This is a genomic window from Sphingomonas rosea, assembly GCF_039538065.1.
GTDB classification, from domain to species: Bacteria; Pseudomonadota; Alphaproteobacteria; order Sphingomonadales; family Sphingomonadaceae; genus Sphingomicrobium; species Sphingomicrobium rosea.
Genome location: NZ_BAABBR010000001.1, coordinates 1,278,180 through 1,333,036, shown reverse-complemented (window position 1 = coordinate 1,333,036; position 54,857 = coordinate 1,278,180). Strand labels below are relative to the sequence as shown.

The 54,857-nt window shown below is 68.8% G+C and carries 55 protein-coding genes and 1 tRNA gene (2 of these 56 cut by a window edge); 34 read left to right on the top strand and 22 right to left on the bottom strand.

What is annotated here, in order from left to right; all coding sequences use genetic code 11:
- On the top strand, nt 1-1,508 hold the 3' portion of the coding sequence (gene ligD / locus ABD693_RS06670) for a DNA ligase D (protein WP_344696242.1). The gene continues 1,012 nt to the left of window position 1, outside the view; 1,508 of the gene's 2,520 nt are visible here — the last part of the coding sequence; its start codon lies beyond the left edge, outside the window; its stop codon occupies nt 1,506-1,508.
- Here the strand turns inward: ligD and pip are convergent.
- From pip to ABD693_RS06655, 3 genes are read right to left on the bottom strand one after another with little or no spacing between them, the layout of a single operon-like run.
- Nucleotides 1,505-2,464: a prolyl aminopeptidase gene (gene pip / locus ABD693_RS06665; RefSeq protein ID WP_344696241.1), complete on the bottom strand. Its 960-nt coding sequence runs from the start codon at nt 2,462-2,464 to the stop codon at nt 1,505-1,507. The two genes, ligD and pip, sit on opposite strands and share 4 nt — an antisense overlap.
- A gap of 2 nt (nt 2,465-2,466) precedes the next feature.
- Nucleotides 2,467-3,837: a glutamate--cysteine ligase gene (locus tag ABD693_RS06660; RefSeq protein WP_344696240.1), complete on the bottom strand. Its 1,371-nt coding sequence runs from the start codon at nt 3,835-3,837 to the stop codon at nt 2,467-2,469.
- A gap of 10 nt (nt 3,838-3,847) precedes the next feature.
- The gene (locus ABD693_RS06655) at nt 3,848-4,582 is read right to left on the bottom strand and encodes a 16S rRNA (uracil(1498)-N(3))-methyltransferase (protein WP_344696239.1); all 735 of its coding nucleotides are present in this window, start codon (nt 4,580-4,582) and stop codon (nt 3,848-3,850) included.
- A 118-nt stretch (nt 4,583-4,700) separates the two neighbouring features.
- Here ABD693_RS06655 and ABD693_RS06650 point away from each other — a divergent pair, with 118 nt between their 5' ends.
- A complete protein-coding gene (locus tag ABD693_RS06650) occupies nt 4,701-5,102 on the top strand; it encodes a hypothetical protein (RefSeq protein ID WP_344696238.1) in 402 nt (133 codons plus the stop codon).
- 16 nt (nt 5,103-5,118) lie between these two features.
- On the opposite strand, the gene ABD693_RS06645 is transcribed toward ABD693_RS06650, so the two are convergent.
- The 5 genes from ABD693_RS06645 to ABD693_RS06625 form a co-directional block, all read right to left on the bottom strand.
- Entirely contained in the window at nt 5,119-6,003 is an 885-nt protein-coding gene (locus ABD693_RS06645) for a hypothetical protein (RefSeq protein WP_344696237.1), read from the bottom strand.
- Nucleotides 6,000-8,504, bottom strand: coding sequence for a fimbria/pilus outer membrane usher protein (locus ABD693_RS06640; RefSeq protein WP_344696236.1), 2,505 nt, complete (start codon nt 8,502-8,504; stop codon nt 6,000-6,002). The genes ABD693_RS06645 and ABD693_RS06640 overlap by 4 nt, the downstream gene beginning before the upstream one ends.
- A gap of 7 nt (nt 8,505-8,511) precedes the next feature.
- Complete coding sequence (locus ABD693_RS06635; RefSeq protein ID WP_344696235.1) at nt 8,512-9,270, bottom strand: fimbrial biogenesis chaperone; 759 nt, start codon at nt 9,268-9,270, stop codon at nt 8,512-8,514.
- Nucleotides 9,271-9,397: 127 nt separating this feature from the next.
- Nucleotides 9,398-10,000 (bottom strand): hypothetical protein, encoded by a 603-nt coding sequence (locus ABD693_RS06630; RefSeq protein WP_344696234.1) that lies wholly within the window; start codon nt 9,998-10,000, stop codon nt 9,398-9,400.
- Between the two features lie 127 nt (nt 10,001-10,127).
- On the bottom strand, nt 10,128-10,601 hold the full coding sequence (locus ABD693_RS06625) for a hypothetical protein (protein ID WP_344696233.1): 474 nt from the start codon (nt 10,599-10,601) through the stop codon (nt 10,128-10,130).
- Between the two features lie 469 nt (nt 10,602-11,070).
- Between ABD693_RS06625 and ABD693_RS06620 the strand changes: the two genes are divergently transcribed.
- A tRNA-Gly gene (locus tag ABD693_RS06620) sits at nt 11,071-11,144 on the top strand.
- A 98-nt stretch (nt 11,145-11,242) separates the two neighbouring features.
- Entirely contained in the window at nt 11,243-11,785 is a 543-nt protein-coding gene (locus ABD693_RS06615; protein WP_344696232.1) for a hypothetical protein, read from the top strand.
- A gap of 77 nt (nt 11,786-11,862) precedes the next feature.
- On the opposite strand, the gene ABD693_RS06610 is transcribed toward ABD693_RS06615, so the two are convergent.
- From ABD693_RS06610 to rlmB, 5 genes are all read right to left on the bottom strand, one after another.
- On the bottom strand, nt 11,863-12,609 hold the full coding sequence (locus tag ABD693_RS06610) for a hypothetical protein (protein WP_344696231.1): 747 nt from the start codon (nt 12,607-12,609) through the stop codon (nt 11,863-11,865).
- Nucleotides 12,610-12,852: 243 nt separating this feature from the next.
- Nucleotides 12,853-14,310: an FGGY family carbohydrate kinase gene (locus ABD693_RS06605; RefSeq protein ID WP_344696230.1), complete on the bottom strand. Its 1,458-nt coding sequence runs from the start codon at nt 14,308-14,310 to the stop codon at nt 12,853-12,855.
- Nucleotides 14,307-14,864, bottom strand: coding sequence for an NADPH-dependent FMN reductase (locus tag ABD693_RS06600; RefSeq protein ID WP_344696229.1), 558 nt, complete (start codon nt 14,862-14,864; stop codon nt 14,307-14,309). The genes ABD693_RS06605 and ABD693_RS06600 overlap by 4 nt, the downstream gene beginning before the upstream one ends.
- A 1-nt stretch (nt 14,865) precedes the next feature.
- Nucleotides 14,866-15,483: a DNA-3-methyladenine glycosylase family protein gene (locus ABD693_RS06595; RefSeq protein ID WP_344696228.1), complete on the bottom strand. Its 618-nt coding sequence runs from the start codon at nt 15,481-15,483 to the stop codon at nt 14,866-14,868.
- Nucleotides 15,483-16,235, bottom strand: a complete 753-nt coding sequence (rlmB, locus tag ABD693_RS06590; protein WP_344696227.1) for a 23S rRNA (guanosine(2251)-2'-O)-methyltransferase RlmB — start codon at nt 16,233-16,235, stop codon at nt 15,483-15,485. Before rlmB ends, ABD693_RS06595 begins: the two co-directional genes overlap by 1 nt.
- A 57-nt stretch (nt 16,236-16,292) precedes the next feature.
- On the opposite strand from rlmB, the gene ABD693_RS06585 reads away from it, so the two are divergent.
- On the top strand, nt 16,293-16,964 hold the full coding sequence (locus ABD693_RS06585) for a glutathione S-transferase family protein (RefSeq protein ID WP_344696226.1): 672 nt from the start codon (nt 16,293-16,295) through the stop codon (nt 16,962-16,964).
- A gap of 3 nt (nt 16,965-16,967) precedes the next feature.
- On the opposite strand, the gene ABD693_RS06580 is transcribed toward ABD693_RS06585, so the two are convergent.
- A complete protein-coding gene (locus tag ABD693_RS06580; RefSeq protein WP_344696225.1) occupies nt 16,968-17,534 on the bottom strand; it encodes a PilZ domain-containing protein in 567 nt (188 codons plus the stop codon).
- A 186-nt stretch (nt 17,535-17,720) separates the two neighbouring features.
- Here ABD693_RS06580 and ABD693_RS06575 point away from each other — a divergent pair, with 186 nt between their 5' ends.
- A complete protein-coding gene (locus tag ABD693_RS06575; protein ID WP_344696224.1) occupies nt 17,721-17,993 on the top strand; it encodes a PilZ domain-containing protein in 273 nt (90 codons plus the stop codon).
- 4 nt (nt 17,994-17,997) lie between these two features.
- On the opposite strand, the gene ubiG is transcribed toward ABD693_RS06575, so the two are convergent.
- Nucleotides 17,998-18,720, bottom strand: a complete 723-nt coding sequence (gene ubiG / locus ABD693_RS06570; RefSeq protein ID WP_344696223.1) for a bifunctional 2-polyprenyl-6-hydroxyphenol methylase/3-demethylubiquinol 3-O-methyltransferase UbiG — start codon at nt 18,718-18,720, stop codon at nt 17,998-18,000.
- A 54-nt stretch (nt 18,721-18,774) separates the two neighbouring features.
- On the opposite strand from ubiG, the gene ABD693_RS06565 reads away from it, so the two are divergent.
- The 7 genes from ABD693_RS06565 (at nt 18,775) to tilS (ending at nt 26,990) form a co-directional block, all read left to right on the top strand.
- Nucleotides 18,775-20,013 carry an aspartate kinase gene (locus ABD693_RS06565; protein ID WP_344696222.1) on the top strand — a complete coding sequence of 413 codons (1,239 nt, stop codon included), beginning with the start codon at nt 18,775-18,777 and terminating at the stop codon, nt 20,011-20,013.
- Nucleotides 20,014-20,030: 17 nt separating this feature from the next.
- Complete coding sequence (locus ABD693_RS06560) at nt 20,031-21,047, top strand: NAD(P)H-dependent flavin oxidoreductase (protein WP_344697585.1); 1,017 nt, start codon at nt 20,031-20,033, stop codon at nt 21,045-21,047.
- Between the two features lie 35 nt (nt 21,048-21,082).
- On the top strand, nt 21,083-21,946 hold the full coding sequence (locus tag ABD693_RS06555; RefSeq protein WP_344696221.1) for a DnaJ domain-containing protein: 864 nt from the start codon (nt 21,083-21,085) through the stop codon (nt 21,944-21,946).
- A gap of 59 nt (nt 21,947-22,005) precedes the next feature.
- Nucleotides 22,006-24,270, top strand: coding sequence for a phosphoenolpyruvate--protein phosphotransferase (gene ptsP / locus ABD693_RS06550; RefSeq protein ID WP_344696220.1), 2,265 nt, complete (start codon nt 22,006-22,008; stop codon nt 24,268-24,270).
- Between the two features lie 84 nt (nt 24,271-24,354).
- Nucleotides 24,355-25,149: a helix-turn-helix domain-containing protein gene (locus tag ABD693_RS06545; protein WP_344696219.1), complete on the top strand. Its 795-nt coding sequence runs from the start codon at nt 24,355-24,357 to the stop codon at nt 25,147-25,149.
- Between the two features lie 39 nt (nt 25,150-25,188).
- A complete protein-coding gene (locus ABD693_RS06540) occupies nt 25,189-26,061 on the top strand; it encodes a tetratricopeptide repeat protein (protein WP_344696218.1) in 873 nt (290 codons plus the stop codon).
- Nucleotides 26,052-26,990 carry a tRNA lysidine(34) synthetase TilS gene (tilS, locus tag ABD693_RS06535; RefSeq protein ID WP_344696217.1) on the top strand — a complete coding sequence of 313 codons (939 nt, stop codon included), beginning with the start codon at nt 26,052-26,054 and terminating at the stop codon, nt 26,988-26,990. Before ABD693_RS06540 ends, tilS begins: the two co-directional genes overlap by 10 nt.
- On the opposite strand, the gene ABD693_RS06530 is transcribed toward tilS, so the two are convergent.
- Nucleotides 26,987-27,835, bottom strand: a complete 849-nt coding sequence (locus tag ABD693_RS06530; RefSeq protein ID WP_344696216.1) for a serine hydrolase — start codon at nt 27,833-27,835, stop codon at nt 26,987-26,989. The genes tilS and ABD693_RS06530 overlap by 4 nt on opposite strands.
- Before the next feature lie 214 nt (nt 27,836-28,049).
- Here ABD693_RS06530 and ftsH point away from each other — a divergent pair, with 214 nt between their 5' ends.
- From ftsH to ABD693_RS06515, 3 genes are read left to right on the top strand one after another with little or no spacing between them, the layout of a single operon-like run.
- Nucleotides 28,050-29,996, top strand: coding sequence for an ATP-dependent zinc metalloprotease FtsH (gene ftsH / locus ABD693_RS06525; RefSeq protein WP_344696215.1), 1,947 nt, complete (start codon nt 28,050-28,052; stop codon nt 29,994-29,996).
- 47 nt (nt 29,997-30,043) lie between these two features.
- Nucleotides 30,044-30,424: a hypothetical protein gene (locus ABD693_RS06520; protein ID WP_344696214.1), complete on the top strand. Its 381-nt coding sequence runs from the start codon at nt 30,044-30,046 to the stop codon at nt 30,422-30,424.
- A 34-nt stretch (nt 30,425-30,458) separates the two neighbouring features.
- Complete coding sequence (locus tag ABD693_RS06515; RefSeq protein WP_344696212.1) at nt 30,459-30,839, top strand: hypothetical protein; 381 nt, start codon at nt 30,459-30,461, stop codon at nt 30,837-30,839.
- 1 nt (nt 30,840) lies between these two features.
- On the opposite strand, the gene ABD693_RS06510 is transcribed toward ABD693_RS06515, so the two are convergent.
- Nucleotides 30,841-31,824: a DUF3667 domain-containing protein gene (locus tag ABD693_RS06510; RefSeq protein WP_344696211.1), complete on the bottom strand. Its 984-nt coding sequence runs from the start codon at nt 31,822-31,824 to the stop codon at nt 30,841-30,843.
- Nucleotides 31,825-31,948: 124 nt separating this feature from the next.
- Here ABD693_RS06510 and ABD693_RS06505 point away from each other — a divergent pair, with 124 nt between their 5' ends.
- The 11 genes from ABD693_RS06505 to ABD693_RS06455 all read left to right on the top strand — a co-directional run bounded on the left by ABD693_RS06505 (nt 31,949) and on the right by ABD693_RS06455 (nt 41,046).
- Nucleotides 31,949-32,545: a nicotinate-nucleotide adenylyltransferase gene (locus tag ABD693_RS06505; protein WP_425567263.1), complete on the top strand. Its 597-nt coding sequence runs from the start codon at nt 31,949-31,951 to the stop codon at nt 32,543-32,545.
- A gap of 1 nt (nt 32,546) precedes the next feature.
- Nucleotides 32,547-32,915: a ribosome silencing factor gene (gene rsfS / locus ABD693_RS06500; RefSeq protein WP_344697584.1), complete on the top strand. Its 369-nt coding sequence runs from the start codon at nt 32,547-32,549 to the stop codon at nt 32,913-32,915.
- A gap of 1 nt (nt 32,916) precedes the next feature.
- On the top strand, nt 32,917-33,339 hold the full coding sequence (locus ABD693_RS06495) for a 23S rRNA (pseudouridine(1915)-N(3))-methyltransferase RlmH (protein ID WP_344696209.1): 423 nt from the start codon (nt 32,917-32,919) through the stop codon (nt 33,337-33,339).
- A gap of 3 nt (nt 33,340-33,342) precedes the next feature.
- Nucleotides 33,343-34,464: a murein hydrolase activator EnvC family protein gene (locus ABD693_RS06490; protein ID WP_344696208.1), complete on the top strand. Its 1,122-nt coding sequence runs from the start codon at nt 33,343-33,345 to the stop codon at nt 34,462-34,464.
- Nucleotides 34,465-34,501: 37 nt separating this feature from the next.
- The gene (locus ABD693_RS06485) at nt 34,502-35,824 is read left to right on the top strand and encodes a S41 family peptidase (protein WP_344696207.1); all 1,323 of its coding nucleotides are present in this window, start codon (nt 34,502-34,504) and stop codon (nt 35,822-35,824) included.
- Nucleotides 35,824-36,330, top strand: coding sequence for a disulfide bond formation protein B (locus ABD693_RS06480; RefSeq protein ID WP_344696206.1), 507 nt, complete (start codon nt 35,824-35,826; stop codon nt 36,328-36,330). Before ABD693_RS06485 ends, ABD693_RS06480 begins: the two co-directional genes overlap by 1 nt.
- Before the next feature lie 44 nt (nt 36,331-36,374).
- Nucleotides 36,375-36,866: a demethoxyubiquinone hydroxylase family protein gene (locus tag ABD693_RS06475; protein WP_344697583.1), complete on the top strand. Its 492-nt coding sequence runs from the start codon at nt 36,375-36,377 to the stop codon at nt 36,864-36,866.
- A gap of 53 nt (nt 36,867-36,919) precedes the next feature.
- Nucleotides 36,920-37,324: a hypothetical protein gene (locus ABD693_RS06470; protein ID WP_344696205.1), complete on the top strand. Its 405-nt coding sequence runs from the start codon at nt 36,920-36,922 to the stop codon at nt 37,322-37,324.
- An 82-nt stretch (nt 37,325-37,406) separates the two neighbouring features.
- Nucleotides 37,407-38,219 (top strand): DUF1206 domain-containing protein, encoded by an 813-nt coding sequence (locus ABD693_RS06465; RefSeq protein ID WP_344696204.1) that lies wholly within the window; start codon nt 37,407-37,409, stop codon nt 38,217-38,219.
- Between the two features lie 62 nt (nt 38,220-38,281).
- A complete protein-coding gene (locus ABD693_RS06460; RefSeq protein WP_344696203.1) occupies nt 38,282-39,526 on the top strand; it encodes a putative DNA modification/repair radical SAM protein in 1,245 nt (414 codons plus the stop codon).
- Nucleotides 39,523-41,046: a UdgX family uracil-DNA binding protein gene (locus tag ABD693_RS06455; protein WP_344696202.1), complete on the top strand. Its 1,524-nt coding sequence runs from the start codon at nt 39,523-39,525 to the stop codon at nt 41,044-41,046. The genes ABD693_RS06460 and ABD693_RS06455 overlap by 4 nt, the downstream gene beginning before the upstream one ends.
- On the opposite strand, the gene ABD693_RS06450 is transcribed toward ABD693_RS06455, so the two are convergent.
- The 4 genes from ABD693_RS06450 to ABD693_RS06435 all read right to left on the bottom strand — a co-directional run bounded on the left by ABD693_RS06450 (nt 41,043) and on the right by ABD693_RS06435 (nt 48,048).
- Complete coding sequence (locus tag ABD693_RS06450) at nt 41,043-43,139, bottom strand: TonB-dependent receptor (protein WP_344696201.1); 2,097 nt, start codon at nt 43,137-43,139, stop codon at nt 41,043-41,045. The two genes, ABD693_RS06455 and ABD693_RS06450, sit on opposite strands and share 4 nt — an antisense overlap.
- Before the next feature lie 136 nt (nt 43,140-43,275).
- The gene (gene smc / locus ABD693_RS06445) at nt 43,276-46,677 is read right to left on the bottom strand and encodes a chromosome segregation protein SMC (RefSeq protein ID WP_344696200.1); all 3,402 of its coding nucleotides are present in this window, start codon (nt 46,675-46,677) and stop codon (nt 43,276-43,278) included.
- 43 nt (nt 46,678-46,720) lie between these two features.
- A complete protein-coding gene (locus tag ABD693_RS06440) occupies nt 46,721-47,464 on the bottom strand; it encodes a DsbA family protein (protein ID WP_344696199.1) in 744 nt (247 codons plus the stop codon).
- Nucleotides 47,461-48,048 carry a DUF721 domain-containing protein gene (locus tag ABD693_RS06435; RefSeq protein WP_344696198.1) on the bottom strand — a complete coding sequence of 196 codons (588 nt, stop codon included), beginning with the start codon at nt 48,046-48,048 and terminating at the stop codon, nt 47,461-47,463. Before ABD693_RS06435 ends, ABD693_RS06440 begins: the two co-directional genes overlap by 4 nt.
- Nucleotides 48,049-48,075: 27 nt before the next feature.
- On the opposite strand from ABD693_RS06435, the gene ABD693_RS06430 reads away from it, so the two are divergent.
- The 4 genes from ABD693_RS06430 to ABD693_RS06415 all read left to right on the top strand — a co-directional run bounded on the left by ABD693_RS06430 (nt 48,076) and on the right by ABD693_RS06415 (nt 51,162).
- Nucleotides 48,076-49,062, top strand: a complete 987-nt coding sequence (locus ABD693_RS06430; protein WP_344696197.1) for an A/G-specific adenine glycosylase — start codon at nt 48,076-48,078, stop codon at nt 49,060-49,062.
- Nucleotides 49,052-49,897, top strand: a complete 846-nt coding sequence (nudC, locus tag ABD693_RS06425) for an NAD(+) diphosphatase (RefSeq protein ID WP_344696196.1) — start codon at nt 49,052-49,054, stop codon at nt 49,895-49,897. The genes ABD693_RS06430 and nudC overlap by 11 nt, the downstream gene beginning before the upstream one ends.
- 64 nt (nt 49,898-49,961) lie before the next feature.
- Nucleotides 49,962-50,690, top strand: a complete 729-nt coding sequence (locus ABD693_RS06420) for a c-type cytochrome (RefSeq protein WP_344696195.1) — start codon at nt 49,962-49,964, stop codon at nt 50,688-50,690.
- A gap of 1 nt (nt 50,691) precedes the next feature.
- Nucleotides 50,692-51,162: a DUF1801 domain-containing protein gene (locus ABD693_RS06415; protein ID WP_344696194.1), complete on the top strand. Its 471-nt coding sequence runs from the start codon at nt 50,692-50,694 to the stop codon at nt 51,160-51,162.
- Here ABD693_RS06415 and ABD693_RS06410 read toward each other — a convergent pair.
- Nucleotides 51,120-52,007 (bottom strand): LOG family protein, encoded by an 888-nt coding sequence (locus ABD693_RS06410; RefSeq protein ID WP_344696193.1) that lies wholly within the window; start codon nt 52,005-52,007, stop codon nt 51,120-51,122. The two genes, ABD693_RS06415 and ABD693_RS06410, sit on opposite strands and share 43 nt — an antisense overlap.
- A gap of 291 nt (nt 52,008-52,298) precedes the next feature.
- Between ABD693_RS06410 and ABD693_RS06405 the strand changes: the two genes are divergently transcribed.
- The 3 genes in view from ABD693_RS06405 to ABD693_RS06395 are tightly spaced (at most 58 nt apart) and all read left to right on the top strand, a layout consistent with a single transcriptional unit that may run on beyond the window.
- On the top strand, nt 52,299-54,041 hold the full coding sequence (locus tag ABD693_RS06405) for a sensor domain-containing diguanylate cyclase (protein WP_344696192.1): 1,743 nt from the start codon (nt 52,299-52,301) through the stop codon (nt 54,039-54,041).
- 58 nt (nt 54,042-54,099) lie between these two features.
- On the top strand, nt 54,100-54,459 hold the full coding sequence (locus tag ABD693_RS06400) for an ArsR/SmtB family transcription factor (RefSeq protein WP_344696191.1): 360 nt from the start codon (nt 54,100-54,102) through the stop codon (nt 54,457-54,459).
- On the top strand, nt 54,440-54,857 hold the 5' portion of the coding sequence (locus tag ABD693_RS06395) for an SRPBCC domain-containing protein (protein ID WP_344696190.1). Its footprint extends 83 nt past the window's final position; only the first 418 of its 501 coding nucleotides appear in the window; the start codon lies at nt 54,440-54,442; its stop codon lies off the right edge, out of view. Before ABD693_RS06400 ends, ABD693_RS06395 begins: the two co-directional genes overlap by 20 nt.

Sequence of the window (54,857 nt, the reverse complement as noted above, 5' to 3'; positions counted from 1 at the left end):
GCGAGGATATCCGCAAGCTGCCGCTGCTCGAGCGCAAGGAGCGGCTCGCCGCTTTGCTCAAGACCGCCGGCCCGCCGCTGATGTTCGGCGACCATGTCGTCGGCAAGGGCGAGCAACTGTTCGAGGCGATCTGCAAGGAGGGCGGCGAGGGGATCATCTCCAAGCGCGCCGACGCCGCTTATGCGGGCAAGCGCACGCGCGACTGGCTCAAGATCAAGTGCATCGCGCGGCAGGAGTTCGTGATCGTCGGCTGGCAGGCGAGCGACAAGCGCCGCGGCTTCCGCTCCCTCCACCTTGCCGTCAATGACGCCGGCACGCTGCGCTACGTCGGCAAGGTCGGCACCGGCTTCGACACCGCGACCATCGAAGACCTGTCGGGGCGGATGGTAAGCATTGCGCGCGACGAACCCGCGCTCGACGTGCCCCGCGCCGCCCGCCGCAGCTCGACCTGGATCGAGCCGAGCCTTGTGGCCGAGATCGCCTACACCGAATTCACCGCCGACGGCGTGCTCCGCCACCCGAGCTTTCTCGGGCTGCGCGAGGACAAGAAGGCCAAGGACGTCGTCCTCGAAACGCCGGTCGCCGACGAACCCAGGCCCAAGGCCAAAGCCGCGAAGAAGGCGAAAACCCTCCGCACCGCCGCCGACTTCGACCTTCGCCTGACCTCCGCCGACCGCGTCATCTTCCCCGAGGACGGGCTCACCAAGGGCGACCTCGCCAATTATTATGCCGCGATCGCCGAGCTCCTCATGGTCGACCTTCGCGACCGCCCGATGACCCTCATCCGCTGCCCCTCGGGCCGCGCGAAGAAGTGTTTCTTCCAGAAACATGACAGCGGCGCGATGGGCGCGCACGTGCTGCATGTCCCCGTCAAGGAAGGCGACGGTAAGACCGAGGACTATCTCTACGTCGACGAAGCCATCGGCGCGCTCGAATGCGTGCAGATGAACACCATCGAGTTCCACGGCTGGGGCAGCCGGATCGATCCGCTCGAGATGCCCGACCGGCTGGTGTTCGACCTCGATCCCGACGAGGGGCTCGGCTTCGACAAGGTGAAGGCCGCCGCGCTGCGCCTGCGCGACCTCCTGGCCGACCTCGGGCTCGAGACCTTCCCGCTGCTGTCGGGCGGCAAGGGCATCCACGTCATCGCGCCCTTGGACCAGAGCCGCGACTGGCCGACGGTGAAGAGCTTCGCCGAACGCTTCAGCCGCGCCATCGCCGAGGCCGAGCCCGAGACCTTCACCGCCAACATCCGCAAGAACCAGCGCACCGGCCGGATCTTCCTCGACTGGCTCCGCAACCAGCGGGGGAGCACGGCCGTCCTGCCCTACAGCGCCCGCGCCCGCGAAGGCGCGCCCGTTGCGGTGCCGGTCGCCTGGGACGAACTGCCGGACCTCAAGGCCGCGAACGCCTGGTCGATCCGCGACGCTGGCGAATTGCTCGACCGGGCCGGTTCGAAAGCCTTGCGGGGCTGGGGCCAGGCCAAGCAGGCCCTTCCCGACTTCTAGCGGTCGGCGAACCCGTCGGTCGCGCGGATCAGCTGGTCGAGCACGCCCGGCTCGCTGTAGAGGTGCCCGCCGTCGGCGATGATGTGCAGCCTCGCCTCGGGCCACGCCTTGTGCAGCTCCCATGCCGCTTTGGGCGGGGTGCAGCTGTCATGCCGCCCCTGGACGATGACGCCCGGGATGTGCCGGATCTTCTCGACCCCGCGCAGCAGCTGCCCTTCCTCGAGCCAGCCGCCCGCACGCATATAATGGTTCTCGATCCTCGCCACCGCGATCGCCTTGGCGGGCTCGGTGAACTCCTCGATCACCGACGGATCGGGGAGCAGGGTGACGGTCACGCCCTCCCACTTGCTCCACGCCTTGGCCGCTTCGAGCTGGACCGTCTCGTCCTCGCTGGTCAGCCGGCGATGATAGGCCGCCATCATGTCCCCGCGCTCGTCCTCGGGGATCGGCGCGGCGAAGTCGTCCCACCCGTCGGGATAGACCTGCGACGCGCCGCCTTCCTCGTAGAGCCAGTCGACCTCACATTGGTCGAACAGGAAGATGCCGCGAAGGACCAGCTCGGTCACCCGCTCCGGATAGGCCTGGGCGTAGGCGAGGGAGAGCGTCGAGCCCCAGCTGCCACCAAACACCTGCCAGCGCTCGCAGCCCATCACCTGCGTCCGCAGCTTCTCGATATCCTCGACGAGATGCCACGTCGTGTTCGCCTCGAGGCTCGCAAAGGGCGTCGAGCGCCCGCAGCCGCGCTGGTCGAAGACGAGGACGTGGTAGCGCGCCGGATCGAACTGCCGCCGGTGCGACGGGCTCGCCCCGCCCCCCGGACCGCCGTGAAGGAAGACGACCGGCTTGCCTTGCGGATTGCCGCACAATTCCCAGTAGAGCCGGTGCCCGTCGCCGACGTCGAGCATGCCGGTGCGATAGGGTTCGATCGGCGGATAAAGGGTGCGGCGCTCATCCATCGTCAGAAACTCAGCTCGTCGTAGACCTTCGAAACGTCGCCCGCCCAATCGCCATTGTACCAGGCGAGCAGGCGGTCGGCCGGGGTGATCCCGCTCGCCACGACGTCACGCAACGGATCGAGGAAACCCACCTCGTTGGTGCCACCGGCGTCGAGCTGCGCTCGGGCGGAGAGGCCGGCCGAGGCGATGTCGACGACCTTGGCCGCGAGCTCGCGCATCGTGCCGCCGCCGGGCACCGGCGCCTCGAGCGCCATCGCCGGCACGTCCGAGCGAAGCTGCTCGCGCTCCGCGATGTTCCAGTGCTTGACGAGGTCCCAGGCCGCGTCGAGCGCGCCGGCGTCGTAGAGGAGGCCCACCCACAGCGCCGGCAGCGCGCAGATGCGGCCCCAGCGTCCGCCGTCGGCACCGCGCATTTCGAGAAAGCTCTTCAGCCGCACCTCGGGGAAGGCGGTCGACAGATGGTCGGTCCAGTCGGCGACGGTCGGCTTCTCGCCCGGCAGCTGCGGGAGCCTGCCCTCGAGGAAGGCGCGGAAGCTCTCGCCTGCGCAATCGATATACTTGCCGTCGCGCATCACGAAATACATCGGCACGTCGAGCGCGTAGTCGCAGTAGCGCTCGTAGCCGAACCCCTCGTCGAACACGAACGGGATCATGCCGGTGCGGTGCGGATCGGTGTCGGTCCAGATGTGGCTGCGGAAACTCTTGAAGCCGTTGGGCTTGCCCTCGGTCAGCGGCGAATTGGCGAAGAGCGCGGTCGCGACCGGTTGCAGCGCCAGCCCGACCCGGAACTTCTTCACCATGTCGGCTTCGGAACTATAGTCGAGATTGACCTGAATGGTACAGGTCCGGAGCATCATGTCGAGCCCGAGGCTGCCCACCCGCGGCATGTGCCGGAGCATGATCGCGTAGCGGCCCTTGGGCATGATCGGCAGCTCGGCGCGGCTCTTGTCGGGCCACATGCCGAGCCCGAGGAAGCCGAGCCCCAGCTTGTCGCCGACCGCCTTCACCTGCTCGAGATGCCGCCCGGCCTCGGCGCAGGTCTCGTGCAGGTTGACGAGCGGCGCGCCCGACAATTCGAGCTGGCCCGCGGGCTCGAGGCTGATCGTCCCGTCGCGTCCGGTCAGCGCGATGACCTTGCCGCCTTCCTCGACCGGGACCCAGCCATAGTCGGTCAGCCCCATCAGGAGGTCGCGGATCCCGCCGGGCTCGTCCCAGGAGGGCGCGCGGTGGTCGGCGGTGCGATAGACGAACTTCTCGTGCTCGGTCCCGATGCGCCAGCGTTCGGGCGGCTTCTCACCGCCGGAAAAGACCGACAGGAGATCGTCGCGCCCTTCGATGAGGGGACTGTCGGACAGGTCGGTGCGCGTGGTCATGGTCGCCGCGTTAGCGCCAATCGCCGGCGCTCGCCATATACAGGCTTACGGCTGCCAAAGCGGCAGTTTCGGCGCGCAGGATCCGAGGTCCCAGCCCGATCCCGCTCGCGCCGGCCGCGAGGATCGCGTCGCGCTCGTCGGGCGTGAACCCGCCCTCGGGCCCGATCAGGATGCAGGCCGCCGCGCCGGGTGTCACCGCTTCGCCCAAGGGCCTCCCGCCGGTCTCGTCGGCGAACAGGATCGGCGCGGGCGGGTCGCTGAGCAGTTTCGCGAGCGGCATCGACTCCGCGATCTCGGGCAACCGGGTCCGCCCGCATTGCTCGGCCGCCTCGACCGCGATCAGCGCGAGCCGCGCCGGGTTCATCCGCTCGACCACGGTGCGCTGCGTCACCACCGGCTGCAGCCGCGCGACGCCGAGCTCGGTCGCTTTCTCGACCAGCCATTCGAGCGGCGCGCGCTTGACCGGCGCGAAGGCGAGCGTGAGCGGCGGCAGCACCTCGGCCTCGCGCGTGCGCTCGACCACCTCGAGAACCAGCCGCTTCTTCGTCGCCCCGCGGATCGCCGCGCGCCACTCGCCGCTCGCCCCATCGAACAGCAGCACCTCCGCGCCCTCGCCCAGGCGGAGGACATTGGCGAGGTAATGCGCGGGCTTGCCCTCGAGCAGCACCGCCGCGCCGTCGGCCAGCGGCTGCTCGACGAACAGCCGGGGAAGTGCGCGGGGCGGCCAGGCGGGAGTGGCGGGCATCGCCGACGCGCTACCGCCCGGCGCGCCGCGCAACAAGGTCCACTCCTCGCCCCTGCTTAACCAAATCGAGAGGTTGCGCCCTTATGCCCGGACGCCTTGGGATCGTCAGGAGGTCGCGTTGCGTTCAATCGGATACATGATGGCGCTGGCCGGCGCGGCCTTCTTCGCCACCGCGGCATCGGCCGAGCCGACCGAGGCCGACCTCTCGCTCGGCGCAGAGGTCAGGTCCTTCTGCAAGATCGACGCGCCCGCCGGGGACGTCGGTGAGGATGGCGCGATCGGCCTCGTCGCCGAGACCTGCAACATGCCCGGCGTCTACCGCGTCAGCGCGAGCTTCACCAACCTTGCCGCGGGCACCGTTCGCGCCGGGACCGAGCGCGCCGCGATCGGCGATGATGGCGTCGCGATCTTCACCGCCAGCGGCCCGCGCCGGCTCCAGCGTTTCTGGGCGCTCGAGGCCGCGCGCCAGGTCGACCGGTCGCAGCCCGTTCGGGTCCACCTGTCGGTCATGCCGCTCTAGGCACGGCCGGAGCGCATCACTCGCCGAGGCGGGCGCCGATCTCCACCGTCAGATAATCGCGATAGACCCCGGCCTGCTGCCCGGCGATGCTCGGCACCTGCACGTCGAGGCTATGGCGCCGGCGGTACATGCCCGAGGGCGGGATCGGATAGTCGCGCTGCGGCGTGCCGGTCGCCAGCACGTCGCTGTCGAGCTGCGGCAGATAGGCCGGTCCGTTGCTGGTCGCGACCCCGCCGCGGCGCAGCACATAGCCGAAGTCCGAGCGCACGGTCAGCCGGTAGGGGACGTTGGCATAAGCGTCGAAGGTGACGGGCGCATCGGCGCGGTCGCCGTCGCGCAGTTCGCCAAGGTCGAGCCCGCGTCCGATCGCCGGGACGAGCCCGATCGCCGCGCCGACCCGGATCACGATTTCGAACGGGGTCTGGGCTTCGGGTTCGCCCTTGCCGTTGTTGAGCCGCACCGCGGCGCGGACCTGCGCGCGATAGTCGCCCGGCGGCACCACCTGCCCGCGCGGGACCACCAGATAATAGGTCGCGGTCCCGGCGATGACGTTGAAGAAGTCGTCGCGGCCATGGCCTTGCCCGCCGCGCTGGTCGCTGATCGCCGCGAGCAGGCTGTTTCCGCCGGTGCCCGCGAAGCGGATCGAGGTGCCGTCGCTCTGCGTCGCGTCCACCGGATCGATCTCGAGAAAGAGGTTGCGGTTGAGCGGGCAGCCGCTCGTCTCGAGCCGGATCTGGAAGTCCGAGTTGGCGGTCGCCGCGTCGAACGGGTCGTAGGTCACGACCACGGTCTGCGGCTGGATCGATGGCGCCGCGACCGCGCAGCCATTGTCGGCCGCAGCGGGCGTCACCGGCAGCGCGGCAATGAGCGCGGCGCCCGCGAGGATGGTCCATTGGGTCATGGTCGCTTCTCCCGGCGCCCGGTCGGGCGGAGCGTTGCAAGGTCGACGAAGGAATCCGCCTTCTCGGGAATGACGAGGTCGTAGAGGTTGGCCCCGGCGGCAATCTGCCACCGGCCCGGCGACAGGCCCGACGCGCCGAGCTTGCCCTCGCGATTGGTGAAGATCGGGACCGTGGGCCCGTCGGCGATGTCGGTCCGGCGCGCGCTCCCTGCGGCCAGCGCGACCGGGTCGCCGCGCGCATCGACGAGGGTCCCGATCACCGTCACGTTATAGTCCGAGCCGACGACGACCCGGTGGCCGCTGTGCAGCCAGGCGTAGATCGACTCGTTGCCCTCGCCGATCGAATAGCCGTCGGGCGCGTCGGGCACGTTGAAATAGACCGCGCGCGGCGAATAGCTCGAGATGGCGACCAGCGCCGGACCGAGCGTTCCGCTGCGCGCCTCGACCTGCTCGCTGACCCGGCTCCCGACCACCACTTGCGCACCCTTGAGGCTGCGGTGGGGCGCGATGATCGCGAAGCTGTCGGTCAGATAACGGCCGAGCGCGAACTGCCCGTCGGCGAACGCGATGGTGCCGCGGGCCCGGGCGGAGGTCTGTACCGTCCGATTCTGGCTGACGCCGCCGAACAGGGCGGTGCGCTGCGACAGCTCGAGGTCGCCGCGATTGGTCCGCCACACCGCGGTCCCGTTCAGTCCCGAGATGCCATTGGTGCGGCTCGCCTCGATGTTCCAGGCGATGGCGTCGATCGCCCGCTGCGGCGAATAGAAATAGCCCACCCGCGCGTCGTCGAGGCGGCTGTCATATTGCGCGGTGACCAGCGTGTTGCGGGTCCGCCGCCAGAAGAAGGTTGCGCCGAACACCGCGCCGGCGCGCTGCTCGAACCCGGCCGAGGCGTTGATCTGCATGCCGTTCGCGAAGGAATAGCCCGCGCTGCCGCGCACGGCATAGCGGTTGGGCGCGCCCCGCCGGCCGATCTGATAGTCGGCGCCGAGCCCGAAGGAGAGCCGCCGGCTGACCGGCTGGCTGTAGCGTCCCGAGAAGAACCAGGCGGTGCTATTGCCCGGCCGCTCGGTCTCGACCCCGCCGAAATTGACGCTGCGATGCTCGGCGAAGAGGTCGATCCGGCGCGCGCCCAGCTCCTGCGCGAGCGGCGAGGAATAGCGATACTGGAGCCGCGCCGCATAGCCGCTGCCGAAGTCGCGCAAATGGCTGACCGAGGCGTTGGCGGTGAACAGCCCGACCGGCGTGCCCAGGATCGCCTCCGCACCGACCTGCTGGCGCCGCTGCGTCGCCTGGATGTTCGCGCCCGCGGTCAGCTGTTCGGACAGGCCGCGGCGGTAGAAACCGGTGACCAGCGGCTGGTTCCCGAAATAGCGGCGGCGGCCGTTGTCGTAATCGCTGCGGATGCCGAGCTTCGCATCATATTCGTCGATGCCCTTGGCGAGGAGCTCACTGTCGAGGAAGAAGTCGAACGTCACCAGCCGCCGCCCGCCCGCGGGGTCCTCGATCAGCAGCTGGACGTTGTTCGCTCCGCCGGTCAGCGGCAGGTCCTCGAGATTGTAATTGCCCGGATCGAGCCGCAGCGTCTGGCTCGGCGCGCCGTTGACGATCACCGTCACCGTGGCGGGATCGTTGAGCGTGATCCGCCGCCCCGCGCTCGCGGTATAGACCCGGTCGGGCCGGAACTCGCGCAGCAGCTTGGTGACGCCGATGCCCGCGAGCTCGGGCTGGTCCTGAAACACCTGCGGGATCGAGAACAGGTCGCCGCCCTGGAAGCGCAGCGAGCTGTCGGGCCGGTCGTAGATCAGCCGCGAGGCGAACCGGCTGAAACTGGGCGCGCGATTGCCGTCGTAGGTGAACTGGTTCTCGAAGCTGACGAGATTGAACAGCCGGCCATTGAGGTCGAAATTGGCGATCGGCCGGCGAAGCCCGCGATCGCTGCCGCGGGTGATCCAGTCGAGGCTGCCCTGGTAGGAGAGATAGGCCGCGAAACTGGGCGAGGTGTCGGGAAGGACCCCGACGCCGTCGCGGGCGAAGCCGAGGCCGAGCGTCCGGTCGGGCCGGCCCGACGCGTCGAAGCTCGCCGCAAGGTCGAGCGCCGCCGGATCGAACGCCAGCTTGAGCCCAGCCGCTTCGACGGCACCGAGCGTCGCATAGCCGTCGCTCGCGGGAACGGCGCGGATCTTGTCGAGGAAGGCCGGGGTCGCGGCGCGGCCGAGCGCGGCGGCGAGGTCGGCGACCGAGACGGTGACGCTGTCGTCCGGCGCGATCCGGATCGCGACCTGGCCGAGCGGCACGCGCTCGCGCAAGGGGACGACGAGGTCGATCGGCCGACCCGTCGTGTTGAGCTTGCCGGTGGTGGAGGCGATGGCGGCGGGGTTCGGCCCGATCGGCGCGGCGGCGTCCTGCGCAAGTGCTCCCCCCGGCACGCCGAGTAACGCGCTTCCGGCGAGCAGCAGGCCGGCGGCGCGGCGCGCGCGGGAAGGGGCGGGGCCGGGCATGGTGGGGTCAGACTTCGCCGGCGGCCTTGATCGTCACGTCGATGGCGCCGCTCGCGGGGACGTTCGCCACCGGAATGAACAGCGATCGCCGGGCGCCGGCCGGGACCAGCCCGAGCCCGAAGGCCTTGCCGGTGTCGTCGGCGCTGACCGACTTGCGCCACGCGCCCGAATGGAGGTCGAGCACGGTGCTTCCGACATAGCCGTGCGCCGCGCCCTTGTTCTGGAACAGGATCCGGATACCCGGCTGCTTGTCGGGGCCGACCGAGCGCTCGACCGAGGCGATCGAGATGGCGGCTTTCGATTTGGGCGGGCGCACCGCGACCACCGAGCTGATCGAATAGAGGACGTCGATCCGCGCCTTGCCGTTGTCGGGCGCGTCGCTGACCGGCAGCTCGGACGAGGAGAACATGTAGAGCTTGCTCTGCGCGATCGCGGGATCGCCGACGTAGCGGATCCGGAACACCTGCCGGCCGCCGGGCGGAAGCTGCGCGATCGCTGGGAAGATCAGGAAGTCTTTGCCGGCATCGGCGCCGAGCACCAGCTCGCCGCGCTCGGGCAACGTGAAGCTGTTGGTCTTGATCTCGATCGCCATCGGCTTGTTGCGGTCGTTGACCACTTCGATCTGGCCGTTGACGCCGGTGCCGCTGGCATTGAGGTCGATGATGATCGGGCGCACCAGCAGCGCGAGGCTCGGTGTCGCCAGCGCGAAGATCCCCATCAGGAGCGCGGCCAGGGCAAGCAGCACGCGCGGGCGGGACTTCATCATGGACGCATACTTTCGTGGTGGATTCGCGAGAGAACCGAAGGCCCCGGGCTTAGCCGCTCAGCCTTACCGGAAGGTTGAAGAAGGGGAGCTCCGCTTGGGAGCCCCCCTTCTCCGACTAGCCGATGGCTCAGACGATCGGACGGATCTTGGCGACCAGGCGATCGGTGTAGCGGCCCTTGATCAGGAGCTTGTCCTGGGCCTTCACCTCGACACCGACTTCGAACGCACCGGCGCGGGCTTCGCGGATGGTCGAGATGGCGGTTTCGGTGGTGACGCGGTCCGACGAGGTGGTCGAGCCGTTGCCGTCGAACAGCAGCGCGACGTCATAGGGGACGAGGCTGGTGAAGGCCGAGTCCGACGTGGTGGCGGTGTTCCTGAGGCCACCGTTCGACGACTGGACGGTCAGGTCGTGGCTGGTGTTGCAGACCGCATTGGCGATCTTGTAGCGGCCGAACGCACCCTTGACGGTGTCGTCGCTAGTGTTCTGGATGTCGAACTCGAACGAGCCGTCGCCTTCGGCGGCGGTGCCCGGCGCGCCCGGTGTCACGGTGGTGCCGGTGACGTTCTGGCCGCTGCTGACGGTGCCGAACTTGCAGAAGGTCTGGACGTTGGCGCCCAGGTCATAGAGGCCGACCGCGTCCTGGCCGTAGGTCTGGCCCTGCCAGTCGGCAGCCATCGCCGGGGTGGCGAGGGTGGCGGCGGCGGTGGCGATCATCAGGAACTTCTTCATGGATATTCCCCTTTCGTGGGAGCGCCCGGGGGACGCCTTCAGTCAAACCGTCTGGTGGAACGTGGAGACCGGACGGAGGTCATGCCGAGCGGGCCGCACGCGCGGCGCCCCCGTGCATTGCGTGGTGTCAGCTACCGCCCTCCCCGCCGAGGATCGGCGTGAGGGTCAGCGTGACTCGATCTTGATACTGGCCGGCGAGCAGCAGCCGGTCCTGCGCGGGCACCGAGACCGCGATCCGCCCGCGGCCGGCCGAGACCGGCTCGGCGGTGCGTGCCGAGCAGGCGGCCTGGTCGCTCGCCATCGCGCCGCTGGTGCAGCGCAGCGCCGCCTGGCCGCTCGGCATGCTCACCACCGCATCATAAGGCACGAGCGCGGTGAAGGCCGGGTCGCTGGTGCCCGGGCCGACATGCTTCAGCCCGCCATTGTTCGACACCATCGCGACCCGCACGGGCGAGTTGCACTGGACGGTGAAGGGCAGGTCGATGCGCACCGCATCGACCGTGTCGTTGGCGGGATTGGCGAGCCCGACGATCTCGTTGTCGCGCGCGCCTTGCGCAAAGGTGCAGGCCGGCACGATCGTCCCCTGCACTTCGTAGCGCAAGGACGGGACCAGGTTTGTCGGAATGACGACATTGCTCGCGGCCAGTGCCGGAGACGCAAATGCCAGAAAAAGCAGGGGAGTAACGCTGGACGCAACAAGACGCATGAACAGCAAGCCCCCTCTCTTCCTTAGCGTCGCGCTAAGGATACTCGCCAACTTCCCGCCAAAGCGAATCAGTTAACAAGGGTTTAATGCGCGTTATCGTTTTGAATGAAAAGCCTCGCGCATTTGTCGCGCGTCGAGCGTGCAGTTTTGACACAGTGCGGAAGTTGCCGGCTTGATCATTGGGCCGGACGGAAAACGGGTCGCCGGGCTATTGAGGCGACTCGATGCCCCGCCGGGCGAGATCGCGCGCCGAGCTTCCCCGCATCGTCCGAGTTGACCGCGGGGCGTCACTCGTGGCAATCGCCCGCCATCGTCGCGGCACGGCCCGCCGGCGATCAGCGACCAGCGGCCACCGCCGCGAACCGCGGGTGTAGCTCAATGGTAGAGCAGAAGCCTTCCAAGCTTACGACGAGGGTTCGATTCCCTTCACCCGCTCCAGCCTCACGCGCAATGCCTTCTCGGCGAAAGTGTCGTGATCGGCGAGTGTCCGCTCCCGACCCATTGCGGACTCTGGCTAATTCGCGCGACAACGCTTCATGAAATATTTGCTTTCGATGACAGTTTTGCTGGCGGGCCTAGGAGGCTGCGCGACTGCGCCGACTTCGCGCACCATTGCGGCGACCGATCCCCTAAACGCCCCTGAGCTGACACGAAGCTTCGGAATAAGAGATCGATACGGCATACCCAGACATGTCGGCGGCACGGCAATCTACATCGACAGTGTTGCTCGCCACTTCGACTATGCCGAGGCGAGCACGATCGCGTGGCGAGACAAACATGGTCGCTGGGAGTGGAGCCAGGTAAGCGAGCGTGGGCCGGGCGGACTTCTTCCGGCCAAGCAAGAGCTGAATTCCAACAAGGTCAGGTCGCTTACGGACTTGGAGGCCAAGTCTGTCGAAGATCTGATCCGAAATCCTGCTCTCTACAACGGCATCGTTGAAACTGATGGGAGCCATGGCGTCGGCGCCCCCAGTCATGTGATGGGCATCGTAACGCCATTCGGCCGAACTGTGATCAGATGGAACGGACGCCTACTAGGACCAGCTGGCGATTTGGCCGACATCCTTCTCGGGCGCTGACAACATCGCTCTCGAGTGACGACGGCAGGGTCCGCTTTCCACCCAAAGCGGGCGCTCGGCCTTGCGCCCCCCCTCGCTCAGTCCTTGATGATCATCCGCAGCACGCCCTGCAGCCACACCCACTTGCCCAGCGGCTCGAACAGCAGGTTGAACAGATTCGCCCCCAGCGCCAGCCAGGTCGCCGGGTGATTGAACCGGCCGTAGCGCCTGGCCGCCCAAGCGAGGAGCGCCACGATCGCCGCGGTGCTAACATAGAGCGGCAATGTCACCGCATCCTCGGGCCGGCCGATCATGAACCAGAGGAACTGCATCCCGCGGCCGAGCGTCGGCATCATGATGATGAACACGCTCGAGACCAGCCACCAGGCATGGTCCTCGAGCCGCTTGCGGTGGCGGATCGCCTGCACGATCGCGACGATGAAGGCGCTCATCATCACGAATTCGACCGCCGCGATGCCGTAGAAGAACCAGGGCTTGAACGGGCCGAACTGGTCGGGGGACGCCGCCGCGCGCCCGGCGTTGACGATGTCGCGGTTGAGCGCGGCCAGCGCCGTGAAGGCGACCCCGCCGGCGAGGAAGAAACCGATCATCCCCCACGTCCGGTGCTGCGCCATCCGCCCCGTCGTCGCGAGCCGCGGCTGGACGATCAGCAGCAGATACCAGAGCGTCGCCGTCCAGTAATGTACGTGCACCGGCCAGGCATTGTCGCTGAAGTCGCCCCAGTAATCGCGCAGGATGCCGAGCTGCATCACCGCCATCGGGATCAGCATCCACAGGTAGAGATCGCGGTAGCGGGCGAGGCCGGCGCGGTCGGTCGGTGCCATCGTCGAGATCCCCCAATCTCCGGAACACGGCGACAGGCTAATTCATCAGGCCCGACGCGCCAAGGGGAGGTCCGGGCGGTGGCCCGGATCGTGCTTGCAAAGTAGGATTTGGCCTGCTTCACTCACCCCAGCGGTTCGTCCGCACGGCTCTTTGCATCGTCCGAGGCACCAGTCGCGATATGCGCGATGATCGTGAAGTTCCGGGCAAACGACTCGCGGACCCCTGGACCTTCGAGACCTTGTTCAGCTTCGCTCGAGCAGGTCGCGCCAGGCGGCGAGGCGGCGGGTCCGCTCGGCGCCGATGTCGCGCGGCTCGAAGGTCCGGCTCGGCGGGATCATCGCGGCGGCGGCCGTTGGAAGGTCGGGGTGGAGTCCGGCGCCGACCGCGGCAAGGATCGCGGCGCCCCTTGCGGTGGTCTCCACATCGGCGGGGCGCGTGACGGGGAGCCCGACCATGTCGGCGATGTCCTGCGCGAGCCAGTCGTTGGCCGCCATGCCCCCGTCGATCCTGAGGTCGTGCCACGGCGCGCCCGCAGCGGCGAAGGCGGCGGCGAGGTCAACCAGCTGGTGGCTGACCGTCTCGAGCGCGGCGCGGGCGACATGGGCGCGGGTGGCGGCGAAGCTGAGGCCGGTGATCGCGGCCTTGGCCTCGGGCTTCCAATAGGGCGCGCCGAGGCCCGACAGTGCCGGCAGCAGGGCCACGCCGCCATTGTCGGGAACCGATCTGGCGAGTTCCTCGGTCTCGGCGGCGGAGCGGACCAGGCCTAGTCCGTCGCGCAGCCACTTGATCAGGCTGCCCGCGACGAAGATCGCGCCTTCGAGCGCATAGTGGCGCTCGCCGCCGGCCTCGCCCAGTACGGTGCCGAGCAGGCCCTCGGCCGGCGCGGGGCGGGCGGGGCCGATGTTGGTCAGGACGAACGCCCCGGTGCCGAGCGTCAGCTTGGTCTGGCCGGGCGCGAGGCAGGCTTGCCCGATCGTCGCCGACTGCTGGTCGCCGACCAGCGCGGTGAGCGGGATGGCGCGGCCGAACAGGCGGGTCGCGCCGACCGGGCCGGCGGTGGCGACGATCCGGGGCAGGGCGCGCCGGGGCACGCCGAACAGGGCTAGCAACTCCTCGTCCCAGTCGTCGCCGGCAAGGTCGAGGAGCAGGGTCCGGCTGGCGTTGCTGACGTCGGTGACATGCTCGCCCGTCAGCTTGAAGGCGAGCCAGCTCTCGACCGTGCCGAAGGCGAGCGTCGCCCCGGCCAAGGCGACGGCGGGCTCGTGCGTCAGCATCCAGGCCATCTTGGTCGCGGAAAAATAGGGGTCGAGGCGGAGCCCGGTGCGCTGGCGCACGAGCCGCTCGTGACCGGCGTCGGCGAGCGCCTTGCAGGCCTGGGCGGTGCGACGGTCCTGCCACACGATGGCGCGGGCGAGCGGTTCGCCGGTCGAGCGGTCCCAGGCGACCACGGTCTCGCGCTGGTTGGTGATACCGATCGCCGCGATCCGCTCGGCCCCGCCCGCCGCCGCGACCATGTCGGCGAGGCACGAGCGGCTGCTCGCCCAGATCTCGCCCGCGTCATGCTCGACGAGGCCGGGCCCGGGGTAATGTTGCATAAGGTCGCGGCTGCAGTGGCCGTGGATAGCGCCATCGAGGCCGTAGAGGATGGCGCGGACCGAGCTGGTGCCGGCGTCGAGAACGAGGATCAGCGGGTCGCTCACCCGAGTCGGCCGGCCGCCTGCGCTACCTGGCTCCCGACGCGGCGGAGCTGCTCGGCGATGTCCTCGTCGGCGAGGCTCCCGTCAGGGGCGAAGCTCTCGGCGCACACGCGCAGGGCCGCGCCGAACGGGGTTGGCCAGCCGCGCAGCGCATGGGCGATGGTCCGGAGCGTGGTCATCGAGGAATTGGCCGCCTGGTGCCCGAAGGCGGTGACGATCAACCCGACCGGCCGGCCCTCGAGATACGGGCGGGCGTCGCCGGCCAGCTCCTCGAAATAGTCGATGGCATTCTTGACCATGCCCGAGACGGTGCCGTGATAGCCGGGTGTGGCAAGCAGGATGCCGTCGGCGGCACGGACCGCCTCGATCATCTCGGCGCCCTTGTCCGCGCTCCATTCGGGCCCGCGATAATGGGGGAGCTTCGCGATATACTCGCCCCCGAACAGCCCGATCTCGGCGCCGAGCGCGCGGGCGGCGTCGGCGGCGACCGTCAGCACGCGCTCGGTGCTGCTGCCGGGCCGGGTGGTGCCACCGATGGCGACAATTCGGCGGCTCATCTCAGATCACCTTGGTGTTGTAGCTGTGCCAGGCGAGCACCGCCGCCGCGCCGCGATAGGGCGACCAGCTAGCCGCGCGCTCGCGCAGCCACTTTTCGGACGGTCGCTCCCCGGACCCGAGCAGGCGGCCGAGCTCGATCTGGACCGCGAGGTCGCCGGCCGGGAAGACGTCGGCCCGGCCCTCGGCGAAGAGCAGGTAGATTTCCGCGGACCAGCGGCCGATGCCCTTGACCTTGGTCAGGAGCGCGATGGCGTCCTCGTCGTCGTCGGGCAAGTTGGCGAGGTCGAGCTCGCCCGACAGGACGAGGCCGGCGAGGCTGCGCAGATAGCCGGACTTCTGCCGTGACTGGCCGAGCGCGCGCAGCTCCTCGTCGCTGGCGGCGACCAGGCGTTCGAGGTCGGGCGGATCGCCATAGGCCTCGGTCAGCTTGCGCCACATCGAATCGGCCGCCGCGACGCTGACCTGCTGGCCGACGATGGTGCGGAGCAGGGCAGCGGTGCCGCGCTCGCTCTTGCGCGGGTCGGGCCGGCCATGCCGCGCGATCGCCGCCGCGAGCGCGGGATCGGCGCGTTCGAGATGATCCAGCGCCTCGTCGATCGACTCGCGCGTGTGGACCATCAGCGGCGCGCCTCGGCGGCGGCGTAGAGGCTGATCGCGGCGGCGTTCGAGACGTTGAGGCTCTCGACCGCGTCGCTGATCGGAAGCTTGGCGAGCGCGTCGCAATGGTCGCGGATGTTCTGGCGCATGCCCGGACCCTCGGCGCCCAGCACCAGCGCGACCCGCGGCGGCCCGAGCGCTTCGGACAGCGTCGACCTGGCTTCGCCGGCGAGGCCGATCCGCCAGAAGCCGACCTCGGCGATTTCCTCGAGGGCGCGGGCGAGGTTGACGACACGAACCCACGGCACCCGTTCGAGCGCGCCCGAGGCGGCCTTGGCGAGCGCGCCGCCTTCGGGCGGGGCATGGCGGTCCTGCGTGACGATTCCGATCGCCCCGAAGGCCGCGGCCGAGCGCAGGATCGCGCCGACATTGTGCGGATCGGTGACTTGGTCGAGCACCAGCAGCACGGCTTTCTCGTCCGCCTCGGCGAGAAGGTCGCCGAGCCACATGTCCTCGAGCGGCTCGACCTCGATCACCACGCCCTGGTGCGGCGCGTCGTTGGGGACGAGGCGGCCGAGATCGGCGGCTTCGGCGAAGGTGACAGGCAGGCCCTCGGGAAACTGCATGAAACTGGCGGCTTCGCGCGTGGTCCACGCCTTGACCACCCGGCGGTCGGGATTGTCGAGGGCGGCGGCAACGGCATGCTTGCCCCAGAAACGGGGACGATTGGCGGTTCCGTGGCTGGACTGGTGCGACTTCTTTCGGCGGCTCATGGACAATGCTGTAGCTTCGCCTTGCCCCTCGGTGAACCCGCGTTAAAGCCCATCGGCATGTGGCAGCTCCTGCAATTCCCCCTGTGCCCCTTTTCCCGCAAGGTCCGGCTGGTCATGGCCGAGAAGGGCGTGCCCGCCGAACTGGTGCGTGAAAATCCGTGGGAGCGACGTGACGAATTCCTCGATCTCAACCCCGCGGGCGAGACCCCGGTGCTGGTCGAGACCGAGCGCGGGATCACGCTCATCGGCAGCCAGCCCATCGCCGAATATTTCGAGGAGACCATCGAGAAGGTCCCGATGATCCACGGCGACGCGGCGCAGCGGGCCGAGATCCGGCGGCTGACCGAGTGGTTCGACGAGAAGCTCTACCGCGAGGTGGTCGAGCCGCTGATGGCCGAGCGGATGCGCAAGCGCCTCGTCAGCAAGGAGAGCCCGGACACCCGCGTGTTGCGCGAGGCGATGCGGGTGGGAAACAACCACCTCGACTATCTCGACTATCTGCTCGACCACCGGCGCTGGCTGGCGGGAGCGGCATTGAGCCTCGCCGACTTCACGGCGGCCGCGCACCTCAGCGTGATCGACTATCTCGGCGCGGTCGATTGGCGCGGGCACAAGCAGGCGAAGGACTGGTACAGCGTGATGAAGAGCCGGCCGGCGTTCCGGCCGCTGCTCGGCGAGCGGATGGAAGTGATCGTCCCGCCGCAGCATTACGACAAGGTCGACTTCTAGGACCTAGCCCCGCCAGCGTTCCTGCAGCAGGTCGAAGACGGCCGGGTGCACGGGACGGGCGAACTCGACGCCGGCGCGATAGCCTTCGACCCACCGCACGCGTGCTTCGATCGCCTCGAGGCCGGGGAGCTGGACGAACAACAGGTCGCCGACCCGCGGCATCTCGACGAATTCGAGACAGCAGCCGTGGGGCGAAATGTCGTGCGCCTCGATCCACTGGCTCCGGCGGCCGGCACGGCGAACCGCCACCGACAGGCGCGTCTGGAGGCGCTCGACCTGGCGCGGTGTTTGCGTGTCCTCGCCCGTGACGGCGAAGGTCATGCCGAACTCGTCGCCGCGCCACCACCGGACCGCCGCCTCGATCAGGCCGCGGCCGGGAAAGGACAGCGAGACCCGCTCGCCGCGGCACAGGGGTGCCTCGGTCCGAATCCGGCAGCCGCCGTACGACAGATCCACCAAGGTGAAGTCCGCAAATTGTCCGTCGACGCGCTTCAGCCATCCGCTCAGATGCGAGGTACGCCGCTCTTCACGAGACGGGAAGGACGCCGCTGCCACCGAGGCATCGGCCATGGCACTCGTTTCCCCTTGTCCGCCATTCAGTGCGTAACGTTATGAGGCCGACATGTGAGCGCCGGTTAAAGCAACATGGTTAAAAGGGCGGTTGCTCCACTATGGTTCATTCATTATCCGGTTACCGTCTTTGACGGCGAAGGCGTGAAGCGTGACGGCCCGCCGGGCAGTCCGGCAGAACAGGGGATGGCCGTGAGCGCCGACGAAACCCAGCGCAGCGAAGAGCGGCGCGATACTTCCCTGCAGGGATATTTGCGGCGCGGTGGCCAGCCGGTCGAGAAGGCGCTGTTCGAGAACGTGTCCGAGAACGGGTGCCGGGTCGTGGGGGACCATGTGATCGGTGAGATCATGGTCGCGACCATCCCGACCGTCGGGACCGTCGAAGCGCGGGTGCGGTGGTCGATCGGCGGGCGTGCCGGGCTGCAGTTCCTGTCGCGACCGGGCAACCCGGCCGACTGACTGCTCAGCCCGCGCGCACCGCCGCGACGAGGTAATTGAGGCTGAGATCGTCGCTGAGGTGGAGGCCCTTGCCCGGACCGAAAGCGATCCCGCGTGTCTCCACCACTGTCAGGCCCGCCTGCGCCAGCGTCTCGCCGAGCTGATCGGGCGACAGGAACTGGTCGTAGTCATGCGTGCCGCGCGGGATCTGCCCGGTGCCTTCGGCGAGCGTGATGGTGAGGAGCCGTGACCAGGGGGTTCGGGCGGGCGTGCTCATGACGAGGAGGCCGTCGGGGGCGAGTCGGTCGGCCAGCTGGCGCACGAAGCTCGCCGGATCGGCGACATGCTCGACGACCTCGAGCGCGGTGACGAGGTCGAAGGCGCCATCGAGTCGCCCGACTTCGCCCGCGACATAACGGATGGCGAGCCCGCTTTCGCCGGCATGGGTGCGCGCGGCCTCGATCAGCTCGGGCGCGGCGTCGATCCCGGTGACCGCGGCGCCGAGGCGGGCAAGCGGCTCGGCGAGGAGCCCCGCGCCGCAGCCGACGTCGAGCGCGCTCTTGCCGGTGAGCGGCCGCAGGTCGCGCTCGCTCGTTCCGAAATGCCGGTCGATCGCCTGTCGGACGAAGCCGAGGCGAACGGGATTGAGCCGGTGGAGCATGGCGGACGATCCCTTGGGATCCCACCAGTCGCCCGCCATCGCGCCGAAGTGCGCGGCTTCCTCGGGCCGGATACTTGTCTCTGCCATGGGCTCCCCCTAACAGGGCGCCGCCCGCAACCCAAGGATCGCCGCACCCCGCCCATGGCCCGCATCGTGATGAAATTCGGCGGCACGTCGATGGCCGGGATCGAACGGATCCGGAGCGTCGCCGAGCGCGTCCGCGCCGAGGCCGAGCGCGGCAACGAGGTGGCAGTGGTGGTCTCGGCCATGGCCGGCGAGACCGACCGGCTGGTCCAGCTCTGCCGCGAAGCCGCGGCGCTTTACGACCCGCGTGAATATGACGTGGTGGTGGCGAGCGGCGAGCAGGTCACCAGCGGGCTGCTCGCGATCACGCTTCAGGGCATGGGGGTTAAGGCGCGCAGCTACATGGGCTGGCAGCTTCCGATCCGTGCCTCGGGCCATGTCTCGGCGCTGATCGAGGGCATCGACGTCGCGGTGCTCGACCGGGTGTTCGACGAGGGCGGCATCGCCGTCATCCCGGGCTTCCAGGGCGTGACCGGCGACAACGAGCTGGCGACGCTCGGTCGTGGGGGAAGCGATACCTCGGCGGTGGCGCTGGCGATCGCGATGCAGGCCGACCGCTGCGACATCTACACCGACGTCGAGGGCGTCTACACCACCGATCCCAGGATCGTGCCGAGGGCGCGCAAGCTCGATCTCGTCACCTACGAAGAGATGCTCGAACTGGCCTCGGTCGGAGCCAAGGTGCTGCAGACCCGCTCGGTCGGCCTTGCCATGCGCTTCGCCATGCCGCTGCAAGTGCTGTCCTCGTTCGAGGACAAGCCCGGAACAATGATCGTGAGCGACGATGCGCTCGAAGGGACGGATATGGAACGCAATGTCGTGACGGGCATCGCCCACGACCTCAACGAAGCCCGGATCACCCTGTCGGAGATGCCCGACCGGCCGGGTGGAGTCGCGGCGGTGTTCGCCCCGCTCGCGGCCGAGAACATCATCGTCGACATGATCGTCCAGTCGGTCCCGCGGCCGGGAAGCCCGAGCGATCTCACCTTCACCGTGCCCACCGCCAGCCTCAGCCATGCGGTGGCCGAGATAGAAAAGGTGCGCGAACAGGTCGGCTTCAAGGAAATCCTGACCGACACCGACGTGGTCAAGGTCAGCGCGGTCGGCGTCGGCATGCGCTCCAACGCCGGCATCGCCGCCAAGATGTTCGAAACGCTGGCCGAGCGGGGGATCAACATCCTCGCCATCACCACCAGCGAGATCAAGGTCAGCGTGCTCATTCCCGAGGACTATCTCGAGCTTGCCGTACGCGTGTTGCACAGCGCCTTCGGGCTCGACGAGGAGCGTAGCTTTTGAGCCGTCTCGACGCCTTGATGCAACGCGGCGCCGACTTCCTCGGCGCGCGCTACGCCATCCTCGGCGGGGCGATGAGCTGGGTGTCCGAGCGCAACCTCGTCGCGGCGATCAGCAACGCCGGCGGCTTCGGCGTGATCGCCTGCGGGGCGATGACCCCCGAGCTCCTCGACAAGGAAATCGCCGAGACCAAGGCGCGCACCGACAAGCCCTTCGGCGTCAACCTCATCACCATGCACCCGCAACTCACCGACCTGATCGAGGTCTGCGGTCGGCACCAGGTCGGGCATGTGGTGCTCGCGGGCGGCCTTCCTCCGGGCGGCGCGATCGACCGGATCAAGGCCACGGGCGCCAAGCTCATCGCCTTCGCGCCCGCGCTCAGCCTCGCCAAGAAGCTGACCCGTTCGGGCGCCGACGCGATCGTGATCGAAGGCATGGAAGCGGGCGGGCACATCGGGCCGGTCTCGACCTCCGTGCTGGCGCAGGAGATTCTGCCGCACGTCGCCGACCAGGTGCCGGTGTTCGTGGCCGGCGGGATCGGGCGCGGCGAAGCGATCGCCGCTTATCTCGAAATGGGCGCGGCGGGCGTCCAGCTCGGCACCCGCTTCGTCTGCGCGACCGAGAGCATCGCCCACGCCAATTTCAAGAAGGCCTTCATCCGCGCCTCGGCGCGCGACGCGGTGCCGAGCGTGCAGATCGATCCGCGGCTTCCCGTGATCCCGGTGCGGGCGCTCAAGAACAAGGAAACCGAGCGCTTCGCCGCCAAGCAGCGCGAGATCGCCGAGCATCTCGACGGCAAGCGGCTGGAGATGGCCGAGGCCCAGCTCCAGATCGAGCATTACTGGGCGGGTGCGCTGCGCCGCGCGGTAATCGACGGCGACGTCGAGACGGGAAGCGTCATGGCCGGCCAGTCGGTCGGCATGGTGACCAAGGAACAACCGACCGCCGAGATCATCGCCGAACTGGTGGGCGAGGCCGAAGCCGCGCTCGAGGGGCGCCGTCAGTCGCGGTTGCGTGAGGGTCGCCGGGCGTTATAGCCCGTCGCATCGACAAGGACCGGCGACGCGCTGCGATGACCGACCATTATGCCACGCTGGGCCTCGAGCCCGACGCCGATCCGGCGACGATCCGCGCGGCCTATATCGAGCTCATGCGCCGCTATCACCCCGACCGCTCGGGAGCGGAGGCCGATTCGGTCAAGGCGCAGGAAGTGACCGCAGCCTATGAAGTGCTGCGCGATTCCGAGCGGCGCGCGGCGCATGACCGCCGGTTGGCACGCGAGCGCGGGGCGCCCGTCAGCATCGCGCCTGCCGTGGCGGCCGGACGAGCAGGACCGCGGGTCCGGGGCGGGCATCTCGGACGCAACCTTTTCCTGCTGATCGCCGCGGGGACGGGCGTGCTCGCCTGGCAGATGATCGTTCGGACGCAGCCGGTCCCGGCCGGTCATTCAGGTGCGGTCGCGGCCCGCCAGAGAGCGGCGACGCCCGAGCCCGAACTCGCGCCGTCGCCGGTGCCCGAGAGGGAGCCGATGGTCGACGAACCGCCGGTCGCGGTGGCGGCGGCCCAGGTCCCGCTTCCGTCCGAGCCCGAGATGGAACTGCCGCCCCTGCCCGAGGTCCGGCACCCGGTCGCGATGGCGACGCCGCGCCCCGTGCCTTCGCCCGCACCGGTCCGGACACCCGCCCGGTCCATCCCGGCGAAAGCCGTCGCGCCCGCACCGTCACCTGCTCCGGCCTCTGACCTCGCCGAACTCGACCGCCATCTGGTCGTGCTGACCGATCAGAGCTTCCGTTTCGGGACCGCCGCCAAGCGCGCCCGGCTGGTCGCCACCGGCGATGCCTTCGCGGCGAAGCTCAAGGCTTGCGCCACCGATAGTTGCCGACGGGATTCCTACCTTCGCCGCAACGAGGAAGTGGCGGAGATCATGCGCAACTGAGTGCCTCGCGATTGCCGCGCGACTTGGAGCCGGGCGGGCTTCCTGTTAGCGCTGGTTCCATGCCCATGTCCGCCGCTACGTCCGCCCGGGAAATCCTTACCGGATTGCACGGCGTCATGGCGCGCCGCGGCTCGGCACAGGCCAAGCTCGACCATGTCGTCGACCTGATCGCCGAAGCGATGGGAAGCGAAGTCTGCTCGATCTACCTGCTGCGCGAAGCGGCCCTCGAACTGTTCGCGACCCACGGCCTCAACAAGGAGGCGGTCCACGTCACCCGGCTGGCGCTCGGTCAGGGCCTCGTCGGGACCATCGCGGCCGAGGAGCGGATCCTCAATCTCGCCGAGGCCAATCGGCATCCCGCCTTCGCCTATCGTCCCGAGACGGGCGAGGACGCCTTTCACAGCTTTGCCGGTGTTCCGATCATCTTTCGCGAGCGGGCGATCGGGGTGCTTGCCGTGCAACATGCCGATCCGCGCGCTTATGCCGACGTCGAGATCGAGGCGCTGCAGACGGTGGCGATGGTGCTGTCCGAGCTGATCGCCGGGGCGCGGCTGGTCGACGGGGCCGATCGCCGGCGCGGGCAGCGCGAGGGGATGGTGCGCCTCGCCGGGCTGAAGCTTGTCGCCGGAATGGCGCGCGGCGTCGCGGTGTTCCACCAGCCGCGCGTGGTGGTCGAGCATACCGTCTCCGAAGATCCCGAAATGGAGCGGGCGCGGGTGGTCTCGGCGTTCCGCAAGATGCGCGAGCAGATCGAGCAATGGACCCGCGAGGCCGAGTTCGGGACCGCTGGCGAGCATCAGGAGATCCTCGAGACCTACAAGATGTTCGCCTATGACGAGGGCTGGGTTCGGCGGATCAACGCCGCGATCGACAGCGGCCTCACCGCCGAGGCGGCGATCGAGCGGGTCCAGCAGCGCACGCGGGCGCGGATGCAGGAAATCGACGATCCGCTGCTCAAGGAGCGGATGCACGACCTCGAGGATCTGTCCAACCGGCTGATGCGGATCGTCAGCGGGCGGATCGGGACGGCGGCGCAGAGCGGATTGACGGGTGACGCGGTGCTGATCGCGCGCAACCTCGGTCCCGCCGAACTGCTCGAATATGACCGGCGGCGGCTGAAGGCGGTGGTGCTCGAGGAGGGCTCGCTCACCGCGCACATGACCATCGTCGCCCGCGCGATCGGGGTTCCGGTGATCGGCCGGGTCAAGGACATCGCGCATATCGCCGGCGAGGGCGACCAGGTGTTGGTCGACGGCAATCAGGGGAGCCTGGTCGTTCGCCCGACCCGGCAGGCTGCCAATGCTTTCGACGGGCGAATGGCGATGAGCCAGAAGCGGCGGGCCGAATTCGCCGCGATCCGCAACCTGCCGCCGACTACCCGCGACGGCTTGCGGACCACGCTGATGGTCAATGCCGGGCTTGCCGAGGATGCCGCCGGTCTCGATCTCAGCGGTGCCGACGGGATCGGCCTGTTTCGGACCGAGTTCCAGTTTCTCGTCTCCGCCGCGCTTCCGGGCCGCGACGCGCAATATCGCCTGTATCGACAGGTGCTCGAGGCGGCGGGCGAGCGGCCGGTCGTCTTCCGCACGGTCGACATCGGCGGCGACAAGGCGCTGCCCTATCTCTCCGACACCCGCGACGAGGCCGAGAACCCGGCCATGGGCTGGCGCGCGCTTCGCCTCAGCCTCGACCGGACCGCGCTGATGAAGGCCCAGGCACGGGCGCTGATCGAGGCCGCCGAGGGGCGCACGCTCCGGGTCATGTTCCCGATGATCTCCGAGCCGTGGGAATATGAAGAGGCGCGAAGCCTGTTCGAAGCGCAGGTCGAGTGGGTGGCCAAGCGCAAGGGCGTGCCGAGCCGGATCGAGTTCGGGGCGATGCTCGAGGTGCCGAGCCTCGCCGAAATGCTCGACCAGCTTCTCCCCCGGATCGATTTCCTGTCGATCGGGACCAACGACCTCACGCAATTCCTGTTCGCTGCCGACCGCGCCGATCCGCGGCTGGCGCTGCGCTACGACTGGCTGAGCCCCGCGATCCTGCGCTTCCTCAAGCGCGTCGCGAACCAGGCCAATGCCGCCGGGGTGCCAGTGCGAGTGTGCGGCGAGATGGGCGGGCGTCCGCTCGAGGCGATGGCCTTGATCGGGCTCGGCATCACCAATTTTTCGATCACGCCGGCGGCGGTCGGGCCGGTCAAGGCGATGATCCGCTCGCTCGACGCGGCGGCGATCCGGGCCAAGGTCGAATTGTTGCTGGCAAAACCACCGCGGGACATGCGCAAAACGCTCACCGATTGGGCGAGACGGCACAACGTCGCGCTCGACTGAGCCTGCCACGTTGACGGCGGGACCTGAGACCGCAACAAGGCACATTGCGTCAGAGTAGGGGCGGGTCGCTGAGCGATGGATGAAATGACGAACGAAACCACGACGGTCGGCGAACAGTTGCGCGCCGCGCGCGAAGCGCAGGGCATCACGCTCGAGGACGTCGCGGGCCGGACCCGGATCCCGACGCGGCATCTCGAAAGCCTCGAGACGTCCGAATGGAGCCGGCTCCCCGCGCCGACCTACACCATCGGATTTGCCAAATCCTATGCCGGGATCGTCGGCCTCGACCGTAACGAGATCGGCGATGCGCTGCGGGCCGAGATGGGCCACGGGTCGCAAGCCCCGCGGCCCGAGGCACTGGTGTTCGAACCGGCCGATCCGGCCCGGGTCATGCCGCGCTGGCTGGTGGTCGTCGCTCTGCTGGCGCTGGTGGCGGTCGTCATCGGCTTCCTCACCTATCGCAACCGGCAGCTGACTCCGGCCGCAACCGATCCGCAGGCCGAGAGCACGCCCGCCGCCACGGCGCCTTCGGCGGCGCCGACGTCGGCCGCGCCGGCCGCGGCCGCCACGCCGAGCGGTCCGGTGGTCATCACCGCCAACGAGCCGGTCTGGATCCAGGTCGGCGAGCGTGGCGGTGGCAGGGCGCTGTTCCAGGGCGAACTTGCCGCCGGGCAGAGCTTCGAGGTTCCCGCCACCGCCAAGGCACCGGTGCTCCGGACCGGTCGTCCGCAGTCGATCCGGATCTCCGTCGGCACGGCCGATGCACCCGCCGTTGGCGCGCCCGACCGGACGGTCAGCAACGTCAGCCTCCTGCCGGCGGACCTGATGCGTGGCCCGACGGCCACGCCGGGCGCCGCGCCGGCTCCCGCGACCCGCTAGTTCATTGACCGGCAAGCTGCCCGCCGACACGAAGCGAACATGACCAAGACCATTCTCCTGTGCGCCACGGCGCTCATCTTCGCGACGCCGGCCGCGGCGCAGCGTCAAGCGACGCCCGAGCAGCGGATCGACCGCCTCGAACGGCAGACCCGTCAGCTTCAGCGGCAGGTGTTCCCCAAGGGCCAGCCGGCCGACACCGCAGGCTTCGACGACAGCCCGGCAGCGAGCCAGGTGGTAGTGGTCGCCCAGTCGAACCGCATCGACGCGCTCGAGCGGCAGCTGGCCGAAATGACCCGCCTCGCCGAGGAGAATGGCAACCGGGCCGCGACTCTCGAGACCGAGCTTGCGCGGCTTCGCACCGATTATGACGCGCGTCTCCGCCGCCTCGAGACCAGCGCGCCGGCCGAATCTGCGAACACGACCGCGCCAGTGGCCGACGAGCCGGCGCCGGTCGCGCAGCCCGAGCCGCGTCCGTCCGCCAGCGTCACGCCGCCGAAGCCCGTGAAGACCGGCGACGTGACCGCCGACGGCGAAGCGGCCTACGACACCGGCTACCAGCTCTGGCTCCAGAAGAAGTATCCGCAGTCGGTCGCGGCCCTTCGGGCAATGGCATCGAGCTTCCCCGGACATCGCCGGGTGAGCTGGGCCAACAATCTCGCGGGCCGCGCCTTGCTCGACAGCGGCCAGCCGCGTGCCGCCGCCGAGGCGCTCCTCGCCAACTACCGCAGCAACCCCAAGGGCGAGCGTGCGGCCGACAGCCTTTACTATCTCGGCCAGTCGCTGATGGCGCTCAAGCAGCCGGCCCAGGCGTGCAAGGCCTACGCCGAGCTCGAGGAGGTCTACGGCAGCAGCATGCGGGCGGACCTGCGGGCACTGGTCGGGCCGGCCAAGGCCAAGGCAGGGTGCAAGTAACGCGCCACGCGCGCATCACGGCGGCGCTCGACCGGCTGGCGCCGGACGGCCCGATCGGTCTCGCGGTATCGGGCGGCCCCGATAGTCTCGCGCTTCTCTGGCTGACACATCAAGTCCGAGCCGGCGCTTTTGAAGTCGCGACGGTCGATCATGGTTTACGCCCCGAGGCGGCGGCGGAAGCGACGATTGTGGCGCGGCTGTGCGGCGAGCTCGCCGTCCCGCATTCCATTCTCCAAGTCGAGGTGGCCGGTGGCGCGAGCCTTCAGGCTCAGGCACGCACTGCGCGCTACGCCGCGCTGCGGGCTTGGGCGCTGGAACGGGGGCTGACGGCGGTCGCCACGGCGCATCACCGCGACGACGTCGCCGAGACCATGCTCATGCGTCTCGCCCGGGGGAGCGGGGTCGGCGGACTCGCGGGCATGCGCGAGACGCGCGCGCTCGGCGAGGGCGTGCGGCTGATCCGGCCGTTGCTCGACTGGCGCAAGGCCGAGCTCGTCGCCCTGGTGGAACAGTCGGGGCTGGATCCGGTGTCCGATCCGGCCAACCGCGACGAGCGGCACGACCGGACGCGTTTCCGCGCGCTCCTGGCAGAAGACTCCATCTTCGATTCCGACCGCCTCGCCCGAAGCGCCGCCACGCTGCGCGAGGCCGAAGACGCGCTTGCCTTCACGGCCGAGGAGCTGGCGGCAGCGCGGGTGAGGATCGAAGGCCGAAGCGCCGAAGTGGATGCCGGGGGCCTGCCGGCGGAATATCAGCGGCGACTGTTGTCAAAGGCGATGGCGTCGCTCGGTGCGAACGCGATCCGCGGACCCGATCTCGACCGAGCATTGGCCGCGATTCGGGACGAGCGCAGCTGCACGCTTGGCGGCCTGCGGCTTAGCGGCGGTGAGATCTGGCGGCTCGAACCCGAACCGCCGCGCCGCGCTTAATTGGCGATGGCGAGGCCCGGGTTGAACATGGCCGCGCGGATCCAGGTCGAGAAGCCGTCGTAAACGGCCCGTGCGGTCTGCGCGATCGTGGTCGGGCGGTCGGTGCCGCCGCGCGCGAAGATGGCGATCGCCAGGCGGCGACCGTCGGGCAGGGTGATGAAGCCAACGTCGCTGCTGTAGTTGTTGAGCGTGCCCGTCTTGTGCGCGATCGGAACGCCGGCAAGCAGCCCGCGGATCCGGTTCTTGCCGGTCTCGCAGCGGGCCATGACGCTCAGCAGATAGGCGTGGCTCGCGGGCTTGAGGACATTGCCCTTGTCGATCGTGCGCAGGAGCGAGACCATTGCGAGGGGGGTCGCGCTGTCGCGCAGGTCCCACAGGTCGCGCTTGTCGGCGAGGAGCCGAGCGATGGTCCGGTCGACGCGCACGCCGCGGACGTTGTTGAAGGTCAACCAGCTCTGCACGGCGGTCGGACCGCCGAGATTGTTGATCAGGTGGTCGGTCGCGACATTGTTCGAATGGATCAGCATCGCCTCGAGGAGGCCGCGGGCCGACTGGCCGGCGATCCGGTCGTCGAGCGACCGGCGGCCATGATCCACCTGCGCGAGAAAAGCGGCGGCGACCGCCACCTTCATCGTGCTCGCCATCGGATAGGCCTTGTCGCCGTTGACCGCGACCATCTCGCCGGACGCAAGATCGAGTGCCGCGACGCCGACGTCACCCGACCGGCCCGCCAGCAGGGACGCGAGCTGCTGCTCGACCGACTGGAGTGCAGGGTTCGACGCGGCCGCGGCGGGCTGCGCCGCGAGCAAGGCCAGAAACGAGGCGAACAAGGCAAGGACGCGCATCTGGGCTCCATCGAAAGGGGAGGACCAATGTCCCGCGATCCTTATCGCGGCGATCAGCCCAACGGTTCCTTAACGCTAGGGCGTTGTTCCGAGGGGCGACAAGCGTTCCCTCACAGGCCGAGCCGAACCGTTCACCATGCGCGCCGAATCGAGTCCGATACGGACTAGAGGCGCCCCCTAGCGGGCGCCCGCGCGGTCACCTACATTGCGAAGCATGGATGAGAAGAACAAGAAGCCCAACGCGCCCTGGACCAAGAGCCTCCTGATCTGGGTCGGTGTCCTGTTCGCCCTGGTGCTCTTCGCCCAGTTGCTTGACGGCAACGGCCGCGCCGCCACGGGCAACGCGGTCCCCTATTCCGAATTCGTGCGGCAGGTCTCCGAAGGCAACGTCAAGCAGGTCGTGAGCGCGACCAACCAGGCGGGCAACCAGGTGATCACCGGCAAGCTCGCCAACGGCGAGAATTTCCGCACCATGGCGCCGGCCGACGCGCAGGTCACCGAGCGGCTGCTGAACGCCGGGGTGCAGGTGCAAGTCAAGGAAGCCGAGCAGTCGAGCTTCTGGCTGATCCTCCTCTACCAGTCGCTGCCCTTCCTGCTGATTCTCGGCATCAGCTTCTTCATCATGCGCCAGATGCAGAAGAATGCGGGCTCGGGTGCGATGGGCTTCGGCAAGAGTCGCGCCAAGGTGCTGACTCCCAAGGAAGGTCGCGTGACCTTCGCCGACGTCGCCGGCATCGACGAAGCCCGCGAGGAGCTTCAGGAAATTGTCGAATTCCTCAAGGATCCGGGCCGCTTCGCGCGTCTCGGCGGCAAGATCCCCAAGGGTGCGCTGCTGGTCGGCTCGCCCGGTACCGGCAAGACCCTTCTCGCCCGCGCCATCGCGGGCGAGGCGGGCGTGCCCTTCTTCACCATTTCGGGCTCGGACTTCGTCGAGATGTTCGTCGGCGTCGGTGCGAGCCGCGTCCGCGACATGTTCGAGCAGGCCAAGAAGTCGGCGCCGTGCATCGTCTTCATCGATGAAATCGACGCGGTCGGCCGCCATCGCGGCGCCGGCCTCGGCAACGGCAACGACGAGCGCGAGCAGACGCTCAACCAGCTGCTGGTCGAGATGGACGGCTTCGAGGCCAATGAAGGCATCATCATCATCGCTGCGACCAACCGGCCGGACGTGCTCGATCCCGCGCTGCTGCGACCGGGTCGCTTCGACCGCCAGGTCATGGTTCCGCGTCCCGACATCGAGGGCCGCGAGCAGATCCTTGGCGTGCACATGAAGAAGGTGCCGCTGGCGCCCGACGTCGACGCCCGGGTCATCGCCCGCGGCACGCCCGGTTTCTCGGGCGCCGATCTCGCCAACCTCGTCAACGAGGCGGCGCTGCTCGCCGCCCGCCGCGGCAAGCGGCTGGTGGCGGCGCAGGAGTTCGACGACGCGCGCGACAAGGTGATGATGGGCGCCGAACGCCGCTCGATGGTCATGACCGAGGACGAGAAGCGGATGACCGCCTATCACGAAGCGGGCCACGCCCTCGTCTTCGCGCACGAGCCGACCGCCGACCCGATCCACAAGGCGACGATCATCCCGCGCGGCTTCGCGCTTGGCATGGTCCAGCCGCTGCCCGAGCGGGACAGCTACAGCTACCATCGCGACAAGATGCACGCCGACCTCGCGGTGGCGTTCGGCGGCCGCGTGGCGGAAGAATTGATCTTCGGGCACCACAAGGTGTCGTCGGGCGCGCAGAGCGACATCCAGCAGGCGACCCGCCTTGCGCGCGCGATGGTCACCAAGTGGGGCATGTCGGATGCACTCGGACCCCTCGACTTCTCCGAGGGCGACGAGACTCCGACCGGCTATTTCGCCCCGCAGCAGAAGCGCATGAGCGGCGAGACGATCAAGCTGATCGACTCGGAAGTGAAGCGCTTCGTCGAGGGCGGGCTCGAGCGGGCCCGCGAGATCCTGACCAATCACACGGATCAGCTGCATCTGATCGCCAAGGCGCTGCTCGAACTCGAGACGCTGACCGGCGAGGAGATCAAGACGCTGCTCGCGGGCGGGACCATCGATCGCGGCTCGTCGACCAAGCCGGTGCTTCCGTCGGCCGGTGCCGGTATTCCCAAGACGCGTCGCCCGGGCGCCATCGGGGGCGCCGCGCAAGCCGGCGCCTGATCCGCTCATTCACTTATCGTTCACGGCAGGGGCGCATGTCTTCGGGTATGCGTCCCTTTGTCGTTTTCGGGCTCCTTGCCCTTTCCGCCGCCGTCCCTTCCGCCGCCGCGGCGCCCGGGACCGCCCAGAACTTCCTTCAGCGGGCCGAGCGGCTCATGGGCAAGGGTCCGCTTGCGCTGGTCGACGGCGATTACAAGCGTCTGCAGCGCGAGGGCACGGCCGCGGGCGAAAGCATCCAGGCCGATCGTGTCGCCGCCGAGAAGGGGGGCAGGCCGATCCTTTATTGCAGCCCGAAGCCGCGGGCCGACCTCGGCAACATGGAATTCATCAAGGCGCTTCGGCAGATTCCGCAGGCGCAGCGCGAGCGGATGAGCCTCAAGGCCGCGATGCTCGTCGTCCTGCAGCGCAAATATCCCTGCAAGCGCTAGGCACCGTTCCTTTCCGAACAAACTGGGGGTTTGAATGATCAGGCATTCGTGCGGGCTGCTTGCGGCCCTGTTCCTGGCGAGCGCCGCAAGCGCGCAAACGATGCCGCTTCAACAGTTCGTCGAGCGCGGCAACAAGCTCGAGGGGCTGGGGCCGCTTGCCCTGTTGCACCAGGGTGAGATCAAGGAACTCCAGACCGAACTCACCGCGGCGGTCAACAAGCTGCGCGAGGAGCGGCTGCGGGCGCAGAAGGTCGGGAAGAAACCGACCTACTGCCCCCCGGCGGGATCGAACCTGAAGCTCAATCCGCAGCAGTTGCTCAAGGAATTGCGGGTGATCTCCGCGGGCCAGCCGAAGTCGGCCACGACCACCGACGGCATGCGCGTCTACCTGCGCAAGCATTACCCCTGTCCCTGAGCTAGTCGATCAGGCCCAGCGCTGCGACGATGACTCCGAACAGGCCAAGCGCGAGTGAGGCGAAATTGAGGAGCACGAAGGTTCGCAGCGCAGCGCTCCACCAGCGCAGCCGGTAGGCGCCCTTCAACTGGCGATACATGTGGACCGGAACCAGCAGCGCGAGCAACGCGACCCACCCGCCCATCCCCGCCATCACCAGCAAGCTCCCTGAAAGGATCAGGAGCATCATGAAGGACAGCGAATAGGTCACGAACACGGCGTGATCGAACACGTGCTTGGGCCGGAGCGGAAACAGCAGGAACATGAAGGGAAGCGACAGCGGAATGAGCGCCCAGCTGTATTTGGACGCTGCCTCCTGCACATGGCTCATGGCTTCGCGCGGATTGCTCTCGACCTTGCGGATCACCTTGACGAGCCACGGGGGCGCCCCCTCGCTGTTCGTGGTGATGCTGCCCGAAATGCCGTCGCGCTTATAGCCCTCTAGCCGAGCAAGATCCTCCTTCTCGCCGCTGATCTTCCGATCGAGTGAGGCCGTTGCCGTCCCGGCCTGGGCCGCGGCCTGTCGCTGCTTCTCGAGATTTTCGATGTTCGTCTTCGTCTTGGCGATCGACCGATCGACGTCGCCGTTGATTCGGATCGGCCCCGCGGTGCCGCCGGTCGAACCGGTCGTCGCGCTCAGGGCCGCGAACATCAGGAAGACGCTGAAGAGGTAAAGGGCGATCGGCGAGATGAAGCGGGCGCGCTGACCCTCGACATAGCGGCGGGTAAGGTCGCCCGGGCACCAGGCGAGCATCGGCAGCGTCCGCCAGAAACGGCTTTCGAAGTTGAACAGGCCGGCGACGAGATCGCTGAAGAAGGCGGCGAGCGAGCGATTGACCCGTGCCTTCTGCCCGCACGACGCGCAGAAAGCTCCGGTCAGGGCTGCCCCGCAATTGAGGCACGACGCCCCGCCTTGTCCCGTCAATGTGCGCTCGAACGCGTTCATGCCTTCCCCCTGGCCGTCGCCAGATTGGCAGAGGCCGAGCGGCCCTGCTAGCCCCGTCGGCGTGACACGGCGCATCGGTCTTCTCGGCGGAAGCTTCAACCCGGCGCATCGCGCGCACCGGGCGATGAGCCTTGCTGCCGCCAAGGCGCTCGACCTCGACGCCGTATGGTGGCTGGTCTCGCCCGGCAATCCGCTCAAGCCCAAGGCGGGCATGGCACCGTTCGAGGCACGCTTCGCCTCTGCCGAAAATATGGCGCGCCGCTCGATCATCGAGGTCAGCGACATCGAGCGCCGCCTCGGCACGGTCTACACCGTCGACACCCTCGCCGCGATCGTCCGGCGCTACCCGCGCGACCGCTTCATCTGGCTGATGGGCGAGGACACTGTGGCGCAATTCCATCAGTGGAAAGGCTGGCGGCGGCTGGCCCATATCGTGCCGATTGCCGTATTAAGCCGTCCCGGGTATGATGACGATGCTCGCACGGCCCGCGTCGCGAGCTGGCTCAGGCGCTTCGTCCGGCCCCGGAGCCAGCAGAAGCATTGGACGCGTTGGAGTGCCCCTGCGATCGTCTTCCTGAGGCTTCCGCCCGACCGGACGTCCGCTACGCAGCTCCGCGCCGCCAACCCCCATTGGCACGAATCCCTCGCTCGGCACACGAGCGGGCAGTCGTGCGTTGACCCAAATGAAGAAAACAGGAGAGACCTTGGCCGACACCCCTGAGCTGGCCGGCGCCCGCGCCCCGGCTTCCGTCGATGACATTCACGCCGCGGTGATGCGCAGCCTCGACGACGATCAGGCCCTCGACATCGTCTCCATCCCGCTTGCCGGCAAGTCGAGCATCGCCGACCACATGGTCATCGCCTCGGGTCGGTCGACCCGGCAGGTGGCGAGCATGGCGGCCAAGCTCGCCGACCGCCTCAAGCAGGATCACGGCAAGCTGGTCCGGATCGAAGGCCTGCCGACCGCCGACTGGGTGCTGATCGACGCCGACGACGTCATCGTCCACCTCTTCCGCCCCGAGGTTCGCAGCTTCTACAATCTCGAGCGCATGTGGGCGTTCGGGGACGAGAAGGCGGCCGCGGCGGGCTGAGTTGCTCCTGCACATCATTGCGCGCGGCAAGATCGGCCGTTCGCCCGAGGCGGAGCTCACCGACCGTTACCTGAAGCGGCTGACCTGGCCGGCAAAGATCACCGAACTGCCTGATCGCGGCGGAACGGTGCCGGCGCCGCTCACGCCGGCGGTAACCGTGCTCCTCGACGAGCGCGGCAAGGCGCTCGCCTCGTCCGACTTCGCCGAACGGATGCAGGCCTGGCGCGAGCAGGGTATGCGCGAGTGCCGCTTCCTGATCGGCGCTGCCGACGGCCACTCGGACGAGGAGCGCGGCCGCGCGGACCTGCTCCTCAGCTTCGGTCCCGCCACCTGGCCGCACATGATGGCCCGCGCCATGCTCGCCGAGCAATTGTATCGCGCGACGAGCTGGCTTGCCGGGCACCCTTACCATCGGCAAGGCTAGGCCATGCGCCGCCGGCTGTTCCTGATCGCCTGCACTCCCTGGCTCGTCTCGGCGAGCGACCCGGTCGCGGTCGCGGCCCGTGAAGCGCAGGCAGCGGTGGCCGAGCAGCAACGGCTGGAGCGTGAGGCGCAGGGCGCCAAGTCGCAGGCCGAGCGCGCCGCGGCCGACAGCGCGGCCGCCGGTCAGGCGCTGATCGCGACCGAGGCCAGGATTGCCGCGGGCGAAGCCGAGCTCGCGGCCTTGCAGCGCCGCCGAGAGGGCCTTGCCGCGCAGCTAGCGGCGGCGCGGCGCCCGGCGAGCGCCTTGCTCGCGGGCCTCGCCGAAGCGGGCCGCAAGCCGGCGTGGCTTTCGCTGGTCGGGGCGGGCAATGCCGAGCAGCAGGTTCGGCTCGCGGCGCTGGCGCGGACGGTCGGACCCGAGGTCGAGCGACGCTCGTCGACGCTCAAGGGCCAGCTCGCCACCCTCGCCACGCTCGAACGGCGCCAGCGCGATCTCCAAGCCCAGCTCGGACGCGACCGGCTCGCGGCGGCGGAGGCGCAGCAGCGCTTCGCCGACAAGGAAAAGGCCGCGCTCGCATTGGCAAGCCAAAAGGGCGCGCAGGCGTTCGTCGCCGCCGACCAGGTTCTTGACCGCAGCGAGCGGACCGCTTCGCTACAGGGCGAAGCCGAGCAGCGCCGCGCGGCGCTCAAGCAGGCGGCCGTGCTCGCCAAACTGCCTCCGTCGGCGCCGCGCCCGACCGCGCCGGAAGGCGGCGCACCTGTTCCGCCGATCGCCTGGCAGGTGCCCGCGGGCGGCGCCGTGACCGCCGGTCTCGGCGAGCTGATGAGCAACGGTGTCCGCGCCCGCGGCGTGACGATCGCCGCCGTGACTGGGACGCAGGTGGTGGCGCCGGCCGCCGGCAGGATCGTCTTCGCCGGACCCTTCCGTCGGCGTCCGGGGCTGGTCATCATCGACCATGGCGGGGGCTGGGTGACGCTGCTCGGCAACGTCCGTCCAAGCCTCCGCGTCGGCGACCGGATCGCCGCCGGCGACCCCGTCGGCCGGGCCCTCGGCCCCGTCACCGCCGAACTGTTCCGCGACGGTAAGGCGGAGCCCGCGGCCCTCATCGCCCGTTCATCAGGCTAGCTGTTAAGTGGGCGGGTAAATGGCTAGAAGCGAGTCCATGATCCGCAAGCTCCTCCCGCCCGTCGCCCTCCTCGGCGCCCTGGCCCTCGTTCCGCTCACCACCGCCACCGTGGCTGCGGCCGACGCCGACACCTACAAGGAGCTCGAAACCTTCATGGGGGTGTTCGAGCGGGTGCGCGCGAACTACGTCGACAAGGTCGACGATCATCAGCTCATCAAGGGTGCGATCGACGGCATGCTCGCCAGCCTCGATCCGCACAGCAGCTATCTCGAGGCCTCGGACTTCCAGCAGCTGAAGACGACCACCGACGGAAATTACGGTGGCCTCGGCCTCTCGGTCACGCAGGAGGACGGCACCGTCAAGGTAATCTCCCCGACCGAGGACACGCCGGCCGACCGCGCGGGCATCAAGGCGGGCGACTACATCACCCATCTCGACGGCGAACTGCTCTATGGTCTCGACCTCGACCAGGCGGTCGAGAAGATGCGCGGCCCTCCGGGGAGCGCGATCAAGCTGACCATCGTCCGCCCGGGCCGCGACAAGCCCTTCGACGTGACCCTGAAGCGCGAGCGGATCGAGCTTCGCCCGGTCAAGTGGGAGATCAAGGACGGCGTCGGCGTCCTCAACATCAATCAGTTCTCGGCCAATGTCGGCGAGCAGGTCGCCGCCGCGCTGACCGCGATGGACAAGGCCGCCGGCGCGGCCAAGCCGGTCGGCTACATCATCGACCTGCGCAGTAACCCGGGCGGCCTGCTCGACCAGGCGGTCGCCGTCAGCGACGCCTTCCTCGAGCGCGGCGAGATCGTCAGCGAGCGCGGCCGGGCGAAGGGCGACATCGAACGCTTCTATGCCCGTCCGGGCGATCTCACCGGGGGCAAGCCGCTGATCGTGCTGGTCGACGCAGGCTCGGCGAGCGCTGCCGAGATCGTCGCCGGCGCGCTTCAGGACCAGCGCCGGGCGCTCGTCATGGGTGAACGCAGCTTCGGCAAGGGCTCGGTCCAGACCGTCATCCAGCTCGACCAGACCAGTGCGCTACGGCTCACCACCGCGCGCTATTACACGCCCTCGGGTCGTTCGGTGCAGGCGGGCGGGATCGATCCGGACATCGTCGTGCCGCAGCTCAGCGACCCCGACTACAAGGATCGCCCGACTGTCCGCGAGGCCGACCTTCGGCGTCACTTGATCAGCCAGAACAAGGTCGACGACAAGCTCCTCGAGAAGGACGTCACGGTCGATCCGCGGTTCGACATGACCGCCGCCGAGCTCGAGAAGAAGGGCATCAAGGACTTCCAGCTCGACTATGCGGTGAAGGCGCTGCGCCGCCTCGCGAGCGGTCCGGCGGTCGGCAAGGCCGGCTGATGGACGCGCGGACGGGCTCGATGGCGATGGCGCGATCGGATGGGCGCCTTCGGCTTGCGCAATGGCTGGCGGTCGCGGTGCCGGGCGCCTTGCTGCTGGGTGCGCTCGGGTCGCAGCTGATCGGCGGCCTGATCCCGTGCGAGATGTGCATGTGGCAACGCTGGCCGCACCTCGTCGCGTTGGGCTTTGCCGCCTTGTCGTTCGGCGCGTCGCGTCAGGCCCGCCCCGCGGTGCTGATCGCCGCCTTGGCGATCGCGGCGAGCGGCGCGATCGGTGTCTTCCACGCCGGCGTGGAATATGGCTGGTGGCAGGGGCTGACGGCCTGTTCCACCGGCTCGTTGGGCGCGACCGGGGACGAGCTTCTCAAGTCGATCCTCGCCACCCCCCTGGTCCGCTGCGACCAGGTCCAGTGGTCGCTCCTTGGCATTTCGCTCGCGGGTTGGAATGCCCTTCTTTCCCTTTCTTTCGCAGGAGTGATTGCGTGGCTGGCGTCGACCAAGCACTGAACCGGGGGTCGAAGCCGGGTGACCGGCAGCCCGACCTGCACTCGATGCTTCGGGTCGACCATGCCGGCGAATACGGCGCGACCCGTATCTATGCCGGACAGCTGGCGGTGCTTCGCGGCGGCTCGCGCGCGGCGCATCTGGTGACGCACATGGCGGCGCAGGAAGACCGCCACCTCGCCCGCTTCAATCAGCTGCTGGCCGAGCGCCGGGTCCGCCCGACGCTGCTCCAACCGCTCTGGCACGTCGGCGGCTTCGCGCTCGGCGCCGTGACCGCGCTGATCAGCGAAAAGGCCGCCATGGCCTGCACCGAGGCCGTCGAGACCGAGATCGACCTCCATTACGCCGAGCAACTCGAGGAACTGCGTGACCGCGACCCCGAGCTCAGCGCCGACATCCGTCAGTTCCAGGCCGAGGAGCTCGAGCACCGCGACACCGCGCGCGAGCATGGCGCGCTCGAAACGCCCGCCTATCCGGTGCTGAGCTTTGCCATTCGCGCCATCTGCAAGGCCGCCATTGCGGTCTCCAAGAAGGTCTAGTCGCGGAACGCCGCGCGGCCCCAAGCGCTGAAGCGCCTGAAAGGACGAGTAGAATGAAGACCCGCATGTTCATCGCCCTGACCGCCCTTACCGGTGCCGGTCTCGCCGCCGCACTGCCCGCCGGCGCGCAGCAGGCCCAGCAGCGCACCAGGGAAATCATCGTCTACGGCAACGACCCTTGCCCCCGCGCCACCGACGACAGCGTCGTGGTCTGCGCCCGCCGCCCCGAAAAGGATCGCTATCGCCTGCCCGAGGCCTTGCGGCCGAGCGGACCGCCGCAGCTCAGCCAGAGCTGGCAGGTCCGCTCCAAGCAGCTCGCCACGATCGGCCAGACCGGCCCCGGCACCTGCTCGGGCGTCGGCCCCGGCGGCAACATCGGTTGCGGGCTGAAGGAAATCCAGCAGGGCGTCGCCGAGCGCAACGAGCAGGAAGCCGCCGACACCGCGCCGGGTCAGTAAGACCTCGGCGCCGATTCGCCGTGACAGCGGCGGAACGTGGCGGGCGCGACACGGGTTAGGCCTCGCGAGGAGACCTGACCCGATGCGAACCGACCCCAGCGCTGCCATGACCCTGCTGACCCGCCTGGGGTTCGCAGCGCGTGGCCTCCTTTACCTCGTCATCGGGATACTGGTCCTGCAGACCGGCCGGACCGAGGATCCGAGCGGCGCGCTCGGGGTGGTCGCCGAGGGTGGCGGCCGAATGCTTCTCATCCTGATGATCGCGGGCTTTCTCGCTTACGGGCTTTGGCGGTTGAGCGACGCTGCGTTCAACATCGAGCGTCACTCGTCCGACGGGCGGGGGATGCGCGAGCGGATCGGCGCGGCGGTAAGCGGCATCGTCCACCTGCTTCTCGCCTGGCAGGCGATCAGCTTGCTGCAGGGCACGCGCTCGTCGACCGGTAGCGGAGGCAGCGGCGCCGAAGAGGGCGCAAAGACGGCGCTGCAGCTTCCCATGGGACAATTCGCCCTCGAACTCGCGGGCCTCGTGCTGCTCGGGGTCGGGGTCGCGCAGCTGGTGAAAGCCTGGAAGGCCGACTTCCTCCAGCATCTCGAACCCGGCGTCGCCCGCCAGCCGTGGGCGCGCTGGATCGGGCAGGGCGGGTTTGCGGCACGCGGTCTCGTCTTCCTCATCACCGGCGGATTCCTGGTCGGCGCCGGGCTGAAGGAGCGCTCGACCGAAGCCGGCGGAATGGCCGAAGCGCTCGACTGGCTGACCTCGCCTTGGGACACGATCGTCGCCGCGGGCCTTCTCCTGTTCGGCCTTTACTGCCTGATCGAGGCGCGCTTCCGGGTGCTGAACGACGTCCCCGTCGGCGACCTCGCGCACAAGGCGCGCGCCAAGCTCCCAATCTGACCTAAGCCCAAGGAAAGACCGGAAAAGCTTGCAATCGCGGACCGGGAACATATACCGAACACATGGCGCAACTCGACACCCGCGAGAAGCTGGCGATCCTCGCGGACGCCGCAAAATATGACGCCAGTTGCGCGTCGAGCGGGACGTCCAAGCGTAACAGCGCGGGCGGGAAGGGGCTCGGTTCGACCGAGGGGTCGGGCATCTGTCACGCCTATGCGCCCGATGGTCGCTGCATCAGCCTGCTGAAGATCCTGCTGACCAACAGCTGCGTGTTCAACTGCCATTATTGCATCAACCGGAAGAGCTCGAACGTCCGCCGCGCGCGCTTCACCGCGCAAGAGGTCGTCCAGCTCACCCTCGCCTTCTACAAGCGCAATTACATCGAGGGTCTGTTTCTCTCCTCGGGCATCATCAAGTCATCGAATTACACGATGGAGCAGCTGGTCGAGGTCGCGCGGTCCTTGCGCGAGGATCACGACTTCCGCGGCTACATTCACCTGAAGACTATCCCCGACGCCGATCCCGAGCTCGTTCGGATGGCTGGGCTTTATGCCGACCGCGTGTCGATCAACGTCGAGCTGCCCACCGTGCCCGGCCTCAAGCGGCTCGCGCCCGAAAAGAGCGCGGGCCAGATCGAGGGTGCGATGCTCGGCATGAAGGGCGCGATCGAGGACGGCCGGGACGCCAAGAAAAAGTATAAGTCGGCCCCGAGCTTCGCTCCTGCGGGGCAGTCGACGCAGATGATCGTCGGAGCAGATGCCGCGACCGACAGCGACATCGTCGTCAAGGCAAGCACGCTCTACGACCGCTTCAGCCTGCGCCGCGTCTATTATTCGGCCTTCTCGCCGATTCCCGACGCCAGCGCCGTGCTCCCGCTTCAGCGCCCCCCGCTGATGCGCGAGCACCGGCTCTACCAGTCGGATTGGCTGATGCGCTTCTATGGCTTCAAGCCGGAGGAAGTGGTCAGTGCCGCCGAGCCAGACGGGATGCTGCCGCTCGACATCGATCCCAAGCTCGCCTGGGCGCTCAAGTTCCGGGAGTATTTCCCGGTCGACGTCAATCGCGCTAGCCGCGAACAATTGCTGCGCGTGCCGGGCCTCGGCACGAAAGCGGTCGATCGCATCCTTCGCTCGCGCCGCTTCCGCACCTTCTCGCTCGACGACGTTGCGCGACTGACCGTCAGCGTCGCGAAGATCCGCCCCTTCATCGTGACCAGCGACTGGCGCCCGACCCTGCTCACCGACCGTGCCGACCTCAAGCGCTGGATCAAGCCCGAGAAGAGCCAGCTCGAACTGTTCGCGGCATGAGTGACGCGAACGGTCGGTTCGGCAATTCCGCCGACCTGTTCGACAGCCGGCTCGGGCTCGGCGGCAAGGCCGGCGTGCTGCTTCCCGACGGGCCGCAGATCGACCCGCTCAAGATCACGCTCGACCAGCCCGACGACTTCGACGGGTGGCGCGAGGCGGCGCGCGAGCTGGTGCTTGCCGGCGTTCCGCCGATGAGTGTCGTCTGGCAGGTCGCCGGTGACGATGGCGAACTGTTCGGCAGCGAGGGCGCGGTGCCCCCGGCCGCCGGCGGCGAACCGATGTTCTCGGTGCCCAAGCCCTTCATCGACCTCGCCAAAGCCGCCATTTGTCATTCCGAGCCGCAGCGCTTCGCCCTGCTCTACAGCCTGTTGTGGAAGCTCAAGGCCAATCGCAGAGCGCTCGAGGACCGCGCCGATCCGCTGGTCGACCGGCTCGAGAAACTGGCCAAGGAAGTCCACCGCGACGCGCACAAGATGCATGCCTTCGTCCGCTTCCGCGAAGTGGAGGAAGGGGACGGCACCCGCTTCGTCGCCTTCTTCGAGCCCGACCACCACATCGTCCGGCGTGAAGCGGGCTTCTTCGTGCGCCGCTTCACGACCATGCGCTGGTCGATCCTGACGCCGGAACTCTCGATCCACTGGGATCCCGCGACCGAGAGCCTGACCGAGGGGCCGGGCGCGACTCGGGCCGATGCGCCCGACGGCGATCCGCTCGAGGAGACGTGGCGGACCTATTACGCCAACATCTTCAATCCTGCGCGCCTCAAGGTGAAGGCGATGCTCAAGGAGATGCCCAAGAAATATTGGCGCAACATGCCCGAGACCGCGCTCGTTGCCCCCCTGATCGCGGGTGCGCGGGCACGGGAGCTGGAGATGATCGAAAAGGCACAGGCGGCGCCGCGGACCGGCGGCAACATCGAGGGAGCCTGGGCGGCGCTGCGGCAGGAAGCGATGAGCTGCACTCGCTGCGACCTTTTCCGCTGCGGCACGCAGACGGTGTTCGGCGAAGGGCCACTCGACGCGCGCATCTTCTTCGTCGGAGAGCAGCCTGGCGACCAGGAGGATCTGGCCGGCCGGCCGTTCGTCGGCCCGGCAGGACAATTGTTCGACGCGGCGCTTGAGAAGGCGGGGATCGAGCGCTCCACCACCTACGTCACCAATGCGGTCAAGCACTTCAAATTCGTGCTTCGCGGCAAGAAGCGCATCCACTCCAAGCCCGACACCGCCGAGATCGAGGCCTGCCGCTGGTGGCAGGAGCAGGAGCGCGCGATCGTCCGCCCGCCGCTCACCGTCGCACTTGGCGCCACTGCCGCGCGGTCGCTCACCGGCAAGACGCTAACCATCACCAAGGCGCGCGAGGCGCCGCTGACCCTCGCCGACGGCAGCGAATGCTGGGTGACGGTGCACCCGAGCTTTCTCCTTCGCATCCCCAAGGAAGAGCGCCGACGCGAAGAGCGGGCGCGCTTCGTCGAGGACCTCCGCCGGATACGTGCGCGGAGCGAGGAGCTCGCCGCCGCCTAGAAGTCGGCCTTGAGCGTCAGCCGCGCGGTGCGGGGGGCGCCGGGCGCGATATTGTTGTCGTTGTGGGCGGTCGGGAAATAGCTCCGATTGGTGAGGTTCTCGACGTTGAGCTGCGCTTCCACGCCCGGCATCAGCTTGTAGTAGAGCGCCCCGTCGAGCCGCGCATAGCCCGGCAGCACGGTCGCGGTCTGGTTGAGCGAGGCATAGCTCTTCGAGCGCGCGAGGAGGCCGAGGCCCGCCGCGAACGGCTTGCTGACCTGATACTTCGACCAGAAGGAGAAGCTGTGGCGCGGGACGAGCGGGACCTTGCGGCCGGCGGGCGCATTGCTGACCGCGCTGCGGATCTCGCTGTGTTGCAGCGCATAGCCGGCCGACACCTGCAGCCGCGACGCAATGCTCCGCTCGAGCCCGATCTCGAGCCCGCGGTTGCGGGTCGAACCCGACAAATAGACGATGTTGGTCACGGGATCGCGATACTGGCTGTTGGTCCGGTCGAGCTGATAAACCGCAGCGGTCGCCAGCAGGCCGTCGAGCACTTCCCACTTTGCGCCGGCCTCGAGATTGTCGAACCGCTCGGGCTTGAGCTCCGACGTGATCGAGGTCAGCCCGCTGAACTGGTCGCCCGACTGAGGGAGGAACGAGCGCGAGAAACTGCCGTAGAAGGACAGTTCGCGGCGCGGCTTCAGCACCACGCCGACGCGCGGCGAGACCAGCTCCTCGGTCCGGCGGAAGGTCGGCACGGTCGCCCGCGCGTCGTCGACCGAGAGGCGGAAGCGATCGAAGCGCAGACCAGCGACCAGCTCCAGCCAGTCGGTGGGTCGAAGCTGCGTCTGGACATAAGCGGCACCGACGGTGGCCTTGGTCCGGTTGTCGGCATCGCTCGCCAGCGTCGAATAGGTGATGGTCCGGTCGACCGTGGTCACCGGCAAGGTGACGCTGCCCGCGCTCGTGCCGCTCATCCGGTGATTGCGGCTGGTCTGGCGGGAGAGCTCGAACCCGGCGAGCCAGGTCTGGTCGATCCCGCCGAGCCGACCGTCCCACACGAGGTCGGTCTGGCTGATCAGGTTCTTGCGATTGTTGCGGCTGTTGTAGGCGCCAAGCGACACCGTTCCGGCCGCCGAGACGGCGCTGCTCGGGAAGATGTTCTGATAGAATTTGTCGTAGTCGGCGAACTGCGAGCGGTGGCGGAGCAGCAAGTTCTCGCCGAACTTCTGCTCGACCGCGAGCGTCGCGATCCGGACATCGGCGTCCGAATAGCTGTCGGCGGGATCGCCGAAGAAGGCGCTGTCGAAGCCGGTCAGCGGACGCCCGGCGCGCGAGGGGACGCCGCGGTCGGTCGTCCGGCGGTCGTGGAAATATTCGTAGGAGAGGTCGACGCGCGTGTCGGCGCCCGGCTGCCAGCCGATCGTCGGATTGATGCCGTAGCGCTTGACCTTGGTGAACTGGCGGAAGCTGTCGCCATGCTCCCACACGCCGTTGACGCGCAGGCCCAGCGCGCCGCCCAGCCGGATGTTGTCGTCGGCGGTGAGGCGGGTGCCACCCTCGGTGTCATGGCCGATGATGAACTGCTGATGGTTCTTGAGCGTCGCGCGCTTGGTCACGCGATTGACGATCCCGCCGCCGCCGCCGCGCCCGAAGATCATGGCGTTCGGCCCCTTGAGCACCTCGACCCGGTCGAGATTGTAGAAGTCGCGGAAATATTGCGCGTCGTCGCGCAGGCCGTCGACGAAGAAGTCGGCGGTCGTGTTGTTGCCGCGGAGCGTGAGCTGGTCGCGATTCGCCTCGCCCGTGCCCGGGGTCGCACCCGGCACGAACATCAGCAGGTCCGCGACCGAACGGAGCGCCTGGTCCTCGATCTGCGCCTCGGACACCACCGAGATCGCCTGCGGGATGTCCTTGAGGGGCGTATCGGTCTTGGTCCCGGTGATGGTCGACTTGACCCCATATTCCTCGCGCTTGCCGGTGACGGTGATGACCTGCGTCGGCTGTTCGGCATTCTCGGCCGCGCCAACGATCACCTCGCCCGCGATGGCAGGGGCGGCTGGCACGACGACAATGGTGGCGCCAGCGAGGGCGCGAGCAAGGGTACGCAAGGGTTGTTCCTTCGAGAACGCGGGATCGTTTCGGTTCGCTATTGCTAAAGCTAATGAGAATAATTCGCAACAACGGGAAATATTTGTTCGGAATCTCTCATCACAAGGCCAGCAATGAGTGATTTTGCCGCTGAGCCTATTCGGCGGCGAGCAGTTCCTCGGCGCCGCCAAGATCGACCGACACGATCCGGCTCACGCCCCGCTCGACCATGGTCACGCCGTAGAGCCGGTGCATCCGGCTCATCGTCACCGCATTGTGCGTGACGATGAGATAGCGGGTGTCGGTCTCCGCGGTCATCCGCACGAGGAGGTCGCAGAAGCGCTCGACATTGGCGTCGTCGAGCGGCGCATCGACTTCGTCGAGGACGCAAATCGGGGAGGGCTTGGTCAGGAAGAGGGCGAAGATCAGCGCGACCGCGGTCAGCGCCTGCTCGCCCCCCGACAATAGCGAAAGGGCGGTCAGTCGCTTGCCCGGCGGCTGCGCCATGATCTCGAGCCCGGCCTCGAGCGGATCGTCGCTGTCGATCAGCGCGAGATGCGCCTGCCCGCCGTCGAACAGGGTCGTGAAGAGGCTTCGGAAGTGCCGATCGACCGCTTCGAAGGCGGAAAGCAGCCGCGCGCGACCTTCGCGATTGAGGCTTCCGATCGATCCGCGCAGCCGGTTGATCGCCTCGGCCAGTTCGTCGCGCTCGGCCGCGCCCTGCAACCGTGCGCCTTCGAGTTCGGCAAGCTCCTGCTCGGCGACGAGATTGACGGGCCCGATGCGCTCGCGGTCGGCTGTCAGCCGCTCGAGCGTCAGGCTTTCCTCGGCGGAATCGGCGAGGTCGTTCGCGTCGAAGCCGAGCTTGCCCGGGAGGAGCGGGGGCGGGCATTCGAACTTCTCGCCGCAGACCCTGCCATATTCGATCCGCCGCGCGACCTGCGCTTCGGCGCGCGCCGAGGCCGCGGCCCGCTGCTCGCGCGCGCTCGCCATTGCCTCGTTTTCGCGCGCAAAGGCGGCGGCGATGTCGGCGAGCGCCTGCTCGGCTTCGCGTTCGGCGGCCAGGGCGGACGAGAGGAGGGCGCCTGAGCCGCGCACTGCCTGCTCGACCTTGGCGACCTCGCCCGTCAGCCGCTCGGGCTCGCCGACCAAAGCCTCCTTCTCCTGCGCGACGCGCTCGGCCCGGACTTGCGTATCGTCGATCCGCTGCGCCGCCGCCTTGGCTCGTTCCTCCCACGCCGACTGCTCGCGCGCCGCCGCAAGCTGCCGCTCGCGGTCGCTGGTCGCGGTGCGCGCGGCGGTGGCGAGGTCGGCGCGTCGTTCGGCCAGCAGCCGGCCCCGTTCGGCCGCGAATGCGCGGGCCTCGGCGAGCGCAGCGGATAACGCATCCTCAGCCGGAAGCGCCGCGATCGCGGTTTCGGCCTGGACCACCGCGTCCCGCGCCGAGGCGTGGACCGGCGCTAGCTCGGCCTTCCTCCGTTCGAGCGACTGTGCCTGTTGCTGCTGGCGCTCGAGCGCCGCGCTTGCCGTGTCTTCCTCGCGCCGGGCCTGCCGCGCGGCGACCTCGGCGGCGGCCAGGGAAGCCTTCGCCGACTCGAGCGCCCGCCCGGCATGCCCGAGCTTCTCTGAGGCCATTGCCTGCGCCGCCGCCGCCGCCTCGCGGCTCGCGACCAGCCCGGGCAAGGCGGCTTCGAGGGCGGCGAGGCGATTGGCCCGGACAAGCCGCTCGGCGGCCGCGGCACCATTGCCGCGGCTGACGAAGCCATCCCACCGCCGCAGTCGTCCGTCCTTCGTCACCAACCGCTGCCCCACCGCCAGCGACTGGCCGATGTCCTCATCGGCCACGCCGACCTGCGCGAGGCGACGGGCGAGTTCGGGTGGGCCCTCGACATGGTCGGCCAGCGCGACCAGCCCGCTCCCGAGCGGCGGATCCGCTTCATCACGGGCCGCGCCGCCCCAGCCGCGCTCGCCGTCACCGCCGAGCGGGGCCCCCAGATCATCGCCGAGCGCGGCCGCGAGCGCCTTCTCATAGCCCGGCTCGACGGTCAGCAGGTCGAGCACCCCGCGTCCCGCCGTGGTCCGCAGCGCCTGCCCGAGCGCCTTGATCTCACTTGCATGGGCCGCCTCGAGCGAACGCGCCTGCGACAGTGCAAGGTCGGCCTGCTCGCGTTCCGCCGCGGCCGCCACGCGCTCCTCCTCGGCCGCCGCGATCGCCCGTTCGGCCGCGCCTGCCGCCGTCACCCCTTTTTCGGCTCGAGCCGCCGCCGCGTCGCGCGCCGCCCGGAGAGCGTCTTCCGAGGCAAGCTCGGCCATGCCCCGGTCGAGCGACTGCAATTCGGTTTCGAGCCGCGCGGCCTGCGCGCGGGCGGCGGTGAGCGCGGCAAGGGCGACCTGCCGTTCGGCCTTGAGCGCTGCTTCGCGCGTCAGCAGCCCCGCTAGCGCCGCCTCAGCCGATCGATTCTCTTCCTCGGCCTTGGCCAGCGCGCGCACGAGCTGGTCCTGCCGTGCCTCGGACTCGCCGAGCCGTTGGCCAATCGCCAGGATCTCGGCGGCGAGCGCGCCGACCGCCTGCTCGGCATCGACGCTCAGCGCCTGCTCGCGCTCGCGCTCGGTCCGGAGCGATTCGCCGAGCCGGTCGAGCTCGACCAGCCGCCGCCGTGCGGTGTCGAGCGCGGCGCGGCAGGTGGCGAGCCGGTGAGCCAGCTCCTGTCCTTCCTCACGCGCCCGGGCGGCGGCCTTGCGACGATCGGCGACCAGCGCCGAGGCAGTGCCTTGCGCTTCCTGCGCCCGGCCGAGCCGCTCGCCGCAGGCTTCCACCGCCCGCATCGCCGAATCGGCTTCGGCGCTGGCGGCGCGGGCAGCGGCATCGGCCTCGGCCCACCGCCGGTAGATCAGCCGTCCTTCCGCCAGCCGGATCCGGTCGGTCAGCGCCCGGTAGCGTTCCGCTGCGCGCGCCTGTCGCTTGAGGGCGGCGGCACGCACTTCCTGGTCGCCGAGCAGTTCGTCGAGCCGCTGGAGGTTAGCCTCGGTCGCGCGGAGCTTCTGTTCGGCGTCCTTGCGGCGAACATGCAGGCCGGCGATCCCTGCCGCTTCCTCGAGCATCTGCCGGCGCTCCGCCGGCCGCGCGGAGATGAGCGCGCCGATCCGCCCCTGGCTGACGAGCGCAGGCGAATGCGCGCCAGTCGCCGCATCGGCGAACAGCAGCGACACGTCCTTCTGGCGGACGTCGCGCCCGTCGATCCGGTAGGCCGAGCCCGCGCCGCGCTCGATCCGCCGCGTGACCTCGCTCTCCTCGGCCTCGTCCTCGACCAGCAGCGAGACCTCGGCGAAGTCGCGCGCGGGCCGCTGGGCGGTGCCGGCGAAGATGACGTCCTCCATGCCCCCGCCACGCAGGGACTTGGGGCTGCCCTCGCCCATCACCCAGCGAAGCGCTTCGAGCAGGTTCGACTTGCCGCAACCGTTCGGCCCGACGATACCCGTCAGCCCCGGCTCGATCCGAAGATCGGCCGGTTCGACGAAGCTCTTGAAGCCGGTCAGCTTGAGGCGGCGAAACCGCACGTTGGCGTCACTCCCCCCGGAATGCGAACGCGCTCCTCGAAAATCAGAGCGCCTTCTTGATCGCCCCTTCGAGCTGGTCCCAGGTCGGGGTGCCGGCGGTGATGTTCACGACCTCGCCGTTCAGCAGGAAGGTCGGCGTGCCTTCGATCTGATACTGGCTCGAGGCGTCGCTCACCATCTGGACCAGGCGATCGATCTCGGCCTGGTTCGTCAGGCACTGGCCGGTCTTGCCCGACGGAAGCCCGCGCTGCGCCGCCCATTCCTGCAGCCCCGTATAGCCCGCCATCTTGGTGAACTGCTGGACCGGGGTCATGCCCTGAAGGCCCGCGAGTTCCTGCTGCGGCACGGCCTGGAGCCGGTCGAAGAAGCTCTTCTGGTCGGCGTAGATGCCCTGCGTCAGGTCGAAGAACTGCGGCGTCGCGCCCGCGCAGCGGGTGATGAGCGAGGCGGTGATGTCGAGCGGATCGCGCACGAAGTTGCGGAATTCGAAGCTGACATTGCCGGTCTTGACGTAATTCTCGACGAGCTTGGGCTCGCCTTCCTTCGAGAATTCGGCGCAGTGCGAGCAGCTCATCGAGCCGAACTCGACGATCTTCACCTTGGCCTGCGGATTGCCCATCAGCATCCCGCCTTCGCTGGTCTGGCTGACGAGCTTGGTCCAGTCGCCGTTCGGGGCCTGGACCGGCGCCGCGGACGGGCTGTCATTGGCCGCGGTCGGCTCCTTCTTGCATGCCGAGGCGCCGAGCACGAGCAGGCTGGCGGCAACGGCGAGGGAGAGCTTTTTCATACGTCCTGGTCACTCCGTTTGGTCGATGGCGTCAATTTGAATGGGGCGGCGACGATCCTCGGCGGCCCTTCGGCCGCGGCGATCTTGCCGGCAAGGCTTTCGAGCACGGTGCGCAATTCGGGATCGGCGATCTCGCGCAGGCCGTCGCCGAGGGCGCGCGGGACCGGGGCGGGCCGGGGGCGATCAAGCTTGGGCAAGGCGGTCGATCTTGCGCCGTGCCGGAAGACGACCTTTACCACCGCCTCGTAGCCGAAGAAGCGATTGACCCGCTCCATGATCATCGGCGCGAGATGCTGGAGCAAGGGCGCCTGGGCACCCTCGACCGCCAGCGTCAGCGTGCCGCCGCTCTTCTTGCCCGCGGGAAAGCGGATCGATTCGGGGGTCGAGACCTTGGCGTAGCGATCGCCGACGATTTCCTTCCAGCGCGCGACCACCGCGCCCTGGACGAAGCCGAAGCGCTTGAAGGCCATCCCGCCGATGTCGATCGCGAGGTCGCCCGCCTTGCGCGCGCGACCCTGCCGCGGCGCTTCCGCCGGCTTGGCGCGGCGCGTCGCGTCTTTCGCGGCAGGCTTTTTGTTCGACATGGGCGCGGGTCATGCCATAGGCGCGGCATGGACGCTACCGCGGCAGCGAAGCTTCTCGATCACTATGCGGCGAATGCCCGCGACCTGCCGTGGCGGCTGGCGACGCGCGATCCCTATCGCACTTGGCTGAGCGAAGTGATGCTTCAGCAGACCACCGTCGCGACCGTGACCCCGCGTTTCCGCCGCTTCCTTGAGCGCTGGCCCACGGTTCAGGCGCTCGCCGCCGCGCCCGAGGAGGAGATCCTCGGCGAGTGGGCGGGGCTCGGCTATTATGCCCGAGCCCGCAACCTGATCGCCTGCGCGCGCGCCGTAGCCGAGCGCGGCCGTTTTCCCGCAACCGAAAGCGAGTTGCGCAAGCTGCCGGGCCTCGGTGCCTATACGGCGGCGGCAGTGGCGGCGATCGCGTTCGGGGAGGATGCGGTTCCGGTCGACACCAACGTCGAGCGCGTTGTCGCGCGCGTGTTCGGTCTTGCGAAGCGCGCCGATGTGCCGGCGGCGGCCAGGACCTGGTTCCCCGCCGGCCGCCACGGCGACTTCGCGCAGGCGCTGATGGATCTCGGCGCGAGCATCTGCCGGCCGAAGAGGCCGGCCTGCGATCGCTGCCCGCTCGCCGCCGATTGTCGCGCCGCCGCGCTCGGTACCCCCGAGGCCTTTCCCGCGCCCAAGGTGAAGAAGGAGCGGCCGCATCGCCATGGCGTCGCCTGGTGGATCCGGCGCGGCGACGAGGTCTGGCTGGTGCGCCGGCCGGCCGAGGGACTGCTCGGCGGCATGGCCTCGCTTCCGGGCCCCGAATGGACCGACGATCGCCCGCAGGTCAACGCGCTCGCCATCCACCGTCACGGCTTCACGCATTTCAGCCTCGACCTGCACCTCGTGCCGCAGGGCGATCCGCCGGCTGGGGAAGGCTGGTGGCAGCCGATCGCCGATCTCGCCGCCGCGGGACTGCCGACCCTTTACCGCAAGGCCGCCGAGGCCGCCCTTGCCGCCGAACGGGAGCCCAAACTTGCCGCCTGACATCTTCTTCGCCGGACCCGGCCTCGACCGCGCCGACGCCCTGCGCGGCCAGCCCGACGAGATTGCGGCGCTCGCGGCCTCGCCGACGGCGCGCCAGCTCGAATGGGAGTTCGGCCTGCCCGCGATCGACGAGCAGGGACGCTTGCGCTGGGGTCCGGTCACCGACCCCGAACTGTTCCTCGGCCTCGACGGCGACGAGCCCCGCTTCTCGGTGATCGGCCCCGAGGCCGGCGACCTGCGCGCGCAATTCAATCTGCTCGGTCATCTCTCGGCCACGGAGGCGCCGGTCTTCGCGGCGGCGACCAGCCTCGCGTCCTGGCATCGCCGCCACGGCTTCTGCGCTTCGTGCGGCGCGCCGAGCGAGATTCATCGCGGCGGCTGGGGTCGTCGCTGCACCCGCTGCGGGACCGAGCATTTTCCGCGGGTCGATCCGGTCGTGATCATGCTCGCCGAGCACGAGGGGCGGGTGCTGCTCGGCCGCCAGCCGCGCTTTCCGCCGCAGCGCTATTCGGCGCTGGCCGGCTTCGTCGAGGTCGGCGAAAGCCTCGAGGCGGCGGTCGCGCGCGAATTGTTCGAGGAAGCGGGGGTGCGGGCGCATTCGGTCCGCTATGTCGGCAGCCAGCCCTGGCCCTTCCCCTCGTCGCTGATGGTCGCGTGCACCGCGCTGGTCGATGATCCCGCGCTGGTGGTCGACACGACCGAACTCGAGGACGCGCGCTGGTTTACCCGCGACGACGTCGCGGCCGCGCTCGCCGGCGAGGACGCGGCGAGCTTCGTTGCGCCGCCGCCCTTCGCCATTGCCCACAGCCTCCTCGCGCACTGGCTGGCCGCTTGAAAGGCAAATGGCCTGCCCCTAAAGGAGCGCCAGTTTTCTCGATCCATCGGACCTGCAGACATCCATGAAGGACAATAACAACACGATCGCCGGCTGGGTGCTGTTCGCGGGCATCGTCGCGCTTGGCGGGACCTTGGCGGCGGGCACCTACTTCAAGGCGGAGCGGCCCGAGAAGATGGGCTATCCGATCGAGGGCGTGGTCGAGGAAGGTGCCGGCGGCGCCGAGGCCGAAAAGCCGATCGAATTCTACCTTGCCAGCGCCGATCCGGCGAAGGGCGCCGAAGTCTTCAAGAAGTGCCAGGCGTGCCACAACGCCGACCAGGGTGGGGCCAACGGCCTGGGTCCGAACCTCTACCACGTGCTCGGCGAGCCGGTCGGCCAGGGTCGCGGCTTCGCCTGGTCCGACGCGCTGTCGGGCAAGGGCGGCACCTGGAACTTCGCCAACCTGAGCGAGTGGCTGGCCAACCCGAAGAAGTTCGCACCGGGCACCAAGATGACCTTCGCTGGCCTCAGCAATCCCGAGGACCGGGCGAACGTCATCGCCTATCTCAACCAGCAGAGCCCCGCGCCGCTGCCGATGCCGGCCGCGCCGGCCGAATCGACCGCGGGTGCCGCGCCTGACAAGGCTGCCGCCGAGGCCGCCGATGCCGGCGCGCAGAAGGCCGAGAACGAGCCGGTCCTGACCGAGCAGCAGGCGGCTCAGGGCGGCATGGCCAATGTCCGTGGCGAGGGCGCGCCCAAGGTCAGCGCGCCGGGCACCACGGCGACTCCGGCCCCCGGCCTCAAGAAGTAAGGTGACGGCGGGCCTCACCCCCGCCGCCCTGATCGACGAGCTTTGCAGCGCCTTGGCCCCCGCGCGGGCCGAGGCGCTGCGTGCCGCCTACGACCTCGTCCGGCGGGTGATCCCGGCGGGCTATGAGGAAGGGGTGAGCGGGCGGATGGTGACCTGGTCGGTCCCGCTCGCGCGCTATCCCAAGACCTACAACAAGCAGCCGCTGATGGCCGTGGCGCTGGCCGCGACCAAGGGGCACAACGCGTTGCACCTGCCGCTGCTCTACATGAGCGCGGAGGCCGATGCGGCGTTCCGCAGTGCTTATGCCGATGCCGGGCGGAAGCTCGACATGGGCAAGGGCTGCGTCCGCTTCGTGACGCCCGAGGGCCTCGACGAAGCGGCGGTCACGACGGCGGTCGGAGGGACCGCCGTCGATGACTTCATCGCAGCCTACGAAGCGGCGCGCAGGGGCGCGGAGTCGCCCTCGGCGTAATAGTCGCAGACCTTGCCCCAGCCTTCCTCGGCGGTTTCGCACCAGGTGAGGAGGTCGAGGTCGCGCTCGGAGATGACGCCCTCCTCGACCAGCGCCTCGAAGTTCACCACGCGCTCCCAGAACTCGCGGCCGTAGAGCAGGATCGGAAGCGGGCGGACCTTGCCGGTCTGGATGAGCGTCAGCAGCTCGAACATCTCGTCGAACGTCCCGAACCCGCCCGGGAACACCGCCACGGCGCGGGCGCGGAGCAGGAAGTGCATCTTCCTGAGCGCGAAATAGTGGAACTGGAAGCTGAGCGACGGGGTGACATAGGGATTGGGCAACTGCTCGTGGGGCAACACGATGTTGAGCCCGATGCTCTCGGCGCCGACGTCCTGCGCGCCGCGGTTGGCGGCTTCCATGAACGAGGGTCCGCCGCCCGAGCAGACCACGAAGTGGCGCTGGCCGTCCTCGTCGCGATCGGTCTTGCTGGCCAACTGCGCCAGCTCGCGCGCGACCTCGTAATAATGCGACTTGGCGACCAGCCGCTCGGCGATCAGCTTTTCTTTGTCGGTCTTCGCCTGGGCGAGCAACGCCTTGGCCTTCTCGGGCTCGGGCACGCGGGCGGAGCCGTAGACAACGAAGGTCGAGCCGATCTTCTGCTCGTCGAGGAACAGCTCGGGCTTCAGCAGTTCGAGCTGGAAGCGGACGGGGCGCAGGTCAGGACGGAGCAGGAACTCCTTGTCCTGGAAGGCCAGCTTGTAGGCGGGATCCTCGGTCTGCGGCGAGGACGGGATGTGCTTGGCGGCTTCGGCGTCGCGCTTGGCGTCGGGAAAGATGCGCTTGGGGGGGATCGGATCAGTCATAAGCGGTCGCGCTTAGCCGAGGTGGCGGCATTTGCCCAAAAGTTTTCGGGTCGCGGCACTTTTGCCACGCCGCGGGACGCGTGAAAGTGCCGAAACTTATCAAAGCTCGCGCATATCGACGATGGTGCGGCGACGATGAGAAAGACGGCTGGAGCAAACCCCTGCGGTTAGTTTGACAAACGAAATCCTACTTTGCAAGTCGCGGCCAAGTGTAGGCTTTCCGCGAACCATTCCGCCGAAACGGTTGCATTTGGGAAGAAGCGGGAAAGTCGCAGCGTTCTAAGAGAAGTCATGATCGTGTTGCGTATTCTTCTTCGCCAGTGGCCGCTGGCCCTCGCCTGGTCGTTCATGGCGCTGGTCGCGGTTTCCTTCACCCGCTTCGACAATGGCGTCGCCTTTCTGTGGGGCGCGACCGCCGTGCTGATCGCAGGGCTGCTGCGTGTTCCGCGGCGCTACTGGTGGGCGCCGCTCAGCGTCATCGGCTGCCTGAGCTTCCTCATCACCGGTTTCTTCGGGCTCGGCTGGCAGGCGGCACCCTGGTTCGTGATCGTCAATCTCGGCGAAGGCACCGTCGCCGCGCTCATCATGACCCGCAGCGCCGGCCAGCGCGAACTGATGGCCGACCTGTCGTGGTTCGGCCGCTTCGTCTTCGCGATGGTGGTGGCGCCGGTCTGCGTCGCGCCGGTCGTGGGCGCGGTGCTGTGGCTGATCGGCCATGCGCCGTTGCCGGGTGTCGCGACCTTCATCAGCGGTCACGCCCTCGGCAACCTCACGATCCTGCCGATCGCGCATCTCCTTGCCAGCCGTTCGGCCCGCCGCGACAGCGCGCAACTCCTGCAGCGCCGCAAGCTCGACGCCGCGATCCTCCTGCCGCTGCTTGTCGTGGTCGACATCGCCGTCTTCGCGCAGACCGATTGGCCTTTGCTGTTCCTGCCGGTGATGTTCGTGCTGCTCGCGACCTTCCGGCTCGAGCGGCTGGGCGCGGCCTTCGCCCTCGTGGGCCTGGCCCTGATCGGCGGCTCCCTGACCGGCGCGGGACAAGGCCCGGTCGCGCTGTCGGGGGCGAGCCTTCCCGCGCGCATGCTGTTCTTCCAGCTATTCCTGGTCGCGACCGTGCTGACCGTGCTTCCGGTCGCGGCCGATCTCCATCATCGTCGAAAGCTCCTGCGCAGCTTCCGGCGGAGCGAGGCCGAGTTCCGGCTGCTGGCCGAATATTGCACCGACGTCATCATGCGGATCGCGCCGGATGGGCGCATTCGCTACGTCTCGCCGAGCATTCACCAGCTTCTGGGGCATACGCCCGAGGCGCTCGTCGGGCAGGCGAGCCGCGACCTCATCCACCCGGCCGACCTCGCGCGGGTGATCGAGGAGCATCGCCAGACACTCGCGAGCGCCGGCGAACCGCGCCGCTACGAATATCGCAGCATGACCCGCGAGGGCGAGATACGCTGGTTCGCGACCCACGGGCGCGCGCTGCTCGACGACGATGGCCGGCCCTATGAACTGCTCGCGATGATCCGCGACGTGACGCTCGCCAAGCAGAGCGAAGAGAGCTGGCAGGAGGCGGCGCTGGTCGATGCGCTGACCCGGCTGCCCAATCGGCGGGCGCTCGAGCAGATGGCCGCTGATCTCTGCCAAGGCGAGCATTGCCTCGCCATTCTCGACATCGACCGCTTCAAGGCGGTGAACGACACGCATGGCCACGAAGTCGGCGACGAGGTGCTGGTCGGCTTCGCCCGCGCCGCCAAGGGCTTCGTTCGCGGGCATGACCGGATGTGCCGGCTGGGCGGCGAGGAATTCGTGGTCCTGTTCGAGCACACCTCGCTCCAGCAAGCCTATGACATTTGCGACCGCCTGCGATTGCTCATGTCCGCGTCACCGATCACGACCGAAGCGGGCCGGATCCGCGTGACGATCAGCGGCGGCGTCGCGGTGATCGGCGAGACGGGGCTTCGAAGCGCGCTCAAGTCGGCCGACGCCGCCCTTTATCGCGCCAAGCGCGCGGGCCGGGACCAGCTCCAGATCGCCGCCTGAGCGGGGTCAGCCGGTCGGGCCTTGCGGACCGGCTTTGATCAGCGTAACACTGAACCTGATGGTTCACTATGAGTCGCCAGCGCTCGATCGCTCCTTCGCCGCTTTGTCCGATGCGACACGGCGCGGGGTGATCGCCGAACTGGCGCGGCGCGAGGCGAGCATCTCCGATCTCGCCGGCCGCTTCGGGATGACGCTGACCGGCATGAAGAAGCATGTCGCGGTGCTCGAGGGGGCGGGGCTGGTGGCGACTCAGAAGGTCGGGCGGGTGCGGACCTGCCGGCTGGGCGCGCGCGGGCTCGACCACGAGGCGCAATGGCTGGCCGACATGGCGGCGCTGTTCGAGGCGCGTTTCGCGAGGCTCGACACGGTTCTCGACGAACTCAAGCAGGAGGAAGAGCATGGACGCGCGAACGACTAGCCACGCGATGATGGGCGCCACGTCGGTGGAGCGGAAGGGCGACACCGAACTCGTCGCGACCCGGCTGTTCGATGCGCCGCCGGCGCTCGTCTATCGCGCCTGGGCCGTGCCCGAGCTGTTCCGTCGCTGGTGGGTGCCCGAGGGCTTCGGGATCAGCCTCGTCGGCTGCGACATGGATGTGCGGACCGGCGGCAAGTACCGGCTCGAGTTCGCCGCGGGCGAGGGGGGCAGCATGGCCTTCTACGGCCAGTATCTCGAGGTGGTGCCGGGGGAACGGATCGTCTGGACAAATGACGAGGGCGAGGAAGAGGGCGCGGTGACCACCGTCACCTTCGCGGCGCACGGCGAAGGGCAGACACTGCTGACCTTCCACGAAGCCTATCCCAGTGCCGAGGCGC

Excerpts from the sequence above, each read along its gene's own strand:
- pip (WP_344696241.1), bottom strand. The coding sequence starts at position 2,464 with ATGGATGAGCGCCGCACCCTTTATCCGCCGATCGAACCCTATCGCACC.
- ABD693_RS06660 (WP_344696240.1), bottom strand. The coding sequence starts at position 3,837 with ATGACCACGCGCACCGACCTGTCCGACAGTCCCCTCATCGAAGGGCGC.
- ABD693_RS06655 (WP_344696239.1), bottom strand. The coding sequence starts at position 4,582 with ATGCCCGCCACTCCCGCCTGGCCGCCCCGCGCACTTCCCCGGCTGTTC.
- ABD693_RS06645 (WP_344696237.1), bottom strand. The coding sequence starts at position 6,003 with ATGACCCAATGGACCATCCTCGCGGGCGCCGCGCTCATTGCCGCGCTG.
- ABD693_RS06640 (WP_344696236.1), bottom strand. The coding sequence starts at position 8,504 with ATGCCCGGCCCCGCCCCTTCCCGCGCGCGCCGCGCCGCCGGCCTGCTG.
- ABD693_RS06635 (WP_344696235.1), bottom strand. The coding sequence starts at position 9,270 with ATGATGAAGTCCCGCCCGCGCGTGCTGCTTGCCCTGGCCGCGCTCCTG.
- ABD693_RS06630 (WP_344696234.1), bottom strand. The coding sequence starts at position 10,000 with ATGAAGAAGTTCCTGATGATCGCCACCGCCGCCGCCACCCTCGCCACC.
- ABD693_RS06615 (WP_344696232.1), top strand. The coding sequence starts at position 11,243 with ATGAAATATTTGCTTTCGATGACAGTTTTGCTGGCGGGCCTAGGAGGC.
- ABD693_RS06610 (WP_344696231.1), bottom strand. The coding sequence starts at position 12,609 with ATGGCACCGACCGACCGCGCCGGCCTCGCCCGCTACCGCGATCTCTAC.
- ABD693_RS06600 (WP_344696229.1), bottom strand. The coding sequence starts at position 14,864 with ATGAGCCGCCGAATTGTCGCCATCGGTGGCACCACCCGGCCCGGCAGC.
- ABD693_RS06595 (WP_344696228.1), bottom strand. The coding sequence starts at position 15,483 with ATGGTCCACACGCGCGAGTCGATCGACGAGGCGCTGGATCATCTCGAA.
- rlmB (WP_344696227.1), bottom strand. The coding sequence starts at position 16,235 with ATGAGCCGCCGAAAGAAGTCGCACCAGTCCAGCCACGGAACCGCCAAT.
- ABD693_RS06585 (WP_344696226.1), top strand. The coding sequence starts at position 16,293 with ATGTGGCAGCTCCTGCAATTCCCCCTGTGCCCCTTTTCCCGCAAGGTC.
- ABD693_RS06580 (WP_344696225.1), bottom strand. The coding sequence starts at position 17,534 with ATGGCCGATGCCTCGGTGGCAGCGGCGTCCTTCCCGTCTCGTGAAGAG.
- ABD693_RS06575 (WP_344696224.1), top strand. The coding sequence starts at position 17,721 with ATGGCCGTGAGCGCCGACGAAACCCAGCGCAGCGAAGAGCGGCGCGAT.
- ubiG (WP_344696223.1), bottom strand. The coding sequence starts at position 18,720 with ATGGCAGAGACAAGTATCCGGCCCGAGGAAGCCGCGCACTTCGGCGCG.
- ABD693_RS06565 (WP_344696222.1), top strand. The coding sequence starts at position 18,775 with ATGGCCCGCATCGTGATGAAATTCGGCGGCACGTCGATGGCCGGGATC.
- ABD693_RS06560 (WP_344697585.1), top strand. The coding sequence starts at position 20,031 with ATGCAACGCGGCGCCGACTTCCTCGGCGCGCGCTACGCCATCCTCGGC.
- ABD693_RS06555 (WP_344696221.1), top strand. The coding sequence starts at position 21,083 with ATGACCGACCATTATGCCACGCTGGGCCTCGAGCCCGACGCCGATCCG.
- ptsP (WP_344696220.1), top strand. The coding sequence starts at position 22,006 with ATGCCCATGTCCGCCGCTACGTCCGCCCGGGAAATCCTTACCGGATTG.
- ABD693_RS06545 (WP_344696219.1), top strand. The coding sequence starts at position 24,355 with ATGACGAACGAAACCACGACGGTCGGCGAACAGTTGCGCGCCGCGCGC.
- ABD693_RS06540 (WP_344696218.1), top strand. The coding sequence starts at position 25,189 with ATGACCAAGACCATTCTCCTGTGCGCCACGGCGCTCATCTTCGCGACG.
- ABD693_RS06530 (WP_344696216.1), bottom strand. The coding sequence starts at position 27,835 with ATGCGCGTCCTTGCCTTGTTCGCCTCGTTTCTGGCCTTGCTCGCGGCG.
- ftsH (WP_344696215.1), top strand. The coding sequence starts at position 28,050 with ATGGATGAGAAGAACAAGAAGCCCAACGCGCCCTGGACCAAGAGCCTC.
- ABD693_RS06520 (WP_344696214.1), top strand. The coding sequence starts at position 30,044 with ATGCGTCCCTTTGTCGTTTTCGGGCTCCTTGCCCTTTCCGCCGCCGTC.
- ABD693_RS06515 (WP_344696212.1), top strand. The coding sequence starts at position 30,459 with ATGATCAGGCATTCGTGCGGGCTGCTTGCGGCCCTGTTCCTGGCGAGC.
- ABD693_RS06510 (WP_344696211.1), bottom strand. The coding sequence starts at position 31,824 with ATGAACGCGTTCGAGCGCACATTGACGGGACAAGGCGGGGCGTCGTGC.
- ABD693_RS06505 (WP_425567263.1), top strand. The coding sequence starts at position 31,949 with ATGAGCCTTGCTGCCGCCAAGGCGCTCGACCTCGACGCCGTATGGTGG.
- ABD693_RS06490 (WP_344696208.1), top strand. The coding sequence starts at position 33,343 with ATGCGCCGCCGGCTGTTCCTGATCGCCTGCACTCCCTGGCTCGTCTCG.
- ABD693_RS06485 (WP_344696207.1), top strand. The coding sequence starts at position 34,502 with ATGATCCGCAAGCTCCTCCCGCCCGTCGCCCTCCTCGGCGCCCTGGCC.
- ABD693_RS06480 (WP_344696206.1), top strand. The coding sequence starts at position 35,824 with ATGGACGCGCGGACGGGCTCGATGGCGATGGCGCGATCGGATGGGCGC.
- ABD693_RS06475 (WP_344697583.1), top strand. The coding sequence starts at position 36,375 with ATGCTTCGGGTCGACCATGCCGGCGAATACGGCGCGACCCGTATCTAT.
- ABD693_RS06470 (WP_344696205.1), top strand. The coding sequence starts at position 36,920 with ATGAAGACCCGCATGTTCATCGCCCTGACCGCCCTTACCGGTGCCGGT.
- ABD693_RS06465 (WP_344696204.1), top strand. The coding sequence starts at position 37,407 with ATGCGAACCGACCCCAGCGCTGCCATGACCCTGCTGACCCGCCTGGGG.
- ABD693_RS06460 (WP_344696203.1), top strand. The coding sequence starts at position 38,282 with ATGGCGCAACTCGACACCCGCGAGAAGCTGGCGATCCTCGCGGACGCC.
- ABD693_RS06455 (WP_344696202.1), top strand. The coding sequence starts at position 39,523 with ATGAGTGACGCGAACGGTCGGTTCGGCAATTCCGCCGACCTGTTCGAC.
- ABD693_RS06440 (WP_344696199.1), bottom strand. The coding sequence starts at position 47,464 with ATGAAAAAGCTCTCCCTCGCCGTTGCCGCCAGCCTGCTCGTGCTCGGC.
- ABD693_RS06435 (WP_344696198.1), bottom strand. The coding sequence starts at position 48,048 with ATGTCGAACAAAAAGCCTGCCGCGAAAGACGCGACGCGCCGCGCCAAG.
- ABD693_RS06430 (WP_344696197.1), top strand. The coding sequence starts at position 48,076 with ATGGACGCTACCGCGGCAGCGAAGCTTCTCGATCACTATGCGGCGAAT.
- ABD693_RS06420 (WP_344696195.1), top strand. The coding sequence starts at position 49,962 with ATGAAGGACAATAACAACACGATCGCCGGCTGGGTGCTGTTCGCGGGC.
- ABD693_RS06410 (WP_344696193.1), bottom strand. The coding sequence starts at position 52,007 with ATGACTGATCCGATCCCCCCCAAGCGCATCTTTCCCGACGCCAAGCGC.
- ABD693_RS06405 (WP_344696192.1), top strand. The coding sequence starts at position 52,299 with ATGATCGTGTTGCGTATTCTTCTTCGCCAGTGGCCGCTGGCCCTCGCC.
- ABD693_RS06400 (WP_344696191.1), top strand. The coding sequence starts at position 54,100 with ATGGTTCACTATGAGTCGCCAGCGCTCGATCGCTCCTTCGCCGCTTTG.